This window comes from Massilia sp. (assembly GCF_032106685.1).
Lineage (GTDB): Bacteria > Pseudomonadota > Gammaproteobacteria > Burkholderiales > Burkholderiaceae_D > Telluria.
The window spans coordinates 1-41396 of sequence record NZ_DAMCPG010000044.1; the positions used below are offsets into that span (position 1 = coordinate 1).

Genomic DNA, 41396 nt, shown 5'->3' on the forward strand with positions numbered 1-41396 from the left:
GATTTCGTTTGAGGAAGAAAGCAACATGGAACAAGCCGTCATCTCCGGTATCGCATTCCACCGTGATGAAGCCAAGATCACCGTCCTGGGCGTGCAGGACAAACCCGGAGTCGCTTTCCACATCCTGGGCCCGATCTCGGACGCCAACATCGAAGTGGACATGATCATCCAGAACCAGTCGGTGGACGGCAAGACCGACTTCACCTTCACCGTCTCGCGCAACGACTACCAGCGCGCGCTGGCCGTGCTGGAAGGCGAACGCGAAGCGCTCGGCTACACCCGCATCCTGGGCGACGCCAAGGTGTCGAAGGTGTCGGCGGTGGGCGTGGGCATGCGCAGCCATGTCGGCGTCGCCTCGCAAATGTTCCGCACGCTGGCGGATGAAGGCATCAACATCATGATGATCTCGACCTCCGAGATCAAGATTTCCGTCCTGATCGACGAGAAATACATGGAGCTGGCCGTTCGTGCCCTCCATAAAGCTTTTGATCTGGAGCAAGCTTAACTTTTTTCAAAAAAATTGGCCGCGCTTCCTTGACCAAATGAGGTGTGGCCATTAATATGCGTGCACTCAGCGACAACGAGCAACACTGTTAAGAGCTGACTGGAGGCGTGGCCGAGTGGCCGAAGGCACTTCCCTGCTAAGGAAGCATACGGGCTTAAACCTGTATCGTGGGTTCGAATCCCACCGCCTCCGCCAGAACACCGTCCCTGGATGTTCAGGGACATCAAAGAACCCGCTGTTCTCATCGAGACAGCGGGTTTTTTGTTGCCTGATGCTGTTCGCTTCGAGTTGGGCATTTTCCCGTCGATCGGAAAGCTGCCCGTCACCGGAGTACAGGCGCGTGACGTCCTCGACGCGATCCGGGCGGTCGAGCGTCGCGGTGCGCTCGAGATCGCGAGCCGCCTGGCCGCGAACTGCTCGCGAGTATTCAGGTATGCGATACGGTGCGGCCACGCCGACCTTAATCCAGCCGAGCACCTGCGCGAGATGCTGGCGCCCAGAGAGAAGGGCCACTTCGCCGCGATCGGGCCAGACGGGCTGCCGGCCCTGCTGCGTGCGCTGTATGTCAACGAAGCCTGCATGGGACTGCCGGTGCGGGTGGCGATGCGGCAGATGCTGCTGGCGTTTGCCCGGACCTCCGAGCTGATCGAGACGCCTTGGGCGTCTGATGAACAACAGTACGCTGTTCTAGGCGCTGGAACGGATGGGCTACAAGGGCGACATGACCGGTTACGGTTTCCGTTCGTTGGCGATGAGTACCCTGAAGGAAAGGCTGGGCTACCGGCACGAGGTGGTCGACCGCCAGCCCGTGCATGCCCAGAAGGACAAGCTGGAAAGCGCGTACGGCCGCGCCAAATACCTCGAGGAGCGACGGACCGTGGTGCAGCGCTGGGTCGACCATATCGATGCGTTGGCTGCGGCCTCGTTGACGCATGGACGACAGGGGTGAGATAGCGATGTGGCAGGCATGTGACGGCTACCGCATCGGCTGGAGCAGGCGCTGCCATAATGCGGCCAGGACCGCTCATCTGTACTCCGCCGCTTATGCTGAGCGTTACGGCGCCGCCACACCTTGTCAAGCGCGAGGACCTGGAAAAGGCCATACGCTTTATCAAGGATTTGGTGAAGGCTACTGACGCGTATGTGGAAAAGCACGCGTGATGTCGGCTGGACAAGGTAAAGAGCTAGTGTCCGGCTGAGCGGAAGAGGGGCTGTTTGTGAAGGCCCTGGCAACGAAGGCGCAGATCCAGCGCCTTGTTGTCTCACCACTCCAGCGACGTGATCAACCGCGCGCCGCATGCTGTTGAGTCACCGTCGTACGCGTACGGCTTGCCCTGATGCCGTGCACCAGAGCCATCCGGCTTGATCGCAAAGTTGCCTTTGCATTTCGGGCAGAAGGTCATGTCGTCTTGCAGTGCCGCGACCTTGCCCATTACGGTTGTGCCCGACGTTGCGCTGATGACCTGTCCGCCGTGGTCGGTTTTATCGTTCAGGCGAATCACTCCGCGGCCCTGATGTTTCATCGCTTGTCCTGCCCTTTGTCGACGTTGGTCGTATCGCTCTTGCTTGGAGGTAGAAAATATGAACCTTCCGGCGCTTTCGGTACCTTGACTCGGAATTTCAGTCCAGAAAGCAGTTTGTCCCACAGTGCGACAGCTTCGTCGTCGCTGAGTGATGTCGATTTAGCAGCACCAACAGTGTTATGTAAAACCTTGGTGTACATTTGAGCGCTAAACTCGGAGGGGTTAGCAACGTCTCTTGGCGTTCCGACTAAGGCCCATTCGAAATCATGGGCACCATCTTTTCGCCTGATCAACGACTCCTCGCCATGCCAATGCTGCACGTCGCGCTTTCCTTCACGCAGGACTGTACGGCTAGGATAGTGGATACCTTGATCATCTTTGGCCTCCTGGATGCGCGCGAGCAGGGAAAGCTTTGGTCTTTGATCTTTCTCGAACTCTTCAGGCGAATAATCACCATATGCGTTCTTATTCGAGCTCAGAGAAAAACTTACATCTGGCAAACTTGGGAGGACTATTCCTACATTGACCATTTCTTGTTCTTTATAAAAGGAGCCAGCCATGAAACCATGTTCGATGCAGTAGCCCGGATCAGCCGGAATCTCATCTGGTGTGCGAAGACGTAGACTCTTAGCTCGCATCGCCTCCCTAGTTGCCGCTACGTCTTCGGTTTCATTGTCTTCAATGGCGCCAACAAGAAGAAACGTAAGATCTCCTTTGTTAATATATGTGTTAAATAAGTAGAGGCCTTCAGATTTTGCAATTTCACTGGGGTAATACCGAATTTGCCAACTATTTTCGACAGGGCCTGCCTGGTTGTATCTGATCTCTAGAGTTTTGTCGTCGTCTTTTAACTTTGCTATATCATCCGCGATCCTGAGTTTGGCTGCACTCAACCCGCCAGGGAATACCTCTACCTCTGAAGGGAAAGAAGCACTTCCCCATACGAGTTCCGCTTCCTGAGGCACTTCCAATGCATAGCGGCCAAAGCATACCAGCTTAGTTTTTAAAAACAGCTTGCTTAAACGGGAGCTGAGTTCTACGGTTTCAGGCACGGCTTTCTCCTCATAGGAATAGCTGGGCGAACAGGCTTGTAACAGAACTAAAAAAAATAGAGTGACCCAACGGTTTGAGTGTCTCGATGACATAGTCATACTTCACTCCCACTTCGCCGTCTTGGCAATCTGTACGATCGAATACAACATGGATGCCAACACTTTCGGGTCCGAATAGCTCGCCTGATGCTCGTAGCTTTCGCCTTTTGTTTCGCCATGCACGAAGAGAGTACCGTTGATTAACTGGGCAGAACGCTCCGAAGGAACGGTTTCATCACCAGCTGCGTTAGGGGGTTGCAAAAGCAGAAATAATTTTTGATCTCCTGCCTGAACGGTAAGTTTCCCTTTGGCATCGTCAGCTAATAGCTTCCAGGTTTCGGGAGGCGGTAGTGGCTTGCGGTTTTTGCCGGGCTGCCATAAGAAATCTTGCGTCTTGAAGACAACTTCGCCATATGTTACGCGCTCGTGCGAGGCGCCAAAACTCGCATAGCAATTGGTAGGATGAAAGGTGGTTTCGATAGACTGGAGAAATTTGGCCGCCTTCTTCAGACGAATGCGTACGTTCTCCAACCCACCACCAAGCGCTTTCTGAATATTGGCAGGGTTAACCCATTTTGGATTGACTAGGCGCCACCACGCATCGTCGGATTGTAGATAAATACTGTCAAGCGAGGTTTCATCATTGCGCGGCCAGCTCCGAAGTGCTTTTCCCGATGCGTCTATTACCTTCAACCAGTCTTTTCCATACACAGCACCAGGCAGCATTTCTAAGGGCGCAGGCGTATTGGCGAGGATTGCGGTTGCGTGTTCGCCGTTGATGGCTATAACTTTGGCTCCGATTTGTGCCAATTTCCCGGCTTTATCCTGAAAACCAAAGCGCATCCTTTTGTATGCGCTACCGGCGCCCACCGTGGGCATCACATTGTGATATATGCCAAGCACCTTTATAGTTTTGTCGTTGAGCATATTGCCGTAGTCAGGATGAAGTACAGCACGAGCGACAAGGCCGCCCATACTGTGCGTCACGATTATCACTTCATCACATTTGAATCCACGCTCTTGATAACCTTTCACTAAGCCGCGAATTCGTTTGGCGATCACAGTGGCAGACTTGCCATTGCTCTGCAAAAAATTGTAACCCATAGCATGAACCGGATACCAACATTTCGATATTGTTCTAATATCGCTTTCGTTGATGGCGACACCTGCATTGGCACCAAGGTCTTTCGGGTCGCCTAAGAGTAGTCCAGAAATATGCCCGTACTTCCAACCTAATCTATCCATAGGTTTTCCAGAAATCGGATTCGTAGGGTTCTGTTGCCAGCATGGGTTAAGCTGTTTAGGTAAAAGCATATTGTTAAGAAAATACTCAGCTGTTTGTAGCATTTCTCCATATGAGCCGGCAAACAGTACTTCACTCCAGCCTCTCCAGCGGGCGACTTGTGCGGGACTTGCTGTCGGACTTTTTGCGCGCTTATTATTGAAGGATGGCAGGCTTCCGATCAGCGGTGGAATCGGGGCGAGAGAATCTGGTACATTCTGATGTCGGGCGTCCGCAACGAGCGTTTCTTTTCCATCTGGGTCGAAGCGGCTACTGTTTTCTGTATAATGATAATATTCCACTTCTGTTTCGTTTGGATCAAAAACGAGTTGGCGTTGCGCTGGCGTTGCGTTCTTGAACCAGTTGCCCATACCGCTTCCCCATAAAACGTCCTTCTGACCGGAAAAGGTCATAAGGTCGTCGGGACGCCAGGCGCGGTTATCGGTGCGATCTAATTCTTTCTGGTTTTGGCGCTTCTTACTCATGCGCAGATTGCTTCCCATCACGCCTGGCAAAAAAATGACGGGAATCACTTTTCCCGGCGGCACCACGACATCATGCCGGACGGTGTCTCCGACTTCAGTCATGTGGACTGTGTACTCCGCCCATCCACCCACGCCTTGAGTGAAATGCGCATGGTGATTGCCTCGTTCGTTGAGGTTGTTTTTATCGCTCATGGAAGTTCACCTTTCCAGCGAATCGTATAGCTGTCCATTCCTGTCCCTTTTTGTACCTCGGTACTGCCACTGGCTCCAGTCTTGGCTTCCTTGACTGCGCCATCATCCCGTACGAGTTCGTAGTCAGTGTTCTGTGCTGGCTTACCGTCAACCTGAAGGAAATTAACTTCCTGATCGAAGTGATAACCGGAGATTTTCTCGTTCAGCGACTGTGAGACACTCTTTGGAGGCAGGGTTTCAAGGTTGCCGTGAAAGAGAACAGGCGACGACGTGAAGAATTGAGTTTTATCGCTAATCTCAAGCATGTGATTGGCGCCGTGAAGTCTTACTCCTTTTTTGCCCCTGATGTTTACCCACTCGGATTCGCTGAGAAGCGCAAGCACCTTGTTAGCAATGATCTCCACGTCATCGCTTTGCGCTTGCATTGATACCTTGCCGCTTGCGGCGATTAGTTTCATTCCCGCTTTATGCACGAATAGCCTGAACGTCTTGCCTATGCTGGCGAACAGGCCGTCGGCGCTGGCGATCGAGAGGCTCTTCCCACTGGTGATTGCTGTATGACGGCTGCTTGCGATATGTGTCGACTTGGCGGTGCTCAGTTCTAGCCCGACGGGGCTCGATAAGACAAGGTGAGGCTCGGCCAGTTCCGGGAATTCTCCTTTGCCTGCACCTCGGATGGCCTCGTTTTGAGCCTTGATGTCGGCGACCGCATCGGCCTGCTGGGGCTCCTCCTGGGCGCCGCAGTGCTGCGCCATCTCGACCAGCTGCTCTTGGATCTGTTCAGCCATTCCTAGACGCTGAGTCGTTTCGCTCATATCTTTGATATGAGAGGCGGCATTTGGACGTGCTTCAGTTGTGATGAGCATGCCATGGCCGGCACGCGCTACGCCCCAAGCGTTTGTCGCTAATTCCCACCCTTCGCCGCGAACGTCTTTCCTTCCTGATGTGTCCTCAATTCGAGTGATATGCCCAACCGATAGCTGGCTGCACTGGTGGTCGCTCTTGATCTGCGCCTGGAGTTTGCCCGCGGTGTCGTCGAGTACCAGGTGATTGCCGCGCTTGCCGCTGCCTGCGAGTTCCCGGCTGCGTAGGCCGGCTAGGGCGGCTTGCTCCGGCAGCTTCCACGGTGGCATATGCGTCCCGTTGTAGAGCGCGCCAAGAATGAGCGGATGGTCGACATTCCCGTTCGGGTAGACGACGCCCACTTCCTCGCCCACGCGCGGCAGCCGGATCTGCCCGAACTCGTTGCCGGCGGCCGGGGTCATCACCCGGATCCAGGGTGAGCTGTTCTCGTCGTAGGTGTCCAGCCGGTTCCAGTGGAACTGCACTTTCACCCGCCCGTAGCCGTCCGTGTGGATCTCGGCGCCGGCGGGGCCGACCACGGTCGCGGTGTGCAGGCCCGTGTAGGTGCCGGGCTCGCTGTTGTAGTTGCGCCCCGGGCGCCAGCGGATGTCCTTGCGGATGCAGGTGAAGCGGTTCTCGTAATGCGAGGGCGCGCCCGGGCCGGCCTGGTAGTTGTTGGCCGCCTCGTGATGGACGACCAGGATGAGATAGTCGCGATCGCCGATGCCGCGGCGCGGTTCGGGGTCGTATTCGCGCGAGCGCGGCTCGGCGCTGAAGTGGCCGCCGAGCTTGAAGGTGCGGCCCGGCAGCACGCACCGGTCATTGCCTGCCGCCTCGAAGTACTGCGTGTCCTTGTCCTGCTCGACCATGCGCTGCGACGCCAGCTGCTCGCCATCGCTGCGCATGCGAAAGCCATACATTCCAGCGTCTTCGTAGACCTCGTAGGGGAAGACGTCGCCCTGGCTGTTGCTCGAGTCGGAGCTGGCGCGCTGGGCGCCCGGGTTCTTGTAGTCGAAGCTTGCCAGCGTCGTCTTGCCCGAGCCGAGCCGCCGCACCGCCGTCCACTCGTGGATGCCGTCGTCTTCCCGCGAGCCGTTCTCGTCGCAGAACGGAATCACGTCCGGGTCATCCATGCGGGTGGCGTCGACCGGTTCCGCGAGCAGGCTCTTGTCCGAAAGCATGAGCTTGTGGCCGTCGAAGCGGTGCTCGTACCAGTAATGCATGCCGAGCGCTTCCCAGCGGCGGTGCAGATGGTTGTAGTCGGTTTCGTTGTACTGGTTGGCGAGGGTTACCCGTGGATCCTCTTCGAAGACATGCATGTGCCACTCGGCCTGGCGGTAGTGCTTCAGGGTTTCCTCGGTGATCTCGCGCACGCTCTTGCCGTGGAAGCACACGCTGTCCTTGCGCAGCCGGGTGAACGCGAGCCAGGGCTCGAGCACCATCTGGTAGAAGGCGAAGCCACCGTCGGTGCGCAGGAAGCGGAACTCGGTGATGTAGCCGTTGAAGTAACGCAGCGAACCATCCTGGCGCACCAGGGAGACGGTCGCCATCCGGCCCATCAGCATTTTCAGGGGGATGCGAGCGTCGTCCGACAGCACCTCGACGTCGAAGCGGAAACCTCGCGAGACTTCCTCGTGCGCTGCCAACCTGTTCGGAAGCAGGATGGCGGGCGGACCATCCTCGAACGGGAAGTCGAGCCGCATGAGGCGGTTGTGCTGGGCCTCGCCGCTGAACGCCGACAGCGCGGCACCGGCCGCGATTACACCGCTTTTGCCCATTGACTGCCTCCGATGCCTGTCCGACGTAATAGTAAATGAACCTTGAAAAGATTCAGTACGCTTTCCCGCCTAATTTGCATGTGACCTTCACTCCGATGCGTGTTAGTTATCGTTCCATTCTCGGATGATCTGTAGGAGATCGTTGTATCATTTCTCTGGCCCTTAAATTTGTTTAAGTTATTCCTTCGATAACGGATATTGTTTTACGCCTTCCCCACATCGTCGGCATCAAGTTAATAGAGCCAAGTCGATTCATAGAAGTGAATGGCTTACATAAAGCGCAGCTTCAGCTGGGAAATCACATACAGCACGAAAGCTAATACAAGAGAAATCGTCAAGCCGGTGATCCACAGTTGTAACTTGCGGTCTTTTGGAAGAGCAACCCAGCACAAGCGGGCGAATACGATAGCTATGGCAATGAAAAACAATCCGTGCCACTTGTTACTAAACAGCATCAAGAAAATGCCATAGCCGAATGCTGCACCGGTCAGCAGTGAAAATATGGTTGCGCCCAACCATGCACTTGCTGGCTTCATTTTCTGCTGTGGTCCCATGGCGGATATCCTCGCTTGAACTGCTGTATTTGGATACATAGGCACCGAAATCGTCTTGCATGAAACATCCGAAGCGCATTTGAATGCGACGCATGCTCTATTCGGTGACTTGGCCAATGGTTGCCGACAGACTGCCGATCAATCTGCAGTCTCCGGTAGCCGCTCGGCGTGGCCGTAGCGCAAGTGGAAAAATGTCCAGCGGCTACCTTACCTTGATGTCGCTTTGTGGAAACTGATCAGGATCAATGCGTTTCTCTGCGCTATGTCTACAGTTTTCCTGGTTGTATTCTTTGACGCGACCGAAAGGAGGGCTGGCATGCCGAACAATCCAAGACAATATGGACGAACGCATGCCGGAAGCGCCGCCGGCGCAAGCACGATAGGCCGGCGGCCGCCGCCGATAGACGGATTGGTCAACGTTGGTCCGGCACTGGACTGCAGCTTTGTGACGAAGCTGTTCGGCCGGCCTTACCCGGTGCAGTTCCGCAACCAGGGTGCGCTCGATGCCTGGGAGCGTGCGCTCGGGGACACCGAGGTCTGGCGCCGCTGGCAGGAGCCCGGCACGCTTTGCTGGCAGATCAGGCAGGAACTCCTGCGCCAACTGGGAAGCATGCATCCCCTGTCTCCGGCAGCCGGGCAGCTGATCGCCGAGGATCGCCAACGGCTCGCAATCGAGGTCAGTACGAACCTCAAGTACCACCTGAGCCAGGGAACAGTGATCGAGGCCACGCCAGCGCTGGAAACGCTGCTGACGAATTCGGACGTCGACCTGAGCCTGCCGATGAGCATGGTGGCGCCGCCTTATCGCGCGCAGTACCTGCACTTCGGAGATGTGGCCATGCGCTACCTGAAGGTGCCGGCTTCGACGGCTCCCGACCGCTACTTCGACGGGGTTTTCTGCTTCCTGACCCCGAACGATGGGGCCCACCTTCCAACGGAGAAAGGCTGGACGCTGGAACTCGTCTTCGTCAGCAAGCGGCAGGACAGTTACGGTGGCCATGTCTCGCTCCTCGGCGAAACGGACCGCGGAAGCACCACGGTCGGCGACTGGCTGGATGAAGTCCTGGGCCCTTTCACGGCGCAGCCCGGGGGCGAATTCCATGGGCCGATGCACGCTGCGGTTAGCTACGTGGTGCGGGTGTTCCTGTACATGGCCCTGAAACAGGCGCGCATGACGGAGCACCGCGAATATGACGAGGCCGTTCGCCGTGCTGCCGGCCTGGGGGAGCGCAAGCGCGCCAAACTCCTGCAGAGATCCGCTTCCCTGTACAACGGCATTATCGTCGGCCCCGAGTCCCTGCCGCCGAACGCCGAGGCCGGCGCGGCGGGCGGCGTCATTGCGCCACACTGGCGCCGCGGCCATTTTCGGATGCAGCCTTGCGGGGCGGGCAAGCAGCAGCGCAAACTCATCTTTGTTGCGCCACTGCTGGTGCATGCGGACCAGCTGCAGGGCGAGATGCCCGCGCCCAGGTCTTACCAGGTAGGCGAGCCTGCGGCTACCGCGGCATAGCTGCGCCAGCGGGCTTCGCGGTCATGCGAGTAGACAGGCGAAGCGCCGAGCGTATTTCAGGGTGATTGGCGACGCCGGGTGTTCCGGTCAGGAAGGTGCCCCAGCCGAGCTTTGGCGGCGGCGTGCGCGTGCTTAAGGTGCATCGCTTGATACAGGGAGGCGCCAGCAGGAGGCGCACTTCGTAGCGCAGCGTCGGCACGGCGAACAGGTCGGCCATTTCTTCCAGCGCCGCGAGCGCATCCCCGCCGGGGAGGAAGGCCTGGGCCTGCGCTTCGTCCAAGGGGCCGATGTGCAGCCGCGCGCACAGGTCGTGGCGCCACAGGCGCACGCCGAGCGCCGCGCCGGCACCCAGCACCGGCATGGTGATGCCGAGCGTGCTGCGCCGGTTCTCGGGAATTGGATCCCAGCAGCCGACGAACTGTTCCAGCCTGACCGGCACCCCGAAGTAGGCCGTCAAGACGCGTTCGACGGTGCTTGCCGATACGGGCCGCGTGCGGAGCAGCCCGGAAAAGTAGGCGGCAGTTTCCTGTTTCACCTGGCCGGATGGCTGCCCGCGAGAGGCGCGTGATTTCACGCCGGCCAGGGCGGTCAGCATCGGCAGCAGGAGGTCCTGGCCGCTGATCTCCAGGCTGTGCTCGACCCGGTACTTGCCCCATGCCTCGTAGAACAGCCCGATCAATCGGTTCGATAGGACGTCGAGCAGGTCGCGTTGGCTGGTGTCCGCGTCGAGCGCCTTGCGCCCGGCGACGCGCTCGGTGTCGTGCAAGGGCAGCGTGCCGCTGGCTCCCAGCAGGCCGATGAAGGCCGGGGTGATATGGATGCGCTTGAGCTGGCCAGCGCGCAGCGCACTTGGGAGATCCTGCGCTTTCGGTTCGACCTCAAGCGCCTGGACCTCGCTGGCCGGGAACGACAGGGACAGGCTGTTGCGGAACATGAGGAGTTCCCGGAATGCGCGCTCGTAACCGACTCCCTGGCGCCGCAGCGCGCGCAACAGGAGGTTGATCAACTGCGTGAACGCGAACCGCTGCGGTTCGTCCAGCAGTTGCTCGATCACACCAGATTCATGCTTCCGCTTCGTGGCCTGCATCGGAACAGTTCCTTTCCACTTTGATGGGACAGGATGACGAGTTCGACAAAGCTGTTCATGTGGACGTACAGCGCGAAGAACTGGTCGAGGACCTGTGCGAATAGGTGCAGGCCGGCGCCGGCGTAGGCCTCCTCGTCGAGCGTGAGGCGGATCTCGGTGCCGTGCACCAGGGACGAGCCGCGCTTGTGCTTGATCCATGCCGTGGTCTCGCACTGCTCGAGGGCAGTGATGCCGCCGATCTGGCGACGCGAGACAGGGGAGGGCGCGAGGTCGTACAGTGTCAGCATCTCGCGCAGCCCTTCCGCTCCCTCCAGCGCCAGCGAGTGATGGTTGAGCGCCAGGTGCGAAATCAGGCGCCAATGCATGCCGGGGCCGTTCGTGAGCCGGGCCGGGCGGGTCGGCCTGCGCAACAGGCGAATCAGGTGCTTGCCCGCTGCGCCGGGAAAGAACAAGTCGCCGTCGGGCGCACCGATCTTGAGCGAGCAGGGCAGGTCGCGGTTCGTGCAGGTCAGCTCGATCGACAGGAAGTTCCTCTCGATCGCGAACGGGTCGCAATCGGCGTTGACGAGCGTGATCGATTTCTCGTGCCCGGGGCTGCAGACGGCGAGCGTCTCGTCGTGGCGCATCAGCCAGTAACGCCCGCCTTCCGGCCCCAAGTCCTGTGCGTGGCGCAGGGAATAGAAGGGCCGGAACTCGGTAACGGCGGCGTCGCTGCCGCGCTGGCGCACCATGTGCACCTTGTCGACCGAATAGACCTCGTACGCTTGCGGGAAACTGCCGTGCGCAAGCAGGGTGTAGTCGGCGGAGAGCTGGTCGTAGGTGACCGGCACGCCCGGTTGCCTGAACAGATTGACGACCGGCGTGCAGCCTTGCAGGAGCTGCTGCTTCGACAGGCCGGACAGCATCCGCGCCTTGTCTCCGTCGGGTCGGATTGCGGCGATTGCCAGGTGGAGCGTGCAGCGCGTGCAGCCTGCAGGCAGGCGCGCACGCAGCGCTGGCAGGTCAATGACGAAGAAGTTGAATTTTTCCGGGAAGGCGAAATACTCGGCAAGGATGCGGTAGGCGACATGGGATCGGGCGTCGAACGGGATGAGCGCCTCTTCGTCCGCAAAGCCGACCGGCTTCACCGGGACCACCGGCAATTTTTCCCAAGGCCCGTTCTCGTCGATTTGCAGGTACGCGGCCCGGGTGTGCATGAACATGACGTCGCGTAGCGCGGCGCAGAACGATGCGTCGCCGTCCAGGTACAGGCGCACGCTCGTGGCGTCGCCGAGCGGCTCGTTTGGTTGTGCCGATTCGAGTCGCAAGCTCAGCGAAGAGGTCACGTCCTCCGGCAGACGCGTTGCGCCCGGGGCGCAGATGAGCGAATCGAAACTGGCGTCGGCCAGGACTACCTTGGAAGGCTTGAGGTCGTAGACGGTCTGGAACGTGCAGGGGACGCCGGCCACTTGCGCGGACTCGAGCAAGGTTCCGCGCGGCACTGCGGGGACGGATTCGGCTTCCTCCGAGCCCCACTCGCCGAGCACACGGACGATCGCGCACGACGGAAACGGTCGCAGGTAGTGGGGGAAAAGCAGGTTGAGCAGCGCTTCGGTGAACTGTGGGTAGGAATCGTCCAGGCGCTTTGCGACCCGGGCGTTGAGCAAGGCCACGCCCTGGATCAGGCGTTCCACATGCGGGTCGTCGCAGGTATCGCCGCCCATCTGCAGTTTTGCCGCAACCTTGGGGTAGCGCTGCGCATATTCCCGGCACAGCGACCTGAGGATCACGAGCTCGCGCTCGTATTTCGTGAACAGTTCATCCATGGGTTCGGCGTTTTCCGCTTTCTAGTTCGTGCCTTCGATCGAATACTGCTGACGGGAGGGACGGAACACGGCATTGAAAGACATCGGCCCGGTCAGCGGAGCACTCTTGAGCCGCGCCGTGATCACGAAGTCGATCCGGTTGATGGCCCCTTTGCGTGGACGCAGCGTCACCGCGACCTTGTGCAGCCGCGGCTCATGGCGCTCGATCGCCAGCCGGACGGCCTTGCAGATCTCCTGCTGGTCGGTATCGCTGTTCATGCACATGCCGGCGAAGTCGATGAGCCCGTAGTTCACGATGGAGCCCGAGACCGCCGGATAGGATTCCAGGATCGCTGGCGACAGGGCAGAGCGAGTGTTGAGGAGTGCCTGCAGATCGCGGGTCACGCTGCGCATGGCTTCATCGAGTGCGCGGGCGCGAACGTCGCGCTTGTTGCCTGGTGCATGCACGCTCTCCTCGTCCAGACGGTCGAACAAGCCGGGCGTAAAACCTTGCATCGCGTTCTCCTCGACGTGGCCGGAAGCGACCACGGCAGCCATTATCGTTTCTTGAGTCAGCGAAATATTGTGTTTGCGCAACGGAGACTTCGTGGAGTCTCAACAGCGCGGACGGATGAGCAAGATCAACGACCGTACCGAAGCACAAAGTCATGCTTCCAAAAATCTGTGCAGGGACAACGTTACGGCGGAGGAAAGGATGAGCGCGATATCGAAGATCATGTGGTCGGAGGGCCTGACCTTGGGGCCGCAGCACTTCCAGTGCCAGGATCTCTACCACGAGGCACGGCTGCAGCGCATCGCGTCCGCCCTCAACCCTTACTTCTGGGGCGTGCGCTCGGTTCAGTGGAACCTGGATGGTCTTGGTCACAATCGGCTCGGCGCCGATTCGCTGTCGATCATCTTCCCGGACGGGGAGATCTACGAGGCGCCAGGCACCGACCTGTTGCCCGAACCGGTCGATCTCTCGCGCCTGCCTGCGGAGGTCCACACCTTCACCTTCCACGCGGCGCTTGCCCTGGTCAAGCCGCATGGTGGCAACGCCGACGAGAACGGGCGCTACGTACGCTGCGACCTCGGCACGCCCGACCTGTTCAGCGAGGCACTGGCGATCGAGGTGCCTTTCCTCAAGAAGCAGGCCAGGCTGCTGGCCGACTTCGAGACGCGCGCGCCGCACACGAGCGTGCCCGTGGTCCAGGTCTGCCGCGCGGAGCATGGCGGATTCGAGATCGTCCCATCCTTCATCCCACCGAGCGTCACCGTCGGCGCCACGCCAATGCTTGGGCGCATGCTGGAAGGCCTGGTCAGTGTCATGACCGCGAAGATCGAAGCGCTCCAGCGCATGCACCGCAAGGCGAGCAACGACGTCTATGAAGTCGGGACCGGCGATATCTCGTCGTGGTGGATGCTCAATATCGTGAGCACGGCGAACGCGCAGCTCATGCACTGCGCCAGGTCTCCAGGGCTGCATCCGGAAGCCATGTATCGGCAGATGCTTGCCGCGGTCGGCGGGCTGATGACCTTCTCCGATCGCTACAAGACGGCCGACCTGCCGGCCTACCGCCACGAGGCCCTGGACGAGGTGTTTGCCGAACTGGACGCATTGCTGCGCGACCTGGTCGACACGGTGATCGGAGCCAAATACTTCCTCATCCCATTGGTCGCCGACAGGAGCCGGCGCGCGTACTCGCAAGCGGTGCTCGACCCTGCAAAGATTACGCAACAGACGCAGCTCTACCTGGCCGTTACCGCCGATATCCCGGCGCTGGAGCTGGTAGCGATGGTCCCGATCCGTCTCAAGGTCGCCGCGCCCGACGATCTCGAAAGCATCGTCGGTTCGGCCCTGCCGGGCGTGCCGTTGGCGCATCTGCCACAGGTTCCGCCGGCGATCCCGGTTCGGCCCAACACCTATTATTTCTCCTTGTCGGCGAAAAGCGCGCTATATGAAAAGGCGCTGAGTGCGGGAGGACTGGCGGTCTATGCACCGGACGGGATACCCGGGTTAAAGGTCGAGCTGATCGCCGTTACCTGACCATCCGGTTCGTTCTAAAGGCATGCGCATCTGGTCAGGCTTGTCGAGCAAGAAGCTGATCCTGTTGCCGTGCGCCCTGTGTATTTCCTCGTTTGATACGGTCAATCTATCAGCATCAGAATCTTCTTTCGCCATGGTTTTCTAAGTGGAATATCCGATGCGAACTGGACAGCACAAAATTCCTTTGGGATGAGTGCGTCCTCGTTGGCGCGCTAAGAATGTTCTCGACGCAACTATTCTTCACTGCATGCTATCGGACTTGTCTTCTTGATGGAAAAGCGTTAGCCGGGCCGCATCTAGGGCGCGGCCGCGCAGAACGTCCACCTGTCGCTTTCGGCCTGGAAGTGCGAGCTGCTGGGCATCGAACATTTAGCAGGACAGTTGCTTCGGTGTTGATTCAATGAAGTGGTGCTTTCCGAACGGCACCGCGTGGCGATTCACTTCAACCAAATCACATAAACCTCCACCACCGCAAGCCCCATTCGCCCTCCTAACCACACCAACGCCCGCCATTTGCCATCCATCAATGTCCCCCACACTTCGCGATGGGAGCATACCCCTTGGTTTTCAGCAAATATGCGGAGAACGTATGGATGAGCTTCTGCGGTATTTCGAGGAAGAGCTGGGGTTGTTCGGTCAGTTCGCGCGCGAGTTCCGCAGCCGTTTTCCGAAGCCGGCGGGTGCGCTCCATATTGCCGGCGACAGCATCGACGATCCGGGCGTGGCGCGCCTGATCCAGTCGGTGGCGCTGATGAGCGCACGCATCCACAAGCGTCTCGACGACGACTATCCGAAATTCACCGAGGCCCTGCTGGAAAGCCTGTATCCGCACTACCTGCGGCCCTTGCCCTCGTATGCGATCGCCCAGCTGGCGCAGGACGGCTTCGATGGCCGCCCTGGCGCCGGCGCCGGCGAATTCGCGCTGCTGCCGCGCGGGACGGCCCTGCGCAGCGCCGCCGTGCAGGGCACCATCTGCCACTTTCGCACCGTGTATCCGGTGGTCGCGGCGCCGCTGCGGATCGTGCGCGCGGCGTTTTCGGCGCCGCTCGCCGCGGGACGCGGGCCGCGCGCGGCGCGCGGCGTGGTCGCCGGCGTCGCCATCGAGTTCGAAACCCGCGGCTCCTTCGCCGCGCTGTGGGCGCGCGGCATGGGCAGGATCAGGATCTTCGTCGATGGCGAGGCGTCGCTGCGCGCGGCGCTGCTCGACGCGCTGTTCCTGCACGGGGCGGGCGCCTGGGTGCAGGCAGGGGCGTCGACAGGCGCGCAGTCGGGAGCGCAGCCAGGAGCGGCGCCCTGGCAGGCGCTCGAGGCCTCGCCGCTGCGCCTGGCCGGCTTCGGCGACGACGACGCCGTCCTGCCCGATGCGCCGCGTTCGCATCCGGCTTTCCGGCTGTTGACCGAGTACTTCAGCTATCCCGAGAAGTTCGGCTTCCTCGAGCTCGACCTGGCGCCGGTGGTGCGCCTGCTGCCCTCCGGCTGCGCGCGCTTCACCCTGCACCTGCCGCTGCGCGCGCCGGGCGCCGATTCGCTCGAGGCGCGCCTGCTGGCGCCGCTGTCGGCCAGCAACCTGCTGCTCGGCTGCACGCCGGTGGTCAACCTGTTTCGCAAGGGTGGCGACCCGATCCAGCTGTCGCACACCCGCGCCGACTATCCGCTGGCAGCCGATGCGGCGCACGCGGCGTCCTACGAGATCCACAGCATCGACCGGGTGCGGGTGCTGCGCGACGCGCGCGGCGCGACCGGTGTGACCGAGTTCGCCCCGCTGTACGCGGTGCGGCATGAAGAGGCGGGCGCCGCGCCGGCCCGGAATTTCTGGGTCGCCCGGCGCGACGAAATGCTGGCCGCGGCCAGTCCCGGCCACGAGGTCCGCCTGGCCCTGGTCGACGCTGATTTCCGGCCCAGCGAGGTCGCGGGCGCCACGGTATCGACCGAGCTGACCTGCACCAACCGCGACCTGCCGGCGCGGCTCAGGACCGGCAACCCGGAAGGCGACCTGGTCGCCGACATGGGCGCCAGCAGCGCGTCCTGGCGCCTGCTGCGCAAACCCACGCCCAGCTACCGCTTCGACGCCAGGGGCGCGCACTGGCGCCTGATCTCCCATCTCGCGCTCAACCATGCGGGATTGACCGATGCCGGCCTGGCCGACCTGCAGAAAATGCTGACCCTGTACGACCTGCCGCGCTCGAGCGGCGCACGGCGCCAGATCGCCGGCATCGTCGGCCTCGAACACGGCGGCATGCGCGCCTGGATCAGGACGCGTCCGGTGTCGACCCTGATGCCGGGCGTCGGGATTCGCATGACGGTCGACGAAGAGGCGTTCGCCGGCGCCAGCCTGTACGTGTTTGCCCAGGTCATGGACCGCTACTTCGCCCTGAACAGCCAGCTCAACTGCTTTACCCGGCTCGAGATCGTATCGAGCCGCACCGGCCTGGAGATTTACACATGCGCCCCTCGCAGCGCCGCCAGCGCACCAGCGTGATCGAGCGCCTGCTCGCGGCGCCGCACAGCTTCGAATTCGCCCAGGCCGTCACCATCCTGCTGCGCTGGCTGGAAGAGCAGGGCGTGGCGCCGGAGCGCGCATTGCGCGACTGCCTGCGCTTCGAGAACAGCCTGCACCTGGGTTTTCCCCCTGGCGAGATCGAGGCGCTGCACGCTGTGCCCGCCGTTCCCGGCATGGCGGCCGGCGCGCCGGGAGATTTGAAGGACGAGGAGGGAGGCCAGGAAGAGCGGGACGATCCGGCCGGCCCACGGTTCCGCATGACCACGACCTTCATGGGGCTGCTCGGAAACCACGGTACGCTGCCAGCCCACTACACCGAACGGATCGCGCAGTGGCAGTATGACTGCCAGGACGAAGCGCCGCGCGCCTTCCTCGACATGTTTTCAAGCCGCATGCTGGCGCTGTACTACGCGGCCTGGCGCAAGTACCGGGTCGAGTACGCGGTCGCAGGCTGTGGCATGGATTTCCGCGCGCGCCTCCTGGCCCTGGCCGGCAGCGCGGGCGGGCAGGAACATGAGCGCGGCCCCGGCGTGTCGCAAGCACTGGTCGCCTATTTTGCCGGCATGCTGCAGCAACGGCCGCGCTCGGCGGCCTCGCTGCAGCGGCTGCTGGCGGGCTATTTCGGCCTGCCGGTGACGCTGGAAGAGGCGGTCGGCCACTGGAGCAGGATGGCGCCGCACGAACAGTCGGCGCTCGGCGCCGGCGCCCGCCTCGGCGAAAATACCCTGCTCGGGGCACGCAGCTGGCGGCCGGACCTGCGTGTCCGGCTGCGCATCGGTCCGCTGGACCGGGCGGCGTTCGAACGCTTCCTGCCCAGCGGCGACATGGCGGCGGCCCTGCGCCGCATCCTGGTCCGGTTCGGCGTGCCGGGCGTCGATTTCGAAGTGCAATTGCTGCTACGGGCGAGCGAGATCGGGCCGACCCGGCTCATGGGCGGCCTCGCGCCGGGCTCGCGGCTTGGCCGCGACAGCTTCCTGGTGACCGCCGCGGCCGTCGCCGACCGCGCCGACATGCGCTACCTGATCAGCCCCATCGCCCCGCTGCCGCCGCTGCCCGCGCGGCGGCGGAGACCGGGATAAGCCGGTTCGCGTAGTCCGCTTGTCCGCATACAGGCCGAAAACCGGGACCGCCAGCTGCCTCTCTCTGCCGCCAGGCGCCGCTGCGCTCGAGCCAGGCGCGCGAACAGGTCGCGGCCATCGGCTTCGGCCTCGCTGCGCGGTTCGTCGTCGGCGTTGCCGCAGGCCGCGACGAGCAGGCGCAGCAGCAACGGAAGCAGGCCGCGTGGCGCGATCGTCATCCATCCTCCGATGTAACACCGACGAGTTCCGGTTCGACGGCGGCGCCGCGCTTTGGTCCTGGCCCCGGAACGCGCACACTTGACCTTCCCACGATGGGAAGGCATATGCTGTGGGTATCGGAAGGAGAACAAGCATGGATGACAGGCTCGAACAACACGCCGGCAGCGGCGACACCAGCGTCGATATTTCCGGCATGACATGCGCCTCGTGCGTCGCCCGGGTCGAGAAGGCGCTGCGCGCCGTGCCCGGCGTGCAGGATGCCAGCGTCAACCTGGCCACCGAGCGGGCCAGCGTGCGCGGCAGCGCGGCCCCCGACGAACTGGTCGCGGCCGTGCGCCGCGCCGGTTACGACGCCGTCCTGACGCAGGCCGGCAAGCCGCGCGCCGCGGCGCCGAAGGCGGGCCTGCCCGGATGGTGGCCGGTGGCGGCGGCCGCGCTCTTGAGCATTCCCCTGATGCTGCCGATGCTGGGCGGCGCGATCGGTGCCGACTGGGCGCTGCCCGGCTGGCTGCAGTGGCTGCTGGCCACGCCGGTGCAGTTCTGGCTCGGCGCGCGCTTCTACCGCGCCGGCTGGAAGGCGCTGCGCGCCGGCGCCGGCAACATGGATTTGCTGGTCGCGATCGGTACCAGCGCCGCCTACGGCCTGTCGGTCTGGCTGCTGCTGTCCGGCGGCGAACATGGCGGCGAGCACCGCAGTGCTCACCTCTATTTCGAATCGTCGGCGGTGGTCATCACCCTGGTTTTGCTCGGCAAATGGCTGGAAGCGCGCGCCAAGCGCCAGACCGTGGAGGCGATCGGCGCGCTCGAATCGCTGCGTCCGACCGAGGCGCTGGTGCGGCGCGCGGGCGGCGACGTGGCGGTGCCGGTGGACGAGGTGCGGGTCGGCGACCTGCTGGTGGTGCGTCCCGGCGCACGCGTTGCCGCCGACGGCAGGGTGGAAGAGGGCCGCAGCCACCAGGACGAATCGCTGCTGACCGGCGAGAGCCTGCCGGTGGCCAAGGAGCCGGGCGACCGCGTCACCGGCGGCGCCGTGAACGCCGACGGCCTGCTGCTGGTGCGCGTGACCGCGGTCGGCGCGGCCACGCTGCTGTCGCAGATCATCCGCCAGGTCGAGGACGCGCAGGCGGTCAAGGCGCCGATCCAGCGCCTGGTCGACCGCGTCAGCGCCGTGTTCGTGCCGGTGGTGCTGCTGATTTCCTTGCTCACCTTCGTCGGCTGGGTGCTGGCCACCGGCGACTGGCAGGCCGCGCTCCTGAACGCGGTGGCGGTGCAGGTCATCGCCTGCCCCTGCGCCCTGGGGCTGGCGACGCCGACCGCGATCATGGTCGGCACCGGCGTGGCGGCGCGCCAGGGCATCCTGATCCGCGACGCCGAAGCGCTCGAGACCGCGCACGCGCTCGATACCGTGATGTTCGACAAGACCGGCACGCTGACCGAGGGGCGGCCCACCGTCGCCGCGGTCGAGGGCGCGGACCCCATCCTGGTGCTGGCGCTGGCGGCGGCCGTGCAGCAGGCCAGCGAACACCCGCTGGCGCGCGCCGTGCGCGACCATGCGCGCGAGCGCCAGGTCGCGCTGCGCGCCGCCGCCGATGCCCGCGCGCTGCCGGGCCGTGGCGTCCAGGCCGAGGTCGACGGCGCCACGGTGTACCTCGGCAATGCGCGCCTGATGGAAGAACTCGGCGCCGGCCTGGGCGCACTGCGCGACGCCGCCGCGCGCCACGAGCGCGACGGCCGGACTGTCTCGTGGCTGGCGCGCGGCGCCGCGGGCCGGGTCGAGGTGCTGGGCCTGCTCGCCTTTGGCGACCGCGTGCGTCCCGGCGCGGCCGCCGCGGTGGCGCGCCTGCGGGCGATGGGCGTGACGCCTGCCATGCTGACCGGCGATAATGCCGGGGCGGCGCAAGCGGTCGCGGCGGCGCTCGGCATCGAACGCTACGCCGCCCAGGTGCTGCCGGGCGAGAAGGCCGAGCACGTGCGGCGCGAGGCCCAGGCCGGGCGTGTCGTGGCGATGGTCGGCGACGGCATCAACGACGCCCCGGCCCTGGCCGCCGCCAGCGTCGGCATCGCGATGGCGGGCGGCACCGACGTCGCCATGCACACGGCCGGCATCACGCTGATGCGCGGCGAGCCGGGCCTGGTGGCGGACGCGATCGACGTCTCGCACCGCACCTACCGCAAGATCCGCCAGAACCTCGGCTGGGCCTTTATCTATAACGTGGTCGGCATTCCGCTGGCCGCCTTCGGCCTGCTCAATCCGATGCTGGCTGGCGCCGCGATGGCGCTCAGCTCGGTCAGCGTGGTGAGCAATGCGCTGCTGCTGCGGCGCTGGCGGCCGGAGGCTGGCGCAGCGGCGCAAGCTTCGACCGATACTGCAACCGAATCTGCAACCGAATCGGCAACCGATACTTCAACCCACGGGGCGACCGTGCCCCCATCCAAAGGAGAAAACACCATGTATGAATTGACCGTCGAAGGCATGAGCTGCGGCCACTGCGTCGGCCGCGTAACCAAGTCGGTGCAGGGCGTCGACGCCGCGGCGAAGGTCGAGATCGACCTGCCGACCAAGAAGGTGCGCATCGACAGCGGCGCCGACCTCGAGCGGATCGCGGCCGCGATCGACGAGGCCGGCTATCCGGTCACGGCGCGCGCCGTGGCGTAACACAAAGGGGGGGCGGCAAGGAAAGACACGCAAGGCTTCATGCGGATCGGATGACGCAAGCACGATTGACAAGGCATGCTTTTATTCATATATCTCTGTCATTGACAAGCGCAGAGGAAAGGCCTGAAAGTGCTTCGATTCCGATTCCGATTCCGATTCCGATTCCGATCCCGATTCCGATCCCGCCCCCCGGCCTGCCTGCCGATCGCGGCTGCCTTGTTCGTCCATGTGGCCGCCGCCGGCGCGGCGCCCGGGCACCTGCCGCCGCCCGGCCTGTACCGGGTCGACACCGATACCCGGGTGCGGGAACAGGTCGGTCCGCACGAGGCGACGCTCGAGTACCGCACCGACGGCCGCAGCGGCGACCAGGCCAGCCGCGCGACCATCGCCGGACAAAGCGACGGCGGCAGGGTGAGCAAGGGCAGCGGCCCGGTCACCCAGTGCATCAGGAGCGGAGCGCCGGCCGTGCCGCCGCCGGGCGCCAAAGGCGTCTGCAAGACCCTGTCGCGCACCCACGGCGCCACCGGTTTCGTGCAGGTGGCGGCCTGCCCGGCCGGGAAGATGACGTTGACGATCCGCCGCCTCGACGACAGGACCTGGGAGACGATCGAGGAACTGGACATGTCGAGCGGCACCCGACCCGACCTCGGCGGCACGCGCACCCTGCTCGAGATGGCCGCGCGTCACGGCGAAACCGCGCGCGACCGCGCCGAGGCCGCCGAGACGCTGGCGAAGCTGCCGCAGATGGAAGCGGCAATGACGGGCGGCCAGGCCCGTGCCGACGCCATGCTCCAGGAAGCGCTCGCGAAGGCAAGGACGCCGCAGGAGCAGGCAATGGCCCGGCAGGCGATCGCGCGCATGAACGGGCAGGTGCCGGTCCGGTCGCGCACCCGCGGCACCATGACCCGCATCGCCGATCGCTGTCCAGCGCGCTGACCGGCAGAGGCCGGGTCCATCGCCGGCCCGGCTGTCCATCCCGACCTACCTCTGCGGGCCGCGCGCGCCGATGAGGGTGGCATGCATGTTGATTGCCAGCATAAATACGGGCTGGTAAAATTTTGTACTTTAGTCAAGCCAAGGACCACGCCGATGGCCTGGATCGCCCAGCTCTTCATTCCGCGCCGCCGCAAGAACCGGCGCGAGCTCGCCGACCGCGCGGCCGAGGTCGTCCAGCACGTGCTGTTCGACGTCGGCGTCGACCGCTTCCTGAACGGCACCCTGCTGGTCGACCGCCGCTACCGCGTCCGTTTCTTCAGCGGTAACGTACCCGGCGGCGGCGCCCTGGCGGCGGTGCCGGTGGCCGTGCTGGCGCGGGCACGGACCTTGCGCGCGCACGCGGCCCAGCTGCCGCTGTCGGCCGGACTGCCGCAGGGCGTGGTCGCGCCGCTGGTCGAGGAACTGATGGCCGCGCTGCTGGCCCAGTCCGCGCTGCTGCGCGCCTTGCCCGAGCGCCGCTACCGCATCGCCGAGCGCAGGGCCGCGGCCTCGAAGTAGACGCGCCGGATCGTCGGATCGAATTCGCGCACCGCGCTTTCCAGCCGCGCGATCGCCAGGTCCACCTCGTCGATGCGCATGCCGCGCCGGAAGCGCACCGCCGCCGTCAGCAGGATCTCGTCCGGGCCGAGCTGCATCGTCATCAGGCGGCCCACGTCTTCCAGCGCGGGGTCCTGGCGGAAGATGTCCTTCAGCCGGCCAGTCTGCTCGACGCCGACGCTTTCCCCGACCAGCAGGGCGCCGGTCTCGCGCGCCAGCGTGACGGCGGCGCCCACCAGCAGCAGGCCGATCAGGATCGAGGCGGCCGGGTCGATGTAGGGGTTGTCGAGCAGGTGGCCGAGCCAGATGCCGGCGGCGGCGATCACGATGCCGAGCAGGGCGGCGCTGTCTTCGATGAACACGGTGAACACCGATGCGTCCTTGCTGGCCTTCACGGTCTGCCAAAGCGTGGCGCCGGGCCGACGTTTGCTGTTCAGTGCGCGCCGCGAGACGTTCCAGCTGTATCCTTCGAACAGGAAGGCGACGCCCAGCACCACGTAGTTCCAGAACGGGTCGGTCAGCGGCGCCGGTTCTTGCAGGCTGTGGATGCCGTGGTAGATCGACAGGCCGCCGCCGAGCGAGAACACCGACAAGGCGACGATCAGGGCCCAGAAATACACGGCCTTGCCGTAGCCGAAGGGGTGGCGCGCGTCGGGCTTGCGGCCGGAGATTTTCTCGCCGACGAGCAGCAACAGTTCGTTGCCGGTGTCGACCGCGGAGTGGATGCCCTCGGCCAGCATGGCAGCGCTGCCGGTGACGGCGGCGACGGCGAACTTGGCGGCCGCGATGCCGAGGTTGGCGACGATGGCGGCGTAGATGACCTTGCGGCTGTCGCCCGCGCCCGGGTCGTCCTGCGGCGTGCTGTTGGGCTGGTCCTTGGGCTGGTCCTTGGGATTGTTCTTGTTCTCGTTCATGGGGAAAGGAGTGGTGGGTCGTGAAGCCAAGTCTAGCCAGTTCGCCGATTTTGCCGGGCACGGCTGAAACGCGGCCGCAACTTCGGCCGCAGCCTGCCGTGCCGGCGGAGCGGCCATGAGCACCCGCAACCTGCGATCGCTGTTCGCGCCGCGCTCGCTCGCCCTGGTCGGGGCGTCCGACCGGCCGGGCAGCCTCGGGGCCACGCTGCTGGCCAACCTGGCTTCAAGCGGTTTCAAAGGCACCGTGTACCCGGTCAACCCGAACCGCACCGAGCTGGCCGGCCAGCCGGTCTATCCCAGCGTGGCGGCGCTGCCGGCCACGCCCGACCTGGCCATCGTCTGCACCCCGGCCGCCACCGTCCCCGGCATCATCCGCCAGCTCGGCGAAAAGGGCACGCGCGCCGCGATCGTGCTCAGCGCCGGCCTGCACGAGGCGCGCGACGAGCGCGGCCGCTCGCTGAAGCAGGTCATGCTCGACGCCGCCCATCCCTACCTGCTGCGCATCCTCGGGCCGAACAGCGCCGGCATGCTCTCGCCCGCGCTCGGCCTGAACGCGAGCGTGGCCAGCAGCGGGGCGCTGCCCGGGCGGATCGCCTTCGTGTCGCAGTCGGGCGGGTTGATGATGGGCGTGCTCGACCGTGCGCGCTCGCGCGGCATCGGCTTTTCCCATGTCGTGGCGACGGGCGACTCGGCCGACGTCGACCTCGGCGACGTGCTCGACTACCTGGCCAGCGACGGCGCCACCGCCGCGATCCTGCTCTACGTGGACGAGCTGCGCTATGCGCGCAAGTTCATGTCGGCGGCGCGCGCGGCGGCGCGCAGCAAGCCGACCCTGATCCTGAAGGCCGGCCGCCACCTGGACGGCGCCGGCGCGGGAGCGCATGCGGCCACCGAAAGCGGGACCCTGGTCGGCGCCGACGACGTCTTCGACGCGGCGATCCGGCGCGCCGGCATGCTGCGCGTGTCGACCACCGAGGAACTGTTCGCGGCGGCCGAGACGCTGGCGCGCGCCAAGCCGATGCATGGGCAGTGCCTGGCGATCCTGGCGAACGGCGCCGGTCCCGGCATGCTGGCGGCCGACGCCCTGGACGGCAGCGCCGGCAGGCTGGCCCCGCTGGCGCCGGAGACGGTCGAGCGCCTCGGGGCCCTGGTGCCGCCGGGCGGCTCGCGCGCCAACCCGGTCAACCTGCTCGGCGACGCCGAGCCGGAGCGCTACCGCCAGGCGCTCGAGATCCTGTTGCAGGACAAGGGCGCCGACGCCGTGCTGGTCATCCATTCGCCCACCGCCACCGTCGACAGCACCGAGATCGCCCGGGCGATCGCGCCGCTGGCGCGCGGCAGCGCACGCAACGTGCTGTCGTGCTGGCTGGGCGGGGACTCGGTGGCGCAGGCGCGCGAGTTCGCCTCGGACGCCGGCATGCCGACCTTCGACACGCCCGAGGACGCGGTCGCCAGCTTCCTGCAGATCGTGCACTACCGGCGCAACCAGAACCTCCTGATGCAGGTGCCGCCCTCGATCACGGGCACGCTGGCGACGGGCCGGGCGACGGCGCGCGCGCTGGTGCGCGAAGCCCTGCAGGCCGGCCGCACGCTGCTGACCGACCCCGAGACCAAGGCCATCCTGCGCGCCTACGGCATGGCGCTGGTCGAGACGCGCAGGGCAAGCAACGTCGAGGAAGCGGTGGCGGCGGCCAGGAGCATCGGTTTTCCGGTGGCGGTCAAGATCCTGTCGCCGGACGTGATGCACAAGTCGGACGTCGGCGGCGTCGCGCTCGACCTCGATTCCGAAGAGGCGGTGCGCTCGGCGGCCGAGCGCGTGCGGCGCCACCTGGCGCGGCTGCGTCCCGACGCCCGTTTCGAGGGCTACGCGGTGCAGGCGATGGCGCGCCGGCCGGAAGGGCGCGAGCTGATCCTCGGCGCGGCGACCGACCGGGTGTTCGGGCCGGTGATCCTGTTCGGCCAGGGCGGCATCTCGGTCGAGGTCACGGACGATCATGCGGTGGCGCTGCCGCCCCTGAACGCGGTGCTGGCGCGCGACCTGGTCGAACGCACCCGGGTGGCGCGCCTGCTGGCCGGCTACCGCAACCGCGCGCCGGCCGACATGGATGCGATCCTGGCGACCCTGGTGCAGGTTTCGCGCCTGGTGTGCGACATCCCCGAGGTGGTGGAGCTGGACATCAACCCGCTGCTGGCCGACGCCGGCGGCGCCGTGGTGCTCGATGCCCGCGTGCGCCTGGCGCTGCCCGACCGCGCCGGTTCGGCCCTCGACCGGCTGGCGATCCGGCCCTATCCGCGCGAGCTGGAAGAGACCATCGACTGGAACGGCGGCACGCTGCTGCTGCGCCCGGTGCGCCCGGAGGACGGCACCGCCCACCTGAAGTTCTTCGACGCGCTCACGCCCGACGACATCCGCTACCGCATGTTCGTGCGCATCCGCGAGCTGCAGCCTTCGCAGCTGGCGCGCTTCACCCAGATCGACTACGACCGCGAGATGGCCTTCATCGCCACCCGCACCGGGGCGGACGGCGAGCCCGAGACGCTGGGCGTCGGGCGGGTGGTGGCCGATCCCGACAACACCTCGGCCGAATTCGCTGTGACGGTGCGCTCGGACCTGAAGGGCCACGGCCTGGGGCGGATCCTGATGGGCAAGCTGATCGACTACTGCCGCAGCCGCGGCACGCGCGAAATCGTCGGCGAGGTGCTGCCGCAGAACAGCCGCATGATCGCGCTGGTGAAGAAGCTCGGCTTCGAGGTCACGACCGGGGAAGAAGGCGTGCGCAAGCTGCGGCTGGTATTGCAGTGAAATATTATTTCAGAAGATAGCTAGAAATGAAATAATATTTCACGTGCGCCTGGTGACGCTCAGCGCCTGAAGCGCACGTCTTCCTGCACCACTTTCGCGTCGCCCTTCGGCTTCTTCGGTTTCTTCGGCTTCTTGATGACCTGGCCGCTGGCATTCGTCTCGGGCACGCGGTGGTCCGGTTCGAAGCCGTCTTCCTCGATGCGTTTGAGCGTCTGTTTCGTCAGCAGTTCGATCGCGGCCAGCTGCTCCACCTCGTCGGCGCAGACCAGCGAAATGGCTTCGCCCGAGGCGCCGGCGCGGCCGGTGCGGCCGCTGCGGTGCACGTAGTCCTCGGCCACGATCGGCAGGTCGAGGTTGACCACCACCGGCAGGTCGTCGATGTCGAGGCCGCGCGCGGCGACGTCGGTCGCCACCAGCACCTTCACCTCGCCGGCCTTGAAGCGTTCCAGCGCGCGCAGGCGCGCCGGCTGCGGCTTGTCGCCGTGGATCGCGTCGGCGGCGATGCGCTTGGCCTCGAGCAGGCCGACCAGCTCGTCCACGCCCTTGCGGGTCTTGGCGAACACCAGCACCTGGGGCCAGCCGTGCTTCTTCAGCAGGTGCAGGAACAGCTCGGGCTTGCGCTTCTTGTCGACCGGCACCAGCCACTGCTTGATCGCGCTTGCCGTGGTGTTGCGCGGCGTCGCCTCGATGCGCACCGGTTCGCGCAGCAGGCGGTTGGCCATGGCGCGGATCTGGTCGGAGAAGGTGGCCGAGAACAGCAGGGTCTGGCGCTTCTTCGGCAGGGCGGCGAACACCTGGTCGAGCTCTTTCGAGAAACCGAGGTCCAGCATGCGGTCGGCCTCGTCCAGCACCAGGGTCTGCACCTCGTTGAACTTCACCGCGTTCTGGCGGTGCAGGTCGAGCAGGCGGCCGGGCGTGGCGACGATCACGTCCACGCCCTTGCGCAGGTTCATCATCTGCGGATTGATGCTGACCCCGCCGTAGGCGACCATGGTGCGCAGTTCCAGGCCGGCGCCGTAGGCGCGGAAGCTCTCGTGCACCTGCTCGGCCAGCTCGCGGGTCGGGACCAGCACCAGGGCGCGCGCCGCGTTCGGGCTGACCTTCGAGGTCTTCTTGAACAGGCGCTGCAGCAGGGGCAGGGCGAAGCCGGCGGTCTTGCCGGTGCCGGTCTGGGCCGCGGCCATGACGTCGCGTCCAGCCAGGACGGCGGGAATCGCCTGGCTCTGGACGGCGGTCGGGGTCTCGTAATCGAGCGATTCTAGGGTGTGGACGATCTGGTCGATCAGGCCGAGCGAGGCAAACGACATGGAAACCTTGGGCAAAAATGAACAGCCGCTAGTTTACCCTGCCGCGCGCCGGCGGGCACGACCAAACGACACCAGGCCGGCATCAGCGGTCGACGAACATGCTCGATGGCGCGGGCACGGTCGGCTTGACCGGCTCGTGGCGGTCCTTGCAGCCGCTGGCCAGGACGCAGGCCAGGGCAAGGGCGGGCAGGCGCAGAGCGTGCAGTTTCATGGCGAACCTCCTTGGCGCCGATCATAGCCAAAACCGCGTCCGGGCCGCGCGCAGTATGGGCTTAGAAGCTGTAGGACAGGCTGGCGCGCAGCACCGGATAGAACTTGTAGTCCGAGGCTTCCTCGGCCAGGCGCGCTTCCTCGGCCGCCAGGTCGCCGGCAAGCTGGCCGCACAGCCCGGCCTGCACGGTGCAGTTGACGCTGCGCAGGCTGACGCGCGCCTCGTCCTGGTAGAACACGCCGAGGTCGGCGCCGAAGCGCCAGCCGCGCGTCGTGGCGAAGGGATTGCCCCAGCCGATGCCGAGGTAGGGCGCGGCCTTGCGGAAGTCCACCTTGCCGACCAGCTGGCCGACCTGGGCGGCGTCGTAGGTGGTGCCGTTCACGCGGAAGCTGCCGCTGCGGTCCGGCCTGCCCACGGCGTCGAAGCGGGTGTCGTTGTAGAACACGCCGCCCGAGAGGCGGAAGTTGCCGCCGGCGCGCGGATACCAGTCGAGCAGGGCGTCGAAGGTCTGCAGCTTGCCGTCGAGCTCGTAATCGACGTCGTCGGTACTCTTGCTGAAATCGTGCTTGAAGTAGTTCAGGCCGAGGCGGGCGTTCAGGCTGGGGGAGAGGCCGAATACCAGGTGGGCGCCGGCGCCGGTCGTGCCGAGGTCGACGCCGGCGCCGACCTGGGCCTGGGCGGCAGCCGTGGCCAGCAGGCCGGCGAGCGCCAGGGAAATGCGGTGACGGGACATGAAAGGCTCCTTGCAGTGCGTAGGGGCCGATTGTAGCGAGGAGCCCGTCTGATTCATGCCACAGAGGCCATTGGCGCGCGACAAGTTGTAAATGTGTGTTGCAGCATACTGAAAAGTAACCTTTCGCCTGATAAAGTTCATATCAGACAAGATATCAAGAGGACCCACGATGACATCTCCCTTCAAGCTGCTGTTCGCCACCGTCGCCCTGGCCGCCTGCGCGGCGCCCGCGCTGGCCCAGACCAACGTCAGCATCAGCGTCGGCCAGCCCGGCTTCTACGGACGCCTCGACATCGGCGATTTCGGCCGTCCGCCGGTGATCTACGAGCGTCCGGTGGTCGTGCGCGAAGTGCGCCACGTGCGCGTCGAGCCGATCTACCTGCGCGTGCCGCCGGGTCACCGCAAGAAGTGGAAACATTACTGCGGCCGCTACGACGCCTGCGGCCGTCCGGTGATGTTCGTGCGCGACGACTGGTACACCAACACCTACGCCCCGCGCTATCGCGAGCGCCACTACCGCGTCGTCGAGCGCCATCACGACCGCCACGACCGCCACGACCGTCATGACGACCGCGGTCATGGTCATGGCCATGGCAAGGGCCACGGCAACGGGCACGGCAACGGGCACGGACACGGCCGCGGTCACTGAGCGCCGGCGCAGGACCGGGCCGCAAATTCAGGGCCCGCGCCACGTGCTTTTCGCCGCCGGTGTAAACTGGAGGCGGTGTCATGTGGCACAGCATCCGGAGCAAGACTTTGCAGAGTGAAATCGTAATCGTCGGTGGCGGGGCAGGCGGCCTGGAACTGGCCTGCAAACTGGGGCGCAAGCTCGGACCCTCGAAGGTAATGCTGGTCGATTGCCGCCTCTACCACATCTGGAAGCCTTCCCTGCACGAGGTGGCGGCCGGCACGCTCGACATCCATCAGGAGGGCCTGTCCTACCAGATGCTGGCCCACGATAACGGCTTCACCTTCGTCTACGGCCCGATGACGCATCTCGACGCCGCGCAGCGCCGCATCACGGTCGGCGCCGTGCGCGCCGCCGACGGCGAGGACGTCCTGAACGAGCGCCAGATCGGCTACGGCTCGCTGGTGATGGCGGTCGGCAGCACCGCCAACTATTTCGGCGTGCCGGGCGCGCGCGAAAACACGATTTCCCTGAACGTCACCGAGGACGCCGAGCGTTTCCGCCTGCGCCTGCTGCGCCTGATGGCGGTGGCCGAGCAGGCGCGCGAGGAGCGCGCCGATGCCGTCGCCGCCCTCGACGTGGTGATCATCGGCGGCGGCGCCACCGGCGTCGAGCTGGCGGCCGAACTGCGCGAGGCCTCGGGCGTGTACGCCACCTATGGCTTCTCGCGCCTGCAGGTCAAGCGCGACGTGCGCATCACCCTGCTCGAGGGCGCGCCGCGCATCCTGGCGCCGCTGCCCGAGCGGGTTTCGGCGGCGGCCCTCAAGCTGCTCGGCGAACGCGGCATCCAGGTCGTGACCGATTGCCGCGTGACGAAGATCGAGCCCGACAAGGTGCTCGACAACGCCGGCAACGTGTATCCGGCCAACCTGGTCGTATGGGCGGCCGGCATCCGCGCGCCCGAATTCCTCGGCACGCTCGGCCTGCCGGTGAACAAGGGTGGACAGATCGAGGTCGACGGCAACCTGCGCGTGAAGGGTGTGTCCGGCGTGTATGCGCTGGGCGATTGCGCCGCCTGCATCGACGCGGCCGGCAAGCCGGTGCCGCCGCGCGCCCAGGCCGCGCACCAGCAGGCCGACTACCTGCTCAAGCAGTTCGTGCGCATGGCGGCCGGCAAGCCGTTCGACGAAAAACCTTACCGTTACCGCGATTACGGTTCCCTGGTTTCGGTGGGCAAGACCACCAGCGTCGGCAACCTGATGGGTTCGCTACGCGGGACCAGCTGGTTCGTCGAGGGGATGCTGGCGCGCTTCATGTACACCAGCCTGCACCTGATGCACCACCAGGCGGTGCTCGGTTCGATGCGCACGGGCCTGCTCGCGCTGGCGCGCTTCCTGATCCGGCGCACCACGCCGCTGGTCAAGCTGCACTAGCAGGGTGGGCGGCTGCACGCGGTAGCAGGCGTCGTCGCGGCGGCGATGCCGCCCACGCGTTCAAACCGCGGTTGAATCCACGCCGCGGCTGTTTAAGCTGTTGTTGAACGCGTGGGCGGCGCACATGCCAGGGGCAGGCGTTTGCCCTGGTGGAGCCGCCCACCCTACGGCATCTGGCGCGGCAGGCTCGTAGGGTGGGCTCCCGAGCCCACGCGGTACGCCGTTTGCGTGCCGCAACGCCCGCGAAAGCGACCGGCGCCGGCCTTACCCGGGCATTTGGCGCGGCAACACCATGGTCAGCGCGGTTCCGGCGTCCGGCGCCGGCGCCAGGGTCAGGCTGCCGCCGAGCGCGCGCGCGCGTTCGCGCAGCAGGCGCAGGCCGTGGCAGTTGAGCGATTCCGACGGCGCGGCGCCGCCGCCCAGGCCGATGCCGTCGTCGCGCACGGTCAGCATCAACTGGTCGCCGTCGTCGTCCAGGATCACCTCGACCTTCTTCGCCCGCGCGTGCCGCAGCACGTTGCGCAATCCTTCCTCGGCGCAGCGCAGCAGCGCCACGCCCTGGGCGCGCGGATAGGCGTCGTCGTCGTCGGGCAGGCTGGCGCGCGCCTGGACGCCGTGTTCGGCGCCGAATTCGGCGACCAGTTCGAGCAGCGCGGCCTTGATCCCGAGGAACTCGAGCTTGTCGTTCCACAGCGACAGCTGCACCTTGCGGTTGGTCTCGATGATGTTGTTGAGCAAGCCTTTCATCTGGTTGGCGCGCTCGACGGCTTTACTGTCGGTCAAATTCTTGGACAACAGGCCCAGGTGCATGGTGAGCGCGGTCATCGAGGAGCCGAGGCTGTCGTGCAGCTTGCGCGCGAGCAGGCGCCGCTCTTCGTCCCAGCAATTCATCAGGTGGCCGACGAGCTCTGTCAGCTCGGCGTTGCGTTCGGCAAGCTGCCGATCCAGTTCCGGGTGGGGGTGGTGCGGGTCCGGTGCGGTCATCGTAGGCTCGGTTAAATGTTTCCAGAATCATACAACAGCTTCGTACAGGAAGCGCGCACTGGGACCCAGCGTGCGTTGCCGAACGGTAGGCGCGGGCGATTCGGATCACGCTTGAGCTTCAGGATCTTGTTGAATACACAAACCATTTCAGGGAGCGCACATGCCTAGCAATAAGACCAGTAACGCCACCGCCGCCGTCGATGCCGTCGAGCTGCTGACGAAGCAGCACCGCGAGGTCGAGGACCTGTTCGAGCAGTTCGAAAAGCTCACCGACCGCGCCAAGGCCAGCAAGAAGAAGATCGCCGACCAGATCTGCAACGCCCTGATCATGCACACTACGATCGAGGAAGAGATCTTCTACCCGGCCACCCGCGAAGCCAGCAAGGGCGAGGAGGAAACCGAGGACATGGTCGACGAAGCCGTGGTCGAGCACGCCTCCGCCAAGGACCTGATTGCCCAGATCCAGGAAATGGACCCGGACGACGAACTCTACGATGCGAAGGTCAAGGTGCTGTCGGAAATGATCGAGCACCACGTCGAGGAAGAAGAGAAGGAAATGTTCCCGAAAACGCGCAAGCTGAAGCTGGACATGGAAGCGCTGGGGCAGGAAATGAAGGCGCGCCAGGAAGAAATCGAAGCGTCGATGTAATACCGCGGACGGGACAGGGGCATGCGAACACGCTGCCCCTTGTAGGGCGGGCGGCTGCACCCGGCTGGATGCATACTCGCGACGGCGACGCCGCCCACGCGTTCAAATCAAGGTTGAAACCACGCTCCGGCTGATCATCCCATTGTTGAACGCGTGGGCGGGAAACCCGCCCACCCTACGTCCCATTCACGATTTAACGACGAGGTCGGCGACAACGATGTTCGCCGATCAGGCCGCGTGGACCCGATGTCCACGCCCCGGCTCAGCCGGCCGCCGCCCGCAGCGGCGCCGGCTCGCCCAGCGCGCCCAGCAATTGGGCGATGTCGACCGGTTTCACCAGGTGCATGTCGAAGCCGGCTTCGAGCACGCGGCGCTGGTCATCGGCCAGGCCGTAGCCGGTCAGGGCGATCAGGCGCATCGCACGCGTCTCGGGATGCGCGCGCAGGCGGCGCGCCACTTCGTAGCCGTCGATGCCCGGCAGGCCGATGTCGACCAGGGCCACCTTCGGCAGTTCGGCCATGGCCAGGGCCACGCCGTCGAGCCCGTCGGCCGACTGCAGCACCGGGTAGCCGTAGACGTCGAGCATGGTGGCCATCATCTCGCGCCCGTCCTCATTGTCTTCGATCAGGAGCACGGCCGGCCGGCCGGCGTCGCTCTCGGGCGCCGCCTCGGCCGGCGCGCTTTCGTTCGCCGGTTCGGCGCGCGGCAGGCGGATCGTGAACGAGCTGCCCGCGCCGCCGCCGCCGCTGGTGGCGGAGACGCTGCCGCCATGCAGCTCGACCAGGCGGCGCACCAGCGACAGCCCGATCCCGAGCCCGCCCTGGGCGCGGTCCAGGCTGATCGAGCCCTGCACGAAGACGTCGAACACGTGCGGCAGCAGGTCGGGCGCGATGCCGACGCCGGTGTCGCTGACGGTCAGCAGGACGTCCTCGTCCTCGGCCGCGAGGCCAATGTCGATGGTGCCGCCGGCGGGCGTGTACTTGAGCGCGTTGTCGATCAGGTTGGTGGCGATCTGCTCGAGGCGGGTCGGGTCGCCGTCGACCCAGTTCGGCGCCAGGTCGACATTGATGCGGTAGCCGGCGGTGCGGCCGGTGGCGCGGAAGGTGTCGAGGCAGGCGCCGACCAGGCTGGCCATGTCGACCGGACGGCGCGCCAGCAGGATCTTGCCCGACATCGCGCGCGACAGGTCGAGCAGGTCGTCGACGATGCGCGACAGGTGCTGGCTCTGGCGGCCGATGATCTGGCGCGCGCGGCCCGCCATCTCGGGGCCGGCGCCGGGCATGTCGATCAGGGCGGCGGCGCTGCTGATCGCCGACAGCGGATTGCGCAGTTCGTGGCCGAGCATGGCGAGGAATTCGTCCTTGGCGTGGCTCTTGCGCTCGGCCGCCTGGCGGTCCTCGATCTCGCGCATCAGGCGCTCGTTGGTGGCGGTCAGTTCCAGCGTGTGCTGGGACAGTTTCTCGGCCTGGCGCCGCAGTTGCTCGTTCTTGTTGGCCAGGGCCACGAACACCGACACCTTGGCGTGCAGGATCTGCGGGATCACCGGGGTGAACAGGAAGTCGGCGGCGCCGCGCTGGTAGGCCTTCAGGCGGTCGATCTCGTCGGCCAGGAAGGCGGTGACGAAGATGATCGGGATGTCGGCCGAGCGGGCGCGCTGGTGGATCGCCTCGGCGGTCTCGAAGCCGTCCATGCCGGGCATGTTGACGTCGAGGATGATGACCGCGAAATCGTGCAGCAGGACCTGGCGCAGCGCCTCCTGCCCGGAGCGCGCCGAGAGTACCGTGTACCCGGTCTCCTTGGCCCACTGGTCGAGCAGGCTGGTCAGTGCCAGCAGGCTGGCTGCGTCGTCGTTGACGACCAGAATCTTCGGTTTATCGGTGGTTGGCACGTCGTTCCTGCTGCGTTATCGAAGGCAATGGCCGAGGGCGATGAATCTGTCTGCGTATCCCTCATGATCCGGCAAGGATAGCAGAGTGTTTCCGCTTTCCGGTAGTAAAGACACGGTTGTGCGGCGTCGAATGATAGCACGGCAATATGCAATGTTTGCCAGCAATCGTGCGCGCGTTTGCGCCCGCCCTTGCCCGGCATGTACGGCACCGCACATACGTGCGCCGAAGGCCTGTGCGATAGTGGAACCGTGTCCAGTTCAACCGTGTCAATGGAGGACAGGCGCGCCCACTTGAAAGGACAAATATGAATATCACCACGATCGTCAAGGAAGCGTTCCACGGCAAGTCGCCGCGTGAACTGATGGATTGTCCGCTGACCGCATTGTGCGGCGTCGGCGAGAAAGAGGCCAAGGCATTGCAGGACGCGTTCGGCGTCGCTACCGTCGGCCAGCTGGCGCGGCTGGAGCTCGTCGCCAATGCCGTTGCGCTCAACATGATGGCTGGCGCCGGCGGCGGCCGGCCGCAGGGCGAGGTGGCCAAGGAAACCCTGCTCGACGACGCCGTCGAGATGACTTTCCCGGCCAGCGACCCGATCTCGGTCGATTCCGGCATCACCCGCATCGAAGTGGCGCCGGACAAGGTCGACGCCGCCCGCGACCACCAGAACGCGGACGCGATCGCCGCCCACAACGAGGAAGCGGTGGGCAAGCCCTGCGTCGGTACCGAGGGCAAGCAGCCTGGCAGCGCGTAAGCGCGACCAGGCCGGCGGCCGCGCGCCGCCGGCGCGGCACACGACATATCACGGCGCCCGTCGCCCGCATCGAGCGGGTGGCGGGCGCCGTCGTCGTTGGCGGAATTTCGTTGGACGTAGGGTGGACGGGGTTCCCCGTCCACGCGTCGATGGTTGGCGGCAAGATCATCGCGCCCGATAGCGGAGCCGTTAACAATCGACGCGTGGACGGCGGAGCCGTCCACCCTACGTGCGCCTGATAATTCAGCCGCCAACGATCGATGCAGGAGAGAATCAGGCCATGCGCCGGTCCAGGAATGAAAACGGCGCCGGGCTGGTGGGCCGGCGCCGATGAAAGGGGCTGGGCTGCCCGCGGGCGGCTGGCGGGTCAGCGGTGCTGGGCCAGCTCAGCCACCTGCTTTGGGGGCGTGGCCTTCACCGCGACCTGGCGCGTGCCGCCGGCGGTGGAACAGTAGCGGTTCTTGCCGGCGCGCTTGGCTTCGTAGAGCGCGTAGTCGGCGATGCTGATCAGGGCGTCGACCGATTCGGCGTCGTCCGGGTAGATGCTGATGCCGATCGAGGTCGACAGGCGCAGCGTCAGGTCGTTGATGAAGAAGGGCTCGGACAGGGCCTCGACCAGCTTGGCGGCCGGTCCCTGGGCATCGGCCAGGCAATGGATGTCGCCCAGCACCACCATGAATTCGTCGCCGCCCAGGCGCGCCACCGTGTCTTCCTTGCGCGAGGTGGCCAGCAGGCGCTGCGACACCATCTTCAGGATCTCGTCGCCGTAGGCGTGGCCATAGGTGTCGTTGATCGCCTTGAAGCCGTCCAGGTCGAGGTACATGATCGCGGCCTTGGCATGGCTGCGGTTGGCGTGCTGCAGGGCGGTCTCGATGCGGTCTTCCAGCAGGCGCCGGTTCGGCAGGCCGGTGAGGGCGTCGTGCAGGGCCAGTTCCTGCTGGGCGCGGCTGTACTGGGCCAGCTCCTTGTAGAGCAGGCGCACCTCGAGCATGTTGTGGATGCGCTTGTGGACTTCCAATAAGTCGAACGGCTTGCTGATGAAGTCGCGCGCGCCCGCTTCCAGCGCCGCGATCTTGAAGCTCGGCTGGGCCGTCAGGGCCAATACGGGCAGGTAGCCGCCTTTTTCGATTTCCTTCAGGCTCTTCATGACCTGGAAACCGTTCAGGCCGGGCATCTGCAGGTCCAGCAGGATGAGGTCGTAGTTGTGCTCGCGGTGCAGCGGGCACACCTGTTCCGGCTCCATGGTCGAGCTGACGTTGGTGTAGCCCTCTTCGCGCAATATCTCTTCCATCAGCTCGATATTGTCGGGCGAATCGTCCACGACCAAAATTTTGGCGTTCAAAATGTCTTGTCTGCTCGGCATGCTTCTTCTCGTCTAAATAGGTACTGGAAGGAAACAAATTTCACACAGGAATCCGACTTTCCCATCTATCCTAGTCTAGCAAATGCCCCGGAATTTCTTGTAGGACAGCGCCGCGTGCGCGGGTAGGAACATCACAACCGTGTCCGGGCCGCCGGCGGGCGCACCAGCGACGCCACGGTCGCGATGAGCTCGCTCGGCTCGACCGGCTTCGAAATATGGGCGTTGAAGCCCGCTTCGAGGGCGCGCAGGCGGTCTTCCGAACGCGCGAAAGCGGTCAGGGCGACGGCCGGCAGCAAGCCGCCGCGGTCGCGTCCGAGGCCGCGCACCCAGGACAGCAGTTCCAGCCCATCGACCTCGGGCATGCCCAGGTCGCTGATCAACAGGTCGGGCAAGTCCGCCCGCAGCACGTCGAAGGCTTCGCGTGCGCTGGCGGCAATGCGCACCCGGGCATTGCAGTCGGTCAGGATGCGCGCGATCAGTTCGCGGGCGTCGCGGTCGTCGTCGACCACCAGCACCGAGGCGCCGTTCAGGTCGCGCAGGGTCAGTTCCGGCGTGGGCGGGGGCGGGGCGCCGACCAGGCCGGCGCGCGAGCGCGCGGTCTGCGGCGCCGCCTTGGCCAGCGGCAGCTCGATCGAGAAGCTCGCGCCCAGGCCTTCGCCGGCGCTCTCGGCGCGCACCGTGCCGCCGTGCTGCTCGATCAGGTGCTTGACGATCGACAGCCCCAGTCCCAGCCCGCCGTGGCGCCGCGTCATCGAGGCGTCGGCCTGGCGGAAGCGCTCGAACACGTGGGTGATGAATTCGGGGCGGATGCCGGCGCCGGTGTCGCGCACGGTGATGGCGACCGAGCCGTCGCGCTGGGTCAGCTCGACCGTCACCTGGCCGTCGCGCGGCGTGAACTTGATCGCGTTCGACAGCAGGTTCCACACCACCTGCTGCAGGCGCGCCGGGTCGCCGGCGATCATGCCCAGGCCGGTGTCGTAGCGCTTCTCCAGGCGGATGTTCTTGGCGTCGGCCGCCGGGCGCACGGTCTCGATGGCGGCGTCGACAAAACTGGCCGGCGACAGCGTCTGCATGTCGAGCAGCACCTTGCCCGAGGTGATGCGGCTCATGTCGAGCAGGTCCTCGATCAGCTGGGCCTGCGAACGGGCGTTGCGCTCGATGGTCTGCAGGCCGCGCTGCAGGTCGGCCTCGTCCTTGCCGCCGCGGCGCAGCACCTGGGCCCAGCCGAGGATGGCCGAGAGCGGCGTGCGCAGCTCGTGCGACAGGGTGGCCAGGAATTCGTCCTTCATCTGGCTGGAGCGCTCGGCCTCGGCGCGCGCCTCGCGTTCGCTCTCGAGCAGGATCTTGCGCTCCTCGGCGGCCTGGCGGGCCGCTTCGTAGAGGCGGGTGTTGTCGAGCGCGACCGCGGCCTGGGCGGCGATGCCGCGCACGATGCGCTCGGTGCGCTCGGTGAACACGCCGCGTTCGGGATGGCCGAAGAACATCGTGCCCATCGCCTCGCCGCTGGCGGCCACCACCGGTACCGACAGGTAGCTGCGTACGATCGGCTTGTCCGAGAACATGCCGAACTGCGGCGAGGCCGGCCCGTGCCGGTCGTCGGCGCCGATGTCGTTCGAACGCACCAGGCCGGCGCCGCGGAAACTCGGTCCGAACAGGGCGGTGGCGTGCGGCTCGCCGAAGCTCTGGAATTCGTTGGCGCTACCGCCGGTCAGGGTGTAGAGCGAGAAGGTCGGCTTCTCGCCTTCCTTGCCGTGGTAGAAGAAAGCGCCGAAGCGGGCCCCGGCGATGCCGCTGGCGGCGTCGGTCGCCACCTGCAGCAGCGAGCGCAGGTCGCGCGTCGATGCCAGGGCGCTGCCGGTGCTGTTCAGCAGTTCCAGCACTTTCGACTCTTCGCGCAGGGCCTGCTCGGCGCGCTTGACCTGGTCGACGTCGGTGTTGGTGCCGAACCAGCGCACTACCATGCCGCGCCGGTCGCGCACCGCGTTCAGGCGGGTCAGGAACCAGCGGTACTGGCCGTCGGCGCCGCGGATCGGGTATTCCATCTCGAACGGCTCGCCGGTGCGGATCGAGGTGCGCCAGTGTTCCTGCATCGCCGGCAGCACCTCCGGGTCGACCGTGTCTTGCCAGCCCCAGCCGGTGGCGCTGTCAGGCGTGGTGCCGGTGTATTCGTACCAGCGCTCGTTGAACCAGACGATGGCGCCGTCGGCCTGGGCCATCCAGGCCAGCTGCGGGATGGTGTTGGCCAGGGCGCGCAGCACTTCCTCGCTCTGGCGCAGGCTGTCCTCGGCGTTCTTGCGCGAGGAGATGTCCTGCACCACGCCGGTCATGCCCACCACGCTGTCGCGCTGGGCCACGTTGGCGTAATCGGCGCGGCCGACCAGGGCGATCCAGCGCGCCTGGCCGCCGTCGGACAGCAGCCGGCATTCGATGTTCAGGTCGGAATGGGTGGCGAAGGCGTGCAGCACGGCGCGCCGCACCGCTTCGCGGTCGCCTTCGTCCAGGCGCGCGCGCAGCGCCGGCCAGGCCAGCGGGATTTCCGCTTCCAGCCCGAGGATGCCGGCGGCGCGTTCGCCCAGGGTCACGCGGTCGCTGGCCGCGTCCCAGCGCCAGTCGCCGAGGCGGCCGGCGGCCAGCGCCACCTGGAGGCGGCTGTTGCCGTCGATCAGGGCCTGCTGGTCGGCGCGGCGCTGGGTGATGTCCTGGAAGTAGAGCGTCAGGCCGTCGGGCGAGGGGTAGAGGCGGGCCTCGATCCAGATTTGCAGGCGCGGGTAGAAGAACTCGCGGCTGCCCATCTGGCGCGATTCCATCGCGCGGCGCAGCTCGTTGGCGAGGTTGCTGCCATGCAACTCCTCGAATTCCTCCCACAGGTTCCTGCCGAGCAGGCCCTGACGGGTCTTGTTCAGGGGCGCGAGCATCGTCAGCGCGCGTCCGTTGATGTACGTGATGCGCCAGTCGAAGTCGACCGCGCAGAAGGCGTCGGTCAGGCTCTCGAGCATGTTCTCCATGCGTTCGTTGGCCTGGCGCAGCGCTTCCTTGGCGGCCATCAGCTCGGCTTCGGCACGCTGGCGCGCGGCCAGCACGCTGCTGGCGTTGCGCAGGGCGGCCGAGCGCATGATCTCGAGGTCGTCGCGGTTGTCGCTCATGGGTGCATTCCCACCGGGATCCCCGCCGCGATCCCCATGGCCATGGCGCGGACGCACGCGTGCTCCCGGTCGCCCGGGATGGATGGGCGCGTGCGCTTGCCGGTGGTTTCAGTGGACATCATGGTTCCTTGCTCGGTGCGGCGCCGGGCGCGTGCGCAGGCGCCCGCGGCGGCGGGGATGCGCGCACGGACGCGGCCTGGAGCCATTCTAGCCCAGCCGCGACGGCCGCCCGCACACGCTTGGGCGGCACTCAGGCGCCCACCCGCGGTTGGCCGGCCACCTTGTTCAGCGCATCCTGGAGCTGGTCGAGTTCGTAGGGCTTCTGCAGCGACTGGTAGGGGAATTCGAGGTGGCGCAGCAGCATGTCGCCGTAGCCCGAGGCGAAGATCACCTTCAGGTGCGGGTGGCGCCGGAGCGATTCGCGCGCCAGGTCGACGCCGGACATGCCGGGCAGGCTGACGTCGGTGAACAGCACCTGGTAGCGCTTGCCCGCCAGCCGCGCCAGCGCGTCGTCCGGATGGGCCACGCCGTCGGCCTCGTAGCCGAAGGCCTTGAGCATCTCGCACACCAGGTATTGCGAATCGAGGTTGTCCTCGACCACCAGGATCTGCAGGGCGCCGCCTTCATCGAGCGCGCCGGCCGTCTCGACGGCGCTGGCGGGGCCGAGCGCGCACAGCACGCCGCCGACCTGGCCGTCCGCCGCGACCGGCGTGAAATGCAGGTCGTAGCGGGCCGGATCGGCCGCTCCGAAGCCGACCGCGGTGTTCGCGACCACGGCCGCCTCGCCGCGCCAGGCGCGCGCCAGGCCTTCCTGGCCGGCGGAGAGCGGCGGCGGCATCACGGCCGGCACCGAGCCGCCCGGCACGCGGCCGAAGCCCGGCCCGGCCAGCGCGCCATAGGCTTCGTTGCACAGGAGGATGGACTGCGGCCCCCATTGCAGCAGCATCGGCAGCGGCGTATTGAACATCAGATCCGCGGCCAGGCGCAGCGCTTGCGGCCAGCTTGCCGGGTCGCCCAGCGTACTGGTGCTCCAGTCATATGCGGAAACAGTGAGGGCGGACTTACCGGAAGAGTGCATGGGAAACGGCCTGTTGTGTATTCGAAAACATGGCCGAATCCTACACTAAATAGCGGCGCACCGTCCGCGCGCTTGCGTTGCCGGTGCGCACGTCTCAGCGCCGTCCGGACGCCGCCCAGGCGATCGCATCCTCGAGGCGGTCATTACCCCAAAACATTTCGTCGCCGGCGAACATGGTCGGCCCGCCGAACACGCCGCGCGCCTGCGCTTCCTCGGTGCTGGCGCGCAGGCGCGCCTTGTTCGGCTCCAGCAGGGCCGCCGCGACGACGCCCTGCGGGTCGGCCACCAGGCCGTCCAGCGCGCGCAGGACGTTCGCAGGGTCGTCGATGTCGAGATCCTCGACCCAGTTCTGATGCATCACGCGGCGGCAGAATGCGCCCATCCAGGCTTCCTGCGCGCCGAGCGCCGCCACGCGCATCGGCAGCACCGCCTTGCGCGGGAAGACCGAGGGCCGCACGAACGGCAAGCCGTATTTGCGCGCCTCGCGTTCCATGTCGCGCCACATGTAGCGGCCCTTGGCTTCCTGCAGGACGAAGGGAGAAGTGTTCCAGCCGAGCTGGCGGAAGATCGGGCCGAGCAGGAAGGGGCGCCAGCGCAGGGACACGCCCTGGCTGGCCGCGAGCGCCTCCACGCGCATCAGCGCCAGGTAGCTGTAGTTGCTGCCGAATTCGAACCAGAATTCGAGTTCCCGGGGGTGCGCGGCGATGTGCGGGTCGTCCAAGGCGGTCTCCTGATGGGGTGGATACCGCCGATCATAGCGCCAGCCCGGCCGTGCGGCCAAAAAAAGGGGCGCTGTCACCGTTTCCTGTTGGGTTAACTGAACTGTCGAGCCGCGGCGTGGT

32 protein-coding genes, 1 tRNA gene and 1 pseudogene are annotated in these 41396 nt (G+C 65.5%); 16 read left to right on the forward strand and 18 right to left on the reverse strand.

Annotated features, from left to right (window positions below):
- From RT688_RS19675 to RT688_RS19685, 4 genes and pseudogenes are all read left to right on the forward strand, one after another.
- A partial coding sequence (locus tag RT688_RS19675; protein ID WP_313706531.1) for an ACT domain-containing protein occupies nucleotides 1–505 on the forward strand: 505 nt, incomplete at its 5' end.
- A gap of 101 nt (nucleotides 506–606) precedes the next feature.
- Nucleotides 607–700 (forward strand) — tRNA-Ser (locus RT688_RS19680).
- A gap of 15 nt (nucleotides 701–715) precedes the next feature.
- Nucleotides 716–979: pseudogene (locus RT688_RS23895) on the forward strand (phage integrase central domain-containing protein); the annotation flags it as partial.
- Nucleotides 980–1208: 229 nt separating this feature from the next.
- Nucleotides 1209–1454, forward strand: coding sequence for a hypothetical protein (locus RT688_RS19685; RefSeq protein WP_313706532.1), 246 nt, complete (start codon nucleotides 1209–1211; stop codon nucleotides 1452–1454).
- Nucleotides 1455–1767: 313 nt separating this feature from the next.
- On the opposite strand, the gene RT688_RS19690 is transcribed toward RT688_RS19685, so the two are convergent.
- The 5 genes from RT688_RS19690 to RT688_RS19710 form a co-directional block, all read right to left on the reverse strand.
- Nucleotides 1768–2028 (reverse strand): PAAR domain-containing protein, encoded by a 261-nt coding sequence (locus RT688_RS19690; protein WP_313706533.1) that lies wholly within the window; start codon nucleotides 2026–2028, stop codon nucleotides 1768–1770.
- Nucleotides 2025–3080, reverse strand: coding sequence for a T6SS immunity protein Tli4 family protein (locus tag RT688_RS19695; RefSeq protein ID WP_313706534.1), 1056 nt, complete (start codon nucleotides 3078–3080; stop codon nucleotides 2025–2027). Before RT688_RS19695 ends, RT688_RS19690 begins: the two co-directional genes overlap by 4 nt.
- A gap of 102 nt (nucleotides 3081–3182) precedes the next feature.
- Nucleotides 3183–5078, reverse strand: a complete 1896-nt coding sequence (locus RT688_RS19700) for a hypothetical protein (RefSeq protein WP_313706535.1) — start codon at nucleotides 5076–5078, stop codon at nucleotides 3183–3185.
- Nucleotides 5075–7699, reverse strand: a complete 2625-nt coding sequence (locus tag RT688_RS19705) for a type VI secretion system Vgr family protein (RefSeq protein ID WP_313706536.1) — start codon at nucleotides 7697–7699, stop codon at nucleotides 5075–5077. The genes RT688_RS19700 and RT688_RS19705 overlap by 4 nt, the downstream gene beginning before the upstream one ends.
- 269 nt (nucleotides 7700–7968) lie before the next feature.
- Nucleotides 7969–8253, reverse strand: coding sequence for a hypothetical protein (locus tag RT688_RS19710; protein ID WP_313706537.1), 285 nt, complete (start codon nucleotides 8251–8253; stop codon nucleotides 7969–7971).
- Nucleotides 8254–8569: 316 nt separating this feature from the next.
- On the opposite strand from RT688_RS19710, the gene RT688_RS19715 reads away from it, so the two are divergent.
- A complete protein-coding gene (locus RT688_RS19715) occupies nucleotides 8570–9763 on the forward strand; it encodes a hypothetical protein (RefSeq protein WP_313706538.1) in 1194 nt (397 codons plus the stop codon).
- On the opposite strand, the gene tssG (RT688_RS19720) is transcribed toward RT688_RS19715, so the two are convergent.
- From tssG (RT688_RS19720) to tssE, 3 genes are read right to left on the reverse strand one after another with little or no spacing between them, the layout of a single operon-like run.
- Nucleotides 9750–10817: a type VI secretion system baseplate subunit TssG gene (gene tssG, locus RT688_RS19720; protein ID WP_313706539.1), complete on the reverse strand. Its 1068-nt coding sequence runs from the start codon at nucleotides 10815–10817 to the stop codon at nucleotides 9750–9752. The two genes, RT688_RS19715 and tssG (RT688_RS19720), sit on opposite strands and share 14 nt — an antisense overlap.
- On the reverse strand, nucleotides 10814–12655 hold the full coding sequence (gene tssF / locus RT688_RS19725) for a type VI secretion system baseplate subunit TssF (protein ID WP_313706540.1): 1842 nt from the start codon (nucleotides 12653–12655) through the stop codon (nucleotides 10814–10816). The genes tssG (RT688_RS19720) and tssF (RT688_RS19725) overlap by 4 nt, the downstream gene beginning before the upstream one ends.
- 21 nt (nucleotides 12656–12676) lie before the next feature.
- Nucleotides 12677–13192, reverse strand: coding sequence for a type VI secretion system baseplate subunit TssE (gene tssE / locus RT688_RS19730; protein WP_313706541.1), 516 nt, complete (start codon nucleotides 13190–13192; stop codon nucleotides 12677–12679).
- A 73-nt stretch (nucleotides 13193–13265) separates the two neighbouring features.
- Between tssE and tssK the strand changes: the two genes are divergently transcribed.
- The 6 genes from tssK (at nucleotide 13266) to RT688_RS19760 (ending at nucleotide 22629) form a co-directional block, all read left to right on the forward strand.
- Nucleotides 13266–14681 carry a type VI secretion system baseplate subunit TssK gene (tssK, locus tag RT688_RS19735; RefSeq protein ID WP_313706542.1) on the forward strand — a complete coding sequence of 472 codons (1416 nt, stop codon included), beginning with the start codon at nucleotides 13266–13268 and terminating at the stop codon, nucleotides 14679–14681.
- Between the two features lie 589 nt (nucleotides 14682–15270).
- The gene (tssF, locus tag RT688_RS19740; protein WP_313706543.1) at nucleotides 15271–17160 is read left to right on the forward strand and encodes a type VI secretion system baseplate subunit TssF; all 1890 of its coding nucleotides are present in this window, start codon (nucleotides 15271–15273) and stop codon (nucleotides 17158–17160) included.
- Entirely contained in the window at nucleotides 17124–18260 is a 1137-nt protein-coding gene (gene tssG, locus RT688_RS19745; RefSeq protein WP_313706544.1) for a type VI secretion system baseplate subunit TssG, read from the forward strand. The genes tssF (RT688_RS19740) and tssG (RT688_RS19745) overlap by 37 nt, the downstream gene beginning before the upstream one ends.
- Nucleotides 18261–18612: 352 nt before the next feature.
- The gene (locus RT688_RS19750; RefSeq protein WP_313706545.1) at nucleotides 18613–21135 is read left to right on the forward strand and encodes a heavy metal translocating P-type ATPase; all 2523 of its coding nucleotides are present in this window, start codon (nucleotides 18613–18615) and stop codon (nucleotides 21133–21135) included.
- 216 nt (nucleotides 21136–21351) lie between these two features.
- On the forward strand, nucleotides 21352–22071 hold the full coding sequence (locus RT688_RS19755) for a hypothetical protein (protein WP_313706546.1): 720 nt from the start codon (nucleotides 21352–21354) through the stop codon (nucleotides 22069–22071).
- Nucleotides 22072–22224: 153 nt separating this feature from the next.
- Entirely contained in the window at nucleotides 22225–22629 is a 405-nt protein-coding gene (locus RT688_RS19760) for a hypothetical protein (protein WP_313706547.1), read from the forward strand.
- On the opposite strand, the gene RT688_RS19765 is transcribed toward RT688_RS19760, so the two are convergent.
- Nucleotides 22590–23582: a cation diffusion facilitator family transporter gene (locus RT688_RS19765; RefSeq protein WP_313706548.1), complete on the reverse strand. Its 993-nt coding sequence runs from the start codon at nucleotides 23580–23582 to the stop codon at nucleotides 22590–22592. The genes RT688_RS19760 and RT688_RS19765 overlap by 40 nt on opposite strands.
- A 115-nt stretch (nucleotides 23583–23697) precedes the next feature.
- Between RT688_RS19765 and RT688_RS19770 the strand changes: the two genes are divergently transcribed.
- A complete protein-coding gene (locus RT688_RS19770; protein WP_313706549.1) occupies nucleotides 23698–26385 on the forward strand; it encodes a bifunctional acetate--CoA ligase family protein/GNAT family N-acetyltransferase in 2688 nt (895 codons plus the stop codon).
- A 59-nt stretch (nucleotides 26386–26444) separates the two neighbouring features.
- On the opposite strand, the gene RT688_RS19775 is transcribed toward RT688_RS19770, so the two are convergent.
- The 3 genes from RT688_RS19775 to RT688_RS19785 form a co-directional block, all read right to left on the reverse strand.
- Nucleotides 26445–27692, reverse strand: coding sequence for a DEAD/DEAH box helicase (locus RT688_RS19775; RefSeq protein ID WP_313706550.1), 1248 nt, complete (start codon nucleotides 27690–27692; stop codon nucleotides 26445–26447).
- 82 nt (nucleotides 27693–27774) lie between these two features.
- Nucleotides 27775–27903: a hypothetical protein gene (locus RT688_RS19780; RefSeq protein WP_313706551.1), complete on the reverse strand. Its 129-nt coding sequence runs from the start codon at nucleotides 27901–27903 to the stop codon at nucleotides 27775–27777.
- Between the two features lie 61 nt (nucleotides 27904–27964).
- Nucleotides 27965–28636, reverse strand: coding sequence for a hypothetical protein (locus RT688_RS19785; RefSeq protein ID WP_313706552.1), 672 nt, complete (start codon nucleotides 28634–28636; stop codon nucleotides 27965–27967).
- A 169-nt stretch (nucleotides 28637–28805) separates the two neighbouring features.
- On the opposite strand from RT688_RS19785, the gene RT688_RS19790 reads away from it, so the two are divergent.
- Both RT688_RS19790 and RT688_RS19795 read left to right on the forward strand, forming a co-directional pair.
- A complete protein-coding gene (locus tag RT688_RS19790; RefSeq protein WP_313706553.1) occupies nucleotides 28806–29285 on the forward strand; it encodes a hypothetical protein in 480 nt (159 codons plus the stop codon).
- 107 nt (nucleotides 29286–29392) lie between these two features.
- The gene (locus tag RT688_RS19795) at nucleotides 29393–30697 is read left to right on the forward strand and encodes an NAD(P)/FAD-dependent oxidoreductase (RefSeq protein WP_313706554.1); all 1305 of its coding nucleotides are present in this window, start codon (nucleotides 29393–29395) and stop codon (nucleotides 30695–30697) included.
- A 264-nt stretch (nucleotides 30698–30961) separates the two neighbouring features.
- Here the strand turns inward: RT688_RS19795 and RT688_RS19800 are convergent, their stop codons facing one another.
- A complete protein-coding gene (locus RT688_RS19800) occupies nucleotides 30962–31681 on the reverse strand; it encodes an ATP-binding protein (protein WP_313706555.1) in 720 nt (239 codons plus the stop codon).
- A gap of 160 nt (nucleotides 31682–31841) precedes the next feature.
- On the opposite strand from RT688_RS19800, the gene RT688_RS19805 reads away from it, so the two are divergent.
- Nucleotides 31842–32330 carry a hemerythrin domain-containing protein gene (locus RT688_RS19805; RefSeq protein ID WP_313706556.1) on the forward strand — a complete coding sequence of 163 codons (489 nt, stop codon included), beginning with the start codon at nucleotides 31842–31844 and terminating at the stop codon, nucleotides 32328–32330.
- A gap of 262 nt (nucleotides 32331–32592) precedes the next feature.
- Here RT688_RS19805 and RT688_RS19810 read toward each other — a convergent pair whose 3' ends face one another.
- A complete protein-coding gene (locus RT688_RS19810; RefSeq protein WP_313706557.1) occupies nucleotides 32593–34218 on the reverse strand; it encodes a response regulator in 1626 nt (541 codons plus the stop codon).
- Nucleotides 34219–34523: 305 nt separating this feature from the next.
- Between RT688_RS19810 and RT688_RS19815 the strand changes: the two genes are divergently transcribed.
- Nucleotides 34524–34970, forward strand: coding sequence for a hypothetical protein (locus tag RT688_RS19815; protein WP_313706558.1), 447 nt, complete (start codon nucleotides 34524–34526; stop codon nucleotides 34968–34970).
- Between the two features lie 367 nt (nucleotides 34971–35337).
- Here the strand turns inward: RT688_RS19815 and RT688_RS19820 are convergent, their stop codons facing one another.
- From RT688_RS19820 to RT688_RS19835, 4 genes are all read right to left on the reverse strand, one after another.
- Complete coding sequence (locus tag RT688_RS19820; RefSeq protein WP_313706559.1) at nucleotides 35338–36333, reverse strand: diguanylate cyclase domain-containing protein; 996 nt, start codon at nucleotides 36331–36333, stop codon at nucleotides 35338–35340.
- Nucleotides 36334–36464: 131 nt separating this feature from the next.
- Nucleotides 36465–39476, reverse strand: a complete 3012-nt coding sequence (locus RT688_RS19825; protein ID WP_313706560.1) for an ATP-binding protein — start codon at nucleotides 39474–39476, stop codon at nucleotides 36465–36467.
- A 250-nt stretch (nucleotides 39477–39726) separates the two neighbouring features.
- Nucleotides 39727–40554: a response regulator gene (locus tag RT688_RS19830; protein ID WP_313706561.1), complete on the reverse strand. Its 828-nt coding sequence runs from the start codon at nucleotides 40552–40554 to the stop codon at nucleotides 39727–39729.
- Between the two features lie 94 nt (nucleotides 40555–40648).
- Complete coding sequence (locus RT688_RS19835; RefSeq protein WP_313706562.1) at nucleotides 40649–41275, reverse strand: 2-hydroxychromene-2-carboxylate isomerase; 627 nt, start codon at nucleotides 41273–41275, stop codon at nucleotides 40649–40651.
- Nucleotides 41276–41396 lie beyond the last annotated feature (121 nt).

Excerpts from the sequence above, each read along its gene's own strand:
- RT688_RS19685 (WP_313706532.1), top strand. The coding sequence starts at position 1,209 with ATGGGCTACAAGGGCGACATGACCGGTTACGGTTTCCGTTCGTTGGCG.
- RT688_RS19690 (WP_313706533.1), bottom strand. The coding sequence starts at position 2,028 with ATGAAACATCAGGGCCGCGGAGTGATTCGCCTGAACGATAAAACCGAC.
- RT688_RS19700 (WP_313706535.1), bottom strand. The coding sequence starts at position 5,078 with ATGAGCGATAAAAACAACCTCAACGAACGAGGCAATCACCATGCGCAT.
- RT688_RS19705 (WP_313706536.1), bottom strand. The coding sequence starts at position 7,699 with ATGGGCAAAAGCGGTGTAATCGCGGCCGGTGCCGCGCTGTCGGCGTTC.
- RT688_RS19710 (WP_313706537.1), bottom strand. The coding sequence starts at position 8,253 with ATGGGACCACAGCAGAAAATGAAGCCAGCAAGTGCATGGTTGGGCGCA.
- RT688_RS19715 (WP_313706538.1), top strand. The coding sequence starts at position 8,570 with ATGCCGAACAATCCAAGACAATATGGACGAACGCATGCCGGAAGCGCC.
- tssF (WP_313706540.1), bottom strand. The coding sequence starts at position 12,655 with ATGGATGAACTGTTCACGAAATACGAGCGCGAGCTCGTGATCCTCAGG.
- tssE (WP_313706541.1), bottom strand. The coding sequence starts at position 13,192 with ATGGCTGCCGTGGTCGCTTCCGGCCACGTCGAGGAGAACGCGATGCAA.
- tssK (WP_313706542.1), top strand. The coding sequence starts at position 13,266 with ATGAGCAAGATCAACGACCGTACCGAAGCACAAAGTCATGCTTCCAAA.
- tssF (WP_313706543.1), top strand. The coding sequence starts at position 15,271 with ATGGATGAGCTTCTGCGGTATTTCGAGGAAGAGCTGGGGTTGTTCGGT.
- tssG (WP_313706544.1), top strand. The coding sequence starts at position 17,124 with ATGCGCCCCTCGCAGCGCCGCCAGCGCACCAGCGTGATCGAGCGCCTG.
- RT688_RS19750 (WP_313706545.1), top strand. The coding sequence starts at position 18,613 with ATGGATGACAGGCTCGAACAACACGCCGGCAGCGGCGACACCAGCGTC.
- RT688_RS19760 (WP_313706547.1), top strand. The coding sequence starts at position 22,225 with ATGGCCTGGATCGCCCAGCTCTTCATTCCGCGCCGCCGCAAGAACCGG.
- RT688_RS19765 (WP_313706548.1), bottom strand. The coding sequence starts at position 23,582 with ATGAACGAGAACAAGAACAATCCCAAGGACCAGCCCAAGGACCAGCCC.
- RT688_RS19770 (WP_313706549.1), top strand. The coding sequence starts at position 23,698 with ATGAGCACCCGCAACCTGCGATCGCTGTTCGCGCCGCGCTCGCTCGCC.
- RT688_RS19775 (WP_313706550.1), bottom strand. The coding sequence starts at position 27,692 with ATGTCGTTTGCCTCGCTCGGCCTGATCGACCAGATCGTCCACACCCTA.
- RT688_RS19780 (WP_313706551.1), bottom strand. The coding sequence starts at position 27,903 with ATGAAACTGCACGCTCTGCGCCTGCCCGCCCTTGCCCTGGCCTGCGTC.
- RT688_RS19785 (WP_313706552.1), bottom strand. The coding sequence starts at position 28,636 with ATGTCCCGTCACCGCATTTCCCTGGCGCTCGCCGGCCTGCTGGCCACG.
- RT688_RS19790 (WP_313706553.1), top strand. The coding sequence starts at position 28,806 with ATGACATCTCCCTTCAAGCTGCTGTTCGCCACCGTCGCCCTGGCCGCC.
- RT688_RS19800 (WP_313706555.1), bottom strand. The coding sequence starts at position 31,681 with ATGACCGCACCGGACCCGCACCACCCCCACCCGGAACTGGATCGGCAG.
- RT688_RS19805 (WP_313706556.1), top strand. The coding sequence starts at position 31,842 with ATGCCTAGCAATAAGACCAGTAACGCCACCGCCGCCGTCGATGCCGTC.
- RT688_RS19815 (WP_313706558.1), top strand. The coding sequence starts at position 34,524 with ATGAATATCACCACGATCGTCAAGGAAGCGTTCCACGGCAAGTCGCCG.
- RT688_RS19820 (WP_313706559.1), bottom strand. The coding sequence starts at position 36,333 with ATGCCGAGCAGACAAGACATTTTGAACGCCAAAATTTTGGTCGTGGAC.
- RT688_RS19825 (WP_313706560.1), bottom strand. The coding sequence starts at position 39,476 with ATGAGCGACAACCGCGACGACCTCGAGATCATGCGCTCGGCCGCCCTG.
- RT688_RS19830 (WP_313706561.1), bottom strand. The coding sequence starts at position 40,554 with ATGCACTCTTCCGGTAAGTCCGCCCTCACTGTTTCCGCATATGACTGG.